We start from the raw sequence: 57,671 nt of genomic DNA, 5'->3' as shown, positions 1-57,671 counted from the left end.
TGCCGCCATAATTGGGGGGTGTGGCGGAACAACCGGCCAAGGAGTAACTCAGCGCGGTAACAAGCAATATTCGGTAGTGCATATTTTCCCTTTATGCATATGTAATATTTATTTTGCATTAAGGCTGGCGATTCTAATACAATCCATTTGTCATATCAATCCTTTGTCATAAATTTGTTTGGTCTGCCATGTGACGCAGCGAAGGAGGGATGCAGATATATAAGATCAGGATGTTGTAGGGTAAGGGTCAATGGTGATGCAAAGAAAAACGCGGGTGCGTATTAAGGGGCAGGAATCCGGATGGGCTATCACGGATGCGGGATTGCGGTTGATGAAGTGGCTGGCACTGGTCTTGATGGTGGCAGACCATATCAACAAGTATCTGTTTAACTGGCAATATCCCGTCATCTTTGCGGTCGGGCGAGTATCGATGCCATTGTTTGCCTTGGTACTAGCACATCATCTTGCCCGTATGCATGCACTGCCACTTGAGCGGATGCAGGCCTTATTAAAGCGGCTGCTGGTATTTGGACTGCTGGCGTGCCCTGTGTATATCGGTTTGGGACGAACTGGTCCTTATCTGAATGGTGTTTTGCCGCTGAATATTTTGCTGAGCTTTTTTGTGGCGGTTCTCGGCATGTATTGGTGGCGATGTGGGCTAGCCATTGGTCAACTGGCTGCTGTAGGCTTGTGTCTGGCGGGGGGGTATTTTATTGAATATGGCTGGGTTGTGCTGCTCATCATCTATGCAGGCACAATCTTCTTTCGCGAACCATCTTTTGCCAACATTGGCTTGCTGATTGGCGCGGTGGCAACGCTTCAGTGGGTCAATGGCAATGCCTGGGCTCTGATGGTGTTCCCGGTACTATGGTTTGCTGCCAATCTGAAGCGTGATGTGTCTTTGCCAAGCGCCAAACTGTTCTTTTATGGTTTTTACCCCCTGCATCTGCTCATGCTTTGGGGGGTAAAACTCTGGCTACTGGGGTAGTGTGGGCGTTAATTGCTTGCTTTGGGCTGTGTCAGTTCAAGAAAGCGCTTTTTATCGTCCTCTGCGTCTTGACGGATACGTGCCTGATCCTTGAGTTTTTGTGCCAGAAGCTGGTTCAGGTTTTGCTGTTCTTTCTGAGAGTCCAGAATATCTTGCTGCAGGTCTTGCGGGACGGGCTTTTTGGCCTTTTTGAACTGATCGCTTTGACGAAGGTAAGTGTCTGAACGCACTTTGGCGGATTTGATACTGGCGCGCAAGGCGTTGATATCGCCCTGAACCGGTTGCAGGTCGCGGTCGCGTTTGCGGTCGATATCGGCAGTGGAGTTAAAGCTGGAAACCAGTGCTTTGTCGTGTAGCGTGGCTTCCTGCTTTTTCTGTTGTGCAGCCCGTTGCTGGCTGGCTTCCAGTTCTTTTTGCTTGCGTTGTTCCGGCGTCAGGTAGCCGTCTGTCTTGCTGATGACGGCCCCTTGCTTGTTAAGTACCGCGGTACCAGAGCGAGTGCTCCCCGGGTATTTGTCGCTATACTGAACCCGGCCGTTTTCATCGACCCAGCGGTATAGTTCTGCCCTTGCCATGCCGGATAGCAATAGCAAGGCCGAAAGTAACAAGCATTTAGATACCGGATGCATTCGTGACAACCCCATATTGTTTTCTGTATGCGGTGATTTTAGGCAAGTGCTGTGCCAGGTCTTTGCGATCGGTCAAGAATTCGAACAGGTTATCCAGTTTTGCAATCGAAATCACGGACAGGCCATGTTGCTGCTCGACTTCCTGTACGGCAGAGAGCTCTCCCTGACCTTTTTCCATGCGGTCGAGCGCAATGGCAACCCCTGCTGGCGTCGCACCGGCTTGGCGGATCAGGGTAACGGATTCACGTACCGACGTGCCGGCAGAGATCACATCGTCCACGATGATGACGTTGCCTTTGAGCGGTGCGCCCACCAGTGTGCCGCCTTCGCCGTGATCTTTGGCTTCTTTGCGGTTAAACGCGAACGGCACATTGTGACCTTTTTCGGCCAGGGCGATGGCAATGCTGGCGGCCAGCGGGATGCCTTTGTAGGCTGGCCCGAACAGCATGTCGAACTGAATGCCGGAATCCAGGATGGCTGTGGCATAAAACTGGCCCAGACGTCTCAGGCTATCGCCATCGTTAAACAAGCCGGCATTGAAGAAATACGGGGACAGGCGCCCGGCTTTGGTGACGAACTCGCCAAAGCCCAGTACACCGCGTTCAACTGCAAATTCAATAAAGTCCGTGCGAAAGTTACTCATCCGTTTTACCATCTGATGTTTTGATGAAGTGCTGGTGTCTGGTGTTTTTGATCGGGGTGCTTTTGAAGCGAACCCTGCAAACCCGGACAACCCATGACTGCGAACGGCGTAGCGCGCATGCAGAATGGGTATAAAGACAGCGTGACAGGGTCAAGTATAGAAGTTTTGTAACGGGAAAGCGAATCCATGCGTATTGTTTCTGCCAATTTGAACGGTATCCGCTCTGCAACCAGCAAAGGGTTTCTGGACTGGATGCAAGGATCAGGTGCGGATGTGGTCTGTCTGCAAGAGCTGAAGGCGCAGGCAGCAGACATGACACCGGCGTTTCTGGCACCAGATGGCTACCATGGATTTTTCCATTACGCCGAGAAAAAGGGGTATAGCGGCGTGGGTATTTATAGCCGCCAGCAGCCCGACCAGGTGATTACCGGTTTGGGCATCCCTGACTTTGATGCGGAAGGCCGGTATTTGCAGGTGGATATTGGCAAGTTGTCGGTCATCTCTCTGTATTTGCCATCCGGCTCCAGCTCGGAAGAGCGGCAGGCGGTAAAGTTTGACTTCATGGATCGCTTCTGGCCGACGCTGGAACGTTTGATGAATGAAGGGCGCGAAGTGATTATCTGTGGTGATTGGAATATTGCCCACCATGAAATCGACTTGAAGAACTGGAAAGGCAATCTGAAAAACTCGGGTTTCCTGCCGGAAGAACGCGCCTGGATGACCAAGGTTCAAAATGAACTGGGGTGGGTGGATACCTGGCGTACCTTGTATCCGGATGTACCGGGGTATACCTGGTGGTCCAACCGCGGGCAGGCTTATGCCAAGGATGTGGGCTGGCGTATTGACTACCAGCTGGCCACGCCTGCCATTGGCAAACTGGCGACTAGCAGCAGTATCTACAAAGAGATCAAGTTTTCTGACCATGCACCGCTGATCGTGGATTATGACTGGGTGTTGGGCAGCTGATGCCACTGGTGCCAATGGTAGTGCGAATGTGCTTTGTTAAAGATAAAGGTTTCTGTTCATGATGCGTCGTCATTCTTTGCAATCTGTCCATCGGTATCTGGCTATCCTGTTGCTGGGGTTCGCGTCCGGCTTGCCCCTGGCATTGAGCGGACAGGCCATGCAGGCCTGGCTCACGGTAGATTGCGTCGATATTGCGACGATCGGCTTTTTTAGTCTGGTGGGTTTGCCTTACACGTTCAAGTTCTTGTGGGCGCCTTTGATGGACCGGTTTGAACTGCCGTTCCTGGGAAGGCGTCGCGGCTGGCTGGTGCTGACGCAACTGGGGCTGGCGGCGGTATTGTTCTGGATGTCAGGTAGCTCGCCCAAGGCGGATACCCATGCGTTTGCCCTGCTGGCCTTGCTGGTGGCTTTCTTGTCAGCGTCGCAAGACGTGGTGATTGATGCGTACCGTACCGACGTACTGGAAGATAGCGAGCGCGGGCTGGGATCGTCTTTTGGGGTGTTTGGCTACCGCCTGGCCATGATTTTGTCCGGCGGGATTGCCCTGATCTGGGCAGATCCGGTGCAGGGGTTCGGCTGGGGGTGGGGTCATGTCTATTCGGTGATGGCGGCGATCATGGTGGGGGCGGCAGTATGTTCTTTGCTGCTGATCCCGAGCGTACCAGCGCACCTGACGGCCCCGACATCTGATGCCCGTCGTGACTTGATCGGTTTTGTGGCTGTGGCGCTGGCGGTATTCGCCGGGTACCAACTCACCAACCGTGTTGTGGCTCCCCTGTCTGACGCGGTGCTGTCTCCCTTGTTTTCTGCGCCCGTGGTCACTGTCGCGCCGGTGACGCCGGCTGCAACCCCGGCCGTGCTACCGGCAAAAGTGGCTGACAAGCCCGTCTTGGCGACCGGTACGGCAAAAGCCGGTCCGATTTGTATCGACAAAAAAGACCTGCCAAAGAAAGACGCGCCGAAAAAGCCGGATGATCCGAAAAAGAAATGGGCGGATTTGCTGACCTTGCTGCTAGGGGTTGCAATTACCGTACCGCTGGCGTGGTGGGTGGCCAAACTGGCCCGGTTTGAAACCCTGAATACCTCGCTGGGCAGCTATTTTAGCCAGCAGGGGGCACTGGCGTTCCTGGGCTTCATCATTCTCTACAAACTGGGGGATGCATTTGCCGGTTCCCTGACCACGCCGTTCCTGATCAAGGGGATGAACTTCGCCCAGGCAGAAGTGGGGGTGGTCAATAAGGTGATTGGTATCTGGATGACCATTGGCGGGGCGTTGCTGGGTGGTGCCTTGATGCTGCGGCTGGGGCTGTACCGGTCGCTGATGCTGTTTGGCGTGTTGCAACTGGTGTCGAATTTTGGATTTTATCTGCTGGCGGTCATGGGCAAGGGTGCGTGGGGGACGTTTACCTTGCCGGCTTTTGATTGGGTGGTGGTATCGCTCAAAGAAGCATCGCCGGTAGATAATTTGCTGCTGGGGGTGGTGGCGTTTGAAAACATCACCAGCGGTATGGGAACGGCTGCCTTTGTGGCTTTCCTGATGGCGCTGTGCAACCAGCGTTTTAGTGCAACACAATATGCGCTGCTATCGGCATTTTCGGCCATTGGCCGGGTGTGGGTTGGCCCCATGTCTGGCGTGTTGTCCGAGTCGATTGGCTGGCCATCGTTCTTTGTCTTCTCTGCTGTCATGGCCGTACCGGGTTTGTGGATGCTCTGGCGCATGCGCGACAGTATCTACACCCTGGTGCGCCCTGCAGACGCCCCTCTGGAGGATTAACGCATGTCTTTACCTACCATCGCCCTGATTGCCACGGGTGGAACCATTGCCGGTCAGGCCGCCAATGCCAACGAGGCGGTACGATACCAGCCTGGGGCACTGGATGTGTCAGCACTATTGTCTGCCGTGCCGGGGCTGGATGCCCTGGCAACCTTGCAGGCTGAACAGCTGTATGCCATAGACAGTGCTCATATCACTGCCGCGCACTGGCAACAGCTGTCTTGCCGCGTACAACAATTGCTGGATGATGACACCGTGGATGGTGTGGTGATCTTGCACGGTACTGATACCATGGAAGAAACCGCATGGTATCTGCACTTGACGGTGTCTTCTGACAAACCGGTGGTGTTGACGGGTGCCATGCGGCCAGCTACCGCGCTGTCTGCTGATGGCCCGATGAACCTTTACCATGCGGTCAGTGCCGCAGCCCAAAAAGCCAGCCGGTCTCGCGGGGTGCTGGTGGTGTTTGGCGATGCCATTCTGTCTGCGCGTGGTTTGCAAAAGCGGGATGCAGTACCCGCCGCTTTTGATGCAGACCGCTATGGCCGCTTGGGGATGATTGCCGGTGCGGATGTCTTTTATTACCAGCAACCAGCGCGTCAGCATGGCGGCTTGATGCCTTCTTCTGCTGAATTGCCGCAGGTGGGGCTGCTGTATGCCTATGCCGACATGCCGGCAGCACTGATTTTTGCCGCGGCTGAAGGGGTTAAAGGGCTGGTGCTGGCAGGCTTGGGTAACGGTAATCTCCGCCCGGACTGGCTTGAAGCCGTATCCGGTTTGATTGCCCGCGGGGTGGTGGTGGCGCGCGCCAGCCGCGTACCCAACGGGACGGTGGTGCATAACCGCACCTATGAGGACGATGTATTAGGATTGGTCAGCTGTGATAATCACACACCCCCACAAGCCCGGCTGCTGCTGATGCTGGGGCTGGCCAAAGGGTTGACGCGTAGCGGCCTGCAGAGCCTGTTTGATACCTATTAACGGATATTTGTCTTCACGGGCTGGCCCTGGCCCGTGTTCTTGCTTAGTTTTTCTTCATGCCAGCCACCAGAACGGCAATGTTATGGCGATACATATTGAGATAGGTGCCGGCGGGGCCGTTGGTTTTGGAGAGCGCGTCGGAAAACAGCCGGTCACTGACGCTCACGCCGCCTTCCGTACTGAGCTGCTGCAGTAGCTTCGGATTACTGATGTTCTCTACAAAGACCGCCCGGATTTTCTCCTGCTTGATCTGATTAATCAGGTTGGCGACGTCCTTAGGGGCGGCTTCTGCCTCTGTATTCATGCCCTGCGGCGACAAGAACCGGATGCCAAAGCGTTTGGCCAGATAACCAAATGCATCGTGAGAGGTAATCACCCTGCGTTTACTGGCCGGAATGGCGCCAACTTCTGCGCTGACCCACTTTTGTAGCTGGTCCAGCGCCATCAGGTAGCTGGCTGCATTTTTGTTGTAATACGCGGCATTGGCCGGGTCATTGTCGGACAGACCTTTGGCAATATTGCGGACATATTGCTGTACCCGAACCGGGTCCTGCCAGGCATGCGGGTCGGTGGCTTGTTTGCCGTCTTCTTGCATGGTTTGTGCGGTAATGCCATTGCTGACAGTAATCAGCTTGGCCTTGGAGCCGGAGGCCTGCAGCAAGCGCGGCATCCACCCGTCAAAACCCAGTCCGTTCAGAAAAACCACCTTGGCCTGCCCGACGGCTTGGGCGTCTTTGGGCGCTGGCTGGAAAATGTGTGCGTCCTGATCCGGGCCGACTAGCGTCATGACGGCGACCTTGCTCCCCCCTACCTGGCTGACCAGGTCGCCCAGTACCGAGAAACTGGCAACTACCGGTAGTTTGCCAGCTGCCCACAAGGGTTGACCAGCAAGGCTGAGCCCTAGCAACAATAGGCCAGCGAGTTTTTGCAACGACAGAAATGGTTTCATGCATGCGTCCGTGAATTGGAGTATTGAGCCTGAATCAGGCTTCCAGATGTCTGAGCTTCAAAAGCCGCCATACCAGGCCGCCACGGCTGCCAAACAGCAGTGAGCCGATATAACCGAGCCCGGCCGTCAGGATGATGGACGGGCCGGAAGGCAGGTTGCCGTGATAGGAGATGAGTAGCCCGATATACCCGGACAGCAGGGCTAACACCAGTGCGGCCACGCAAAGCTTGGGCAGGTTATCCGTCCATAGACGGGCGCTGGTCGCCGGTAGCATCATCAGCCCGACAGCCATCAGGGTTCCCAGCGCCTGAAAACCGGCCACCAGATTGAGTACGACCAGAATCAGGAAGGCAAAGTGGGCCAGCGCACCCCGTCCGCCAACTGCCCGCATGAACTCCGGATCAAAACTCTCGATGACCAGCGGGCGATAGAAAATGGCCAGCACGGTCAGGGTAAAGGTGGCGATGCCCGCTACCAGCAACAGGGCGGCATCATCCACGGCCAGTACCGTGCCGAACAGGATATGCATCAAGTCAACATTGCTACCCCATTTAGACACCAGCAACACCCCGGTTGCCAGCGATAACAGATAGAAGGCCGCAAAGCTGGCATCTTCTTTCAGTTCGGTCAGCCGGGTGACGGCACCCGCCAGTAGTACCACCACCAGTCCGGCGATCAATCCGCCAATGCTCAGTGCCACCAAAGACAGGCCATAAGCGATAAAGGCGATGGCGGCCCCCGGCAAAATGGCATGACTCATGGCATCACCCATCAGGCTCATGCGGCGCAGAACCAGTAGCAAACCGATAGGTGCGCAGCCTAATGCCAGTGCAAAACAGCCGACCAGCGCATGCCGCATGAAAGCAAAATCGGCAAAGGGTTGCCAGAGCAAGGCGTAAAGATCAGTCATCATGGCTTATGCTGCTTCTGTAGAGGGAGTTTCGTCACGGTGGCAGATGGCGGCATTTTCCAGCCAGTTCTCGGCCATGACATTGGCGCGCTGCAGGTTCTCCCGGGTCAGCACCACATCGGTTGCTCCCCAGGCGACACACTCTTTGGCCATCAGCACGGTCTCGGAGAAATGGTTACGTACCTGCTCGTAATCATGCAGCACGCTAATGATGGTGCGGCCTTCATAACGCCAATGGTCAATCAGGTGCAGCAAATCGGTTGTTGTGCGGGTATCGATGGCGGTAAAGGGTTCGTCCAGCAGGATGAGCGGCGCATCCTGCAACAGGATGCGGGCAAACAGCACGCGCTGAAACTGGCCGGATGACAGGCTGCCAATATGCCGTGGGCCAAAGCCTTCTAGCCCCACTTTGATCAAGGCAGCTTCTGCCGCTGCACGGGCTTTTTGACTGACGCCACCAAACCAGCCACTGTGCTGCCAGTTGCCCAGCAGCACGGTATCCAGTACGGAAATCGGAAAAGAGCGGTCAATGCTGGCTTGTTGCGGCAGGTAGGCAATGTCTTTGGCCTTGTGCTTGCCAAAGCGCACCATGCCGTCAGGGGTCGGCATTAGCCCGACGATGGCTTTCAGCAGCGTGCTTTTGCCTGCCCCGTTCGGGCCGATAATCGCCGTCGCAATGCCTTCCTGAAACTGGCCGGAGACATGATGTACCGCCGGATGACGATGGTAGCTTAGCGTGACATTGTGTAAAGAAATCGCGGCTGTCATGCAACCCCCAATGCCCACCAGACACCGGCCCATAACAACAGGAGGACAGGGCTGATCAGCAGGAGTCGTTGCCAGACCGGTGCAGACAAGAGCGTCCACGCCGCAAACCGGGACGGCTTTGCTGCCGGAGTAATGTGTACATGGTCATGCAGGTGCGAGTGGCTCATGCGGGGGCTCCCGGGTTGGTCTTTTGGCAGGCGCTGCATAGGCCCTTGATTTCCAGTTCCTGATGGCCCGGCGTAAACCCCAGTGCTGCAACCGCATCCGTCAGATGGGACATCCAGGGTGCATCGGCAATTTCCGTGACCCCATGGCAGTTTTCGCATACCAGCAGTACGCCATGATGATGCGGCAACGCAAATTCAGGGCAAGCCACGAACGCATTCAGGGAATCCAGTCGATGAATCAGTCCGACCTGCAGCAGAAAATCCAGCGCCCGGTAGACCGTAGGCGGTGCTGCAGTGGGGCGGCTCTGCTGCAGTTCAGAGAGAATGTCATAGGCCTTCATCGAGTGCCCGTGCGAAAGCAACAGGCTCAGCACATCACGGCGGATATCCGTGAGCTTTTCTCCGCGGGTGACGCACCAGCGCTGGGCTGCGTTGAGTTGGTCGGGTAAGGTCAATGTGGCCATGTTGGATAGCTATAGTTTGCAAACGAGGTTTATGTGGAATGTTATATTATTCCATTTGTTATAATGTAACAAATTTAAGCTTCAATTCGCAAGTCGAATATATAAAATGTGAGAAATCTTTCCTGTGAAAGTCGGAGATATCGCAAAAGCATATCCAGGACTAATTGCGAGTTGATCGGCTGCATGAAACAATAGGGTACAAGTACTTGTTGCGTTCTAGGTAGCTACATCATCAGCTTGCTGAGCGGCGTTTTAATTTTAAAGATAAAAACATGCTAATTCCTGTCATTTTGTCTGGTGGTGCCGGTACCCGGCTTTGGCCGGTTTCCCGAGAAGCGCATCCTAAACCATTCATGCGTCTGCCGGATGGCTTTAGCCTTCTGCAAAAAACGATGCAAAGAGCCAGCTCGCTGACTGGGGTTTCCCGGGTGTTAACAGTGACCAACAAGGAATATTATTTCCAGACTCGGGAAGAATATTCGCATCTGAAAAATCTGACGGTACCCATGGATTACCTGCTGGAACCCATGGGCCGAAATACGGCGCCTGCCATTGCGTTAGCTGCGTACTGGGCGAAAACCTATGCCCCAGATGCCACATTACTGGTGCTGCCGGCGGATCATTTGATCGAAGATCTGGCGGGTTTCGAGCAGACGGTAGAAAAGGCGCTAACCTTGGCTGAGCAGGGACGATTGGTCACCTTTGGTATCCAGCCTGACCATCCGGAAACGGGCTACGGTTATATTGAGCTGGGCGATGCCAATGGCGTCGGTCATGATATTCGCCGGTTTGTCGAGAAACCGGATGTTGAGACGGCAAGTCAATATCTGGCCAGCGGCAAATTTGTCTGGAATGCCGGGATGTTTGCTTTCAAAGCCAGTGTTTTCCTGGATGCCCTGCAAACCCATTGCCCTGATCTTTGCCAAATGGCAGCAGTGTGCTGGGAAAAAACACAGGAAACCGGCGTCACGCCCTGGTTGCTGGATACAGGGAGTTTTCAGCAATTACAGGATATTTCCATCGACTATGCGGTGATGGAAAAAGCGACAAATGCAGCAGTCATCCCAGCCGCATTTGACTGGAATGACATTGGTGTCTGGACAGCCATGGAGAGCACGTTGACGCCAGATGCGGCGGGTAACCGTGTGGATGGCGAAGCCTTGCTAATTGACAGTCAAAACTGTTATGTCAGGTCTGAGAGCCGCCTGGTTGCAGGCATTGGGCTGGAGGATATGCTGATCATCGATACCGCAGACGCCTTGCTGATCGCCCCTAAAGAAAAAGCGCAGGATGTCAAAAAGATTGTTGCCCGTCTGAAGGCGAGTAACCATGAGGCATTCAGACTACACCGCACCGTACACCGGCCATGGGGAACCTATACGATTCTGGAAGATAGTCCGGGCTATAAAATCAAGCGCATCGTGGTAAAAACCGGTGCCAGTTTGTCTTTACAGCTGCATCACCATCGTTCCGAACATTGGGTGGTAGTAAGCGGGACTGCCAAGATTGTGAATGGAGAAACCGAAGTATTGGTGCGCACCAATGAGTCGGCCTATATCCCGGCAGGCACACCACATCGTTTGATGAATCCGGGGGTCATAGATTGTGTCATGATCGAGGTTCAGAGCGGACAATATCTGGGAGAAGATGATATTGTCAGGCTGGAAGATAATTACGGACGTTTATAGTCGTCAAAACAGCCAATCACCGACGATTACCAAGGAATACATGCCATGTCGCAAAAAGTTGCGTTGATTACAGGGGTTACCGGCCAAGATGGTGCTTATCTTGCAGATTTTCTGCTTGAAAAGGGCTATATCGTTCATGGTGTGAAGCGCCGAACTTCTCTGTTTAATACTGATCGAATCGATCATATCTTTCAGGACCCGCATGTGTCTGATGGCCGGTTTACGCTCCATCATGGGGACATGACGGATTCATCCAGCCTCATTCGAATTATTCAGCTTGTACAGCCAGATGAAATCTATAACCTGGCAGCACAAAGCCACGTGGCTGTTTCATTTGAGGAGCCAGAATATACGGCGAACTCTGATGGCCTGGGTGCCTTGCGGATTCTTGAAGCTATCCGGATTCTGGGGCTGGAAAAGAAAACCCGTTTCTATCAGGCATCTACATCCGAATTGTACGGGCTGGTGCAGGAAATTCCGCAAAAGGAAACCACCCCGTTTTACCCTCGTAGCCCGTATGCAGTTGCGAAACTGTACGCCTACTGGATCACTGTGAACTATCGGGAAGCCTATGGCATTTATGCCTGTAACGGCATCCTGTTCAATCATGAATCGCCAATCCGTGGCGAGACATTTGTTACCCGAAAAATTACCCGCGCAATTGCCAGGATTGCGCTTGGTGTCCAAGAGTGCCTATACCTTGGCAACATGAATGCATTGCGGGATTGGGGACATTCCAAAGACTATGTCGAAATGCAATGGCTCATGCTGCAACAAGACAAACCGGAAGACTTTGTCATTGCAACCGGTGAACAGCATAGCGTCAGAGAGTTTGTTTCCCTTACCGCTGCAGAATACGGTATCGAACTGGAGTGGCAAGGGACGGGCGTGGATGAAACGGCCATTGTCCGGAATGTACGCGGCAATGTCGTGCCCGAATCAGTCAACCTGATCGGTAAAACTATCGTACGAGTTGATCCACGCTATTTCCGCCCGACGGAAGTAGAAACCCTGCTGGGTGATGCAAGTAAAGCCAAGCAAACACTGGGTTGGTCTCCGCGAATTACCTTTATGGAACTGGTGGCAGAAATGGCGCAAGCCGATTTGCTACAGGCCCGGCAAGAACTGCATGTAAAAGCGGGCGGTTTCGATGTGCCTCAGCCGCATGGCCTCTAAGCGAGTGCTTATCATATGAAGATTTTGCTTACGGGCGGCTCCGGCATGGTTGGTCGTAATCTGCAACAACATGCTTTAGCCGGACAGCATCAGCTACTTGCGCCAAGCAGCAAGGAGCTAAACCTGTTTGATGCAAAGCAGGTGCAGCAATGGTTGTCTGAAAATCAGCCCGATCTGATTATTCATGCCGCCGGACGCGTGGGCGGTATTCAAGCCAATATGCGTGAACCCGTCCGGTTTCTGACCGAAAATCTGGATATGGGACAGAATCTGGTGTTGGCGGCCAGAGCATCTGGTATAAAACGATTGCTGAATATTGGCAGTTCTTGCATGTACCCTCGGAATCGAGAGGGGGCGCTACAAGAGTCAGACATTCTGACCGGTGAACTGGAGCCTACCAACGAAGGTTATGCCCTAGCCAAAATCACGGTTGCGCGTCTGTGCGACTATATCAGCCGTGAAACCCCCGAGTTTATCTACCGCACTATTATTCCGTGCAATCTCTATGGTGCGTTTGATAAATTTGATCCGCGCTGGTCACATCTCATCCCTGCTATATTGCACAAATTGCACCAGGCCAAACTGAACGGAGAAGCCAGTGTCGAGATCTGGGGAGATGGTACGGCAAGACGCGAGTTCATGTTTGCCGAAGATTTATGTGAGGCCATGTCCGCCTGTATCGAACGTTTTGATGAACTGCCTGACTACATGAACGTTGGTCTGGGTTATGATTATATGGTAAATGAGTATTACCAGGCGGCGGCCGAGGTTGTTGGATATACAGGCACGTTTCACTTTGATTTGACTAAACCAGTTGGCATGGCCAGAAAGCTGACAGATGTTAGCCGGGCCACGTCATTTGGCTGGACGGCCAGCCATAGCCTGAAAGAAGGTTTGAGCAAAACCTACCAATATTATCTGGACTATCTGAAACAGGGCTGAACCCTCCAACAGTTACTCTGGATATCAACGAAAGAAGCACAATGACTTACCCGCTAGCCAGTACCACTTGGGACCAAGCCGAATACGCCGCCATGCAACGTGTGATCGATTCGGGCATGTTTACCATGGGTAAAGAGGTCGCCGCGTTTGAAAAAGCTTTTGCTGACTATGCAGGTAGCAAATACTGCGTGATGGTGAACTCAGGTTCATCCGCTAATCTGGCCATGATTGCTGCTTTGATGTTCCGTAAACAGGGGGCACTCAAGGCAGGAGATGAAGTGATTGTTCCTGCCGTATCCTGGAGCACGACCTACTACCCGCTGCAGCAATATGGTCTGAAATTGAAGTTTGTCGATATCGATAAAGACACGCTCAACATGGATTTGGTGCAGCTGGAAGCGGCCATTACGGCAGAGACCAAGGCCATTCTGGCGGTTAATCTGTTGGGTAACCCGAATGATTTCATGGCGATCAATCAACTGATCGCGGGTAAAGACATCCTTCTGTTGGAAGACAATTGCGAATCCATGGGGGCGACCCTGGATGGCAGGCAAGCAGGTACATTTGGCCTAATGGGCACTTTTAGCAGTTTCTTCAGCCATCACATCGCCACCATGGAAGGCGGGCTGATCGTGACGGATGACGAAGAGTTGTATCACATCCTGTTATGTATCCGCGCACATGGCTGGACACGCAATCTACCCAAGTTCAATCATGTTTGTGGTGAGAAAAGTGACGATCCGTTTGAGGAGTCATTCCGGTTTGTTTTGCCAGGTTATAACCTGAGACCGCTTGAACTATCTGGCGCCATTGGCCAGGAACAGGTAAAGAAACTACCGGAAATGATTCGGATGCGTCGCGAAAATGCGCTGTTCTTCCAAGAAAAAATGGCAGATGTGCCATATATCCGAATTCAAAAAGAAACAGGTAATAGCAGCTGGTTCGGCTTTGCCATGATTCTGCAACCTGATGCACCTTATTCGCGCAAGGAACTTGCAGCTAAATTGATGTCAGCAGGCGTAGAAGTACGCCCGATTGTTGCGGGCAATTTTGCCAAGAATGAAGTGTTGAAGTGGTTTGACTATGAAGTGCATGACAAATTACCAAATGCAGAAGATATCGATGCAAATGGGTTGTTTGTCGGGAATCATCATTACAATTTGCATGCATCAATTCAATTGCTACAGTCGTTACTATAGCTTTTAATGCATAAGTTATTCTTTGTCTTAAAATGCTTATCGTGATAGAAAATACACTTTTTAGTTATAGATTGGCGTATTAAAAATAAAATAAGAAACTATAAGTAAGCAATTGGTGAACTTGTTCTTTTAGTCGATTTTCTAACCAAGAAATAAGATTTTCTTTTCGAATACTAAGAAAAATTATGCTCAAAAATGAGAGAAAATAAAAATTAACCTTTCAATATGGTTTACTTGCTATAGATATTAATATCGTACTAATAAAAATTTATGCATCAAAGAAAAGTATTGACTGCCTCGGCTGATGAGAGATTGCGCAATGAAAAGTGATAGAACTGTGCTTGTAACTGGTGGAGCAGGTTATATTGGTTCTCATACATGCATTGAACTTCTCCAAGCGGGCTGCAAGATCGTAGTACTTGATAATTTGTGTAATTCAAGGCTTGAGAGCTTAAAGCGGGTGGAGGAGATTACAGGTAAGACTATTGACTTTGTCCTTGGTGATGTTAGAGATCAGGTATGCCTTGAGCAGATATTTCTAAAGCATGAAATTGACGCCGTTATGCATTTTGCAGGTCTAAAAGCAGTTGGTGAGTCTACTGAAAAGCCATTAATCTACTATGAAAATAACGTGCAAGGCACTCTTACACTGCTGCAAGTGATGCAACGTAATTCTGTCCATGTAATGGTCTTTAGCTCGTCTGCGACTGTTTATGGAGATCCGGAGTCATTACCAATAAAAGAAGATGCACCAGTACAACCTGCTAGCCCTTATGGGCGCAGCAAGCTTATGGCTGAAGAAATTTTGCAAGACATTTGCCGAGTGGATAAATCATTTAAAGTAGCAATTTTAAGATATTTTAATCCGGTCGGGGCACATGATAGCGGATTTATCGGTGAAAGTTCGAATGGAATTCCCAACAATTTGATGCCTTATATAGCACAGGTGGCTATAGGTAAGCGTGATAGATTAAATATATTTGGAAATGATTATCCAACACCTGATGGGACTGGAGTCAGAGATTATATTCATGTGGTTGATCTAGCCAAGGGCCATTTGAAGGCCCTGGAGGCTCTGCAGGTACGTGAAGAGAATCTTTTCACCGTTAATCTTGGAACTGGTAAAGGTTATTCTGTTTTGGAAGTTGTGAAGGCTTTCGAGAAAGTAAGTGGTAGAGAAATACGTATTGCCTTCTCATCACGCAGGAGAGGTGATGTAGCTGCATACTATGCAGACCCAGCACTAGCGCATGATATTCTTGCATGGAAAGCTATCGCGGGACTAACAGAGATGTGTGAGAGTACTTGGAAATGGCAATTGAGCAATCCATCTGGTTTTAATTGAAATCACCTTCTGGATGAGATTAATTCCCTTGTTTTACACCTCACTTCGCACCCAATAGTCCCAATATCATAAATGGATGCACTCTAAAAACGTAGGTAGGGACTTATGCTCGTTGGGGTTTTCTTTTTAGCTTTTTTAGGTAGTTTATTTGCCTCGATTGTTTTGATACGAACACAGCATCTGCACGCTCATCTGAGTATGGATACTGATCTAGTCGGTGTTCAGAAATTTCATGCAAACCCAACGCCCAGAATTGGTGGCCTCTCTATTTTGCTAGGGATGCTTCTGGCATTTATCCTGGTTTTGTGGACCGAGGTTACTACACAAATAATATTTAAAACAATTTTACTTTCCAGTATTCCGGTATTTACAGCAGGTTTCCTTGAAGATATTACAAAAAAAGTGGCGCCAAGATGGCGTTTGATTGCTGCATTTATTTCGGCAGCTTTGGGTATAGGATTATGTGGCAGTCTTTTACCTAAATTAGGCGTTCCAGGTGTAGATGCAATATTGTTTCTCTATCCTGTAACATCCATTTTGCTGACAATTTTCGCCGTTGGCGGAGTGTGTCATTCCATCAATATCATTGATGGATACAATGGGCTTATGGGTGGCGTCTCACTATTTGCATTGTTAGCATTTGCTTTTGTTTCTTTGGCAAGTGGTGATATACCATTACTAACTTTATGCTTAGCAAGTATTGGGGCGGTATTAGGTTTTTTAGTGTGGAATTTTCCAAAAGGAATGATTTTTGCTGGAGACTCTGGGGCTTATTTTATTGGTTTTTTACTTGCGGAAATAGCAGTGCTTCTTGTATCTCGCCACCCTGCTTTAGTATCGCCATGGTTCCCATTTTTGGTTCTGATTTACCCTGTTTTCGAAACTGTATTTTCAATTTATCGACGGAAAATCAGGCATATGCCGGCAGGTCTGCCTGATAGCATGCATTTTCATCAAATGGTATATAAGCGGTTAGTCTTATGGATGGTTGGTAGCAAAGAGGCGACGCATCTTACTCGTCGTAATAGTATGACGGCCCCCTACCTTTGGGGGATGGCGCTATTTTCCATAATGCCAGCAATGATATTTTGGCGTCATGAACTACTACTAAAGATATGTGCACTGATTTTTGTCATTGGCTATCTTTGGGCATATCGCAGTTTAGCCACATTTAACGCGAAAAGTCGATTTTTAATACGTAAATGATATTTGTGGCATACCATAAGGATGATTGCACTTTATTCCTCAAAACTTACTGTATTATTTTTTGCCTACGAAGTAAATCAATGTATTGGTTGATTATGATTTCTTCGTCGAAATTTTTTCTTACCATATCACGAGCTGCTGCCCCCATTCTCATTCTTTCACTAGGAGTCATATCAATTAATTTTAGACAACAAGCAGCAAGCTGATTAGGGTTTTTTATTTGGCAGAGAAACCCGGTCACATTATCAATCACTACGTCCCGGCATCCTACATTATCGGTTGTTATAATAGGCTTTTCCATGGAGGCGGCCTCCATTAGTACACGTGGAACTCCTTCGCGATAAAATGAGGGTAAAACTACACAATCAGCGTTAGCGATATATGACCTCACATCATCTGTTACCCCTAAGTATTCGATAGAACCATCAGACTCCCATTGAGCAATTTCATCGCGGCTGATAGCGGATGGGTTTGCCTCTTGGCATGGGCCAAGCAATTGAAAAATGGCATTGGGATAAGATTTTCTGAGTAATCTTGCTGCTTGAACAAATTCCGCTATGCCTTTGTCCCAAAGCATTCTCGATATTAAGAGAAATCTTATATTTTCATCTATTAAATTACTTTTGATAGGAGAAAAAAATTTTGTGTCAACTCCTTCGCTATGCAATAATTTCGTGCGCTGTTCGTTAATTATCCCTTCTGAAATAAAAGTTTCTCTATCGTCACGATTAAGAAACCATACCTCATTGGCATGTCTCAGGGCAAGTTTGTAAAGAGATTTGGCAGTATAGGTAATCCAGTTTCTTTTTGTAAATGTATAACCAAGGCCTGTCGTTACAGCAATTGACTTTAGTGATGAAATTTTTGCTGCAATAGTTCCATATATATTGAGCTTTATAGTATAGTGAATAACAAGGCTGGGTTTTATTCTCTTGTAGATAAGTCTTATTTTCCAGAATAAATAAATATCTTTGAATGGATTTATGCTGCCACTATATATTGGAATATGCTCTAGTTTACAACCTAAGTCACGCAGTTTTTCTGAGTATGCATCGGTTGGCGCTACAACAATTACTTCAAATCCTGATTTGATTAGATAATTAATCAAGCCTTTACGAAAGTTGTATATTGACCAAGATGTGTTAGAAGCAATAACTATTTTTATAATGTGTTGCCATTTTTTTGTTTCATTAATGTAATGATTTCTTCTGAAATACATGTTGTGTCATCCATGGGTATTGCTGATATATTCTCTTTGTATTTGTTAAGGCTTTTTGTTTTTATGTCTTCTATAAATTCTTCTAATGTTAGATATGCATTGTATCTGGAAAGTAGCAGCCCAAGTTCACTATCTTTTTGGATGCCAATGGAAAGTATTTTTTTTCCGGTAGCAAGATATTCGAAAACTTTTCCTGTTAGAACGCCTTTTCTCTCTTCAGTTTCAGACTCCATTAATAATAGGACTTCTGCATCGCGCTGAATCCTCATGCAATCACTTCGTGATATATGTCCGACGAAATTAACATACTCATCAATGTTGTGCATTCTTGCCCGTGCCATTAAGTCGCCAGGTGATTTTGATGCAAAAACAAGTTGAAATGAGGTAGATGATATTTCTCCCGAAAGTTTTAATGCATGCATTTCTTTAAATAAGGGTGTTGGATCTTGAAATTCAGGGTAAATGCTGCCCGTATATGCGATTCTAAATTTATGATCATTTGGGAAAAAACGCTTACGCGGGAGTGTGCTATAGGACTGATGATCAATGTCATTCAAAATAACTTTTGTTTTTTCTTCAAAACCAAGATTATGAAAGTATGACGCCAGCCCATTGCTAACAGTAGTTATCAGATCTGCATTTTCTAAAACAAATTTCTCTAGAATTTTTTCTATGGAACGAAAGATTCCAGCTCCTAAAAAATGCGGGTTACCGACCCATAAATCACGAAAATCAGCTATAAATATGACTTCTGGATTGAGCTTCTTCCAGATAGCTGCTACTACTAAAGATATGTAGGGGCCATGAGTTGCAATTATTATTTTTGGTTTTATTTTTTTTAATGACCAAAAAATACTAAAAGCCCATATATCATATAAACAGGGAAGCCTGTATGTAAAAATGCCTCGGCTTCGATTTGCGCTATTTTTCGATTCTTCTAGAGTGGCTTTTTTTATACGGCTGTTTACGCGAATCTGATTAAGATATTTGATGATTTTAAGTGATAGTGATTTTGTATAAAATACGTTGAATTGTGATGGAGTTCTGTTCTGAAGCTCATTGTATGGGCCAGAAATAACAGATAAATCATAGGTTATTGCCAACTCATTAGCCCAGTTTTTTGGTCGTACCGCCCCAATTGACTCATCCGGAGGGAAAAAAAATGCTAATAAAGCAATTTTTTCTCGTGAGAGATTGTTTTCGGGTTTTTCAAATGAATTTTTCATGTTTATTTTATAAATTATTTATGTATCCGTGAAATTGTTTCTTTTGAAAGACTAATTATTTTATTGTAATTGCTTTCGAAGCATAGCTCTCTTGATGCTATTGATGAATTCAGCTTCATTCTTTGTATGTCATGTTGATTTAGACTATTAAGTCGTTCTGCAAGGTCAGCGGCATTAAATGTTGATGAAATAATGCCGACATCAAAATTTCTGACAACCTTTTCCATTTCAGGAGATGGTCCTATTGCTATACCCAATCGTGCTTGAATGAATTCAAATATCTTGTTAGGTAGTGCATACCTGTAATTGAAATTACTGGGGGGAAGCAAAAATATGCCTATATCATAATTGTTTATGCTTTTGACTATGGAATTCATATCGACAGGGGGTATAAAGCGAATTGAACTGTATTTTGATGCTTTTCTCTTAATTGATGCCAGATAGTTTTTGTTGTTAGGGACAAGCATAAAGTCCAATTGAAATCGAGTATCTAAATACTGAAACATATCTATCATCACTTCGAGGTTCCGTGAGGGAATAGCCGCTCCATGGTGAATGAGCCGTATCAGATTCTCTTGTGTGGGTGATGGTTCAATTTCTGTGTAATCTGGAACATTACGAATAACTTCTGGCGTTACACCATAATTTTTTTTATATTCATCAGCAATACCATCACAGACAGTCGTCATTGTTGCGCACCTTTGAAGGTATTCTGTGCAAAGATACTTTTTGTAACTTTGCTGAATAATTCTCCAGCTGAGTTTATCTTCAAATTCCCTCGGGTGGTATTCATGTGCGTCAAAATATACTGGTGAGGTTTTGGCTATCTTTAATGCTAATGGGAGACTGTCAATGTCATTTGCTAGTACCATGTCAAATACGAGATTCTGCATCTGCTGCTGTGCTGTGACGACTGGCCTTTGCTGCCAGTAAAAGGTTTCGTGCATTCTGCTTAGCAGGAGACAGACTTTCTTTCCTTTTTCCCAGACTGAAGTAGGGAAATTTTCCAGCTTAATGAAAGTAACATTCTCTATATTGCATGTGCCGAACCCAGCAAATGATACGCTGTACTCGCTTGCCAAGGCTGTTACTTGGCGACTGACTCTCGGATCTCTTGTAATGTCTGAGAATGAAATGACGAGTATTGATTTTCTACAACGTGAATTCATTGCACTTGTACCGAGAAGGTTTTTATCCATTCTCCAAAGTTAATCAGTCGCCATGGCAGGAAGGAGAATGGACGGGTACCATTGATCATCGACTCGAGAAGTTCCATGCTCTCTTGTGGTTTTAATATTCCGTCTGCAGTTACAATGGCATCCGCTAACTTTGTTCTAAACTTATCTGGTGCCAACTCACGCAACCAAACCTCCTCCGGCGTTACAAACCCCAGTTTGTCCATTCTGCTACGTATGGAGGAGGGCAATGTATTATGTAGTGCATCCCGTAAGATTCGCTTAGTAATACCAGCGGATAGTTTGAATTCATCGGGCAGTCCAATGACAAATTCTACCAGCCGATAATCCAGGAAAGGTACTCTTGATTCTATCGAATGCGCCATAGAATCTCTATCTTCCCAATGTAGAAGCATCTGCACATTGCTAGCCGTTAACTGTGCTATTGATAGTGCTGCTATAGTGGTCGAGCTAGAGGCGCCTGCTGTGGCCAGCGGGTTAAATGGTGAGGATCTCAGCCGTTCTTGATTCAACCATTCTGGTTTAGTGTGGTCACGGCCTACCTTTTGCTTGAGCCAGTTTTTTACAGGCTCGGGTAAAGTTGAACCTGCCAGATACTTGGCTGATTTGGCATAGCTATAGCCATGCCTTTGTTTAATGGCTTTCATTTCTGTAAACAAGTCCATAAAGCGGCCTTGTTTGTATAGTGATGCTAAGTGAGGGCCAAAAAAACTGTGATAACCAGCCAGTTGCTCATCACTTCCTTGCCCATCCAGCATGACAGTGACGTCATTTTCTTTGGCGCACTGGAACACACTCCACTGAGCAAAAATGCTTGTTGAGCCAAATGGTTCATCTTGATGCCAAGTGATTCTAGGCGATATTTCAAAAAGTTGTTCTAGTGAGGGGTATACATAGTGGCCCTGCACGCCTGTCTCTGAGACGACGATGTCGATCCATTTTCGCTCATCAAAACGGGCGACATCCGAACAAGCTGAAAAGGTTTTTTGCAAGGAGGCAGCGTTTTGATGATGAAGCAATTTATTCATCATGCATACAATCGCCGAAGAGTCCAAGCCGCCGGATAGGCACGAACCCACAGGTACGTCAGCCCTAAGTCTTAACGCGACTGCGTCTTCGAATAGGCTATTAAACTGTTCACACGCTGACTGGTAGTCGCCACTAAATGGCTTGGGGGTGAGGGTATACCATTGATGGGTTGTGATCTTTGATGAGGCAGGTAATGGGAGCGATTTTTTCGGGTCACAGTCTAGCAATGCGTAATGCCCTGGCGGTACTTGGTAGACCCCGGCAAACATGGTTTCGTCAGTATGGTCACTCATGCCAAATGCAAGAAAATCGTATGCACGCTGGTGATTGAGCCTCGCTTGCCATTCCGGGAGCACGGTAAACTGCTTTATCTCTGAGCCAAATGCAAACATTCCATGATTTGATATCCAATAATAGAGTGGCTTGACGCCAAAGCGATCTCTTGCCAAAAACATGGTTTGCAGATGTCGGTCATAAATGGCAAATGCAAACATGCCATTGAGTCTGCAAAGGCAGTCTTGCCCCCATTGTGTGTAGGCAGCCAGTATGACTTCGGTGTCTGAGTGCGAAACAAAAGCGTACCCTAGACCTGTCAGCTCATTGCGCAGTTCTAGGTGGTTGTAAACCTCTCCGTTGTATACGATCCAATAGCGAGTATTTGCATAGCTCATTGGTTGATGGCCTAGAGGTGATAAATCAACAATCGCAAGTCGTCGATGTCCCAGTGCTATGTTGGGCAGTATATTGCTGCTACTAATGTCGCTAGCAGGAAGGTAATCTATTGACGAATGGGAGGTCATATGGGGGGAGTCTTTCCCCCCAAAGATTAGCGCAGGTGCATCTCCTCCCTTTTCAAACAGCACGTATCCTTCATCATCAGGACCACGATGGCAGATACAGTCATTCATCTGCTGTACTAGTAAGGGGAGAAATGGTTCCGTAGTGGAAATAACGCCAGAAATACCGCACATATAATGTTATTACCTTATTTTGTCACCTGTGATCTCATATATTTTATCTTGTTTCCTTAAGATATCGTCATACAAGATTCGTAGTTGGCTTACGACCGCCTGCCGAGAAAAGCGCTGTTCGAAATCCTGACGTATGGCTTGCGGGCTATATTTTGACCAGTTGGCTGCTAGCGTCTGCATTGCCTGTGCAAGAGCTGGGACATCCCCAATATCGACAAGCAAGCCATTGCCTGCATTGACAATAGATTCTGGTCCACCGCAACGGGTGGCAATAACCGGCTTACCACATGCGATAGCCTCTGCGAATACCACACCAAAGGTCTCGTGGCGCGACGGCATGACGAATATGTGGCTGTTTCTGAACATTGCTGGCACTTGCTCCCGGCTAATAGTACCTAGCCAGTGCACTCGGTCAGCAAGTCCCAAAGCATGAGCTTTTGCTTCGTAAAGTGCCCGTAGAGGACCTTGACCCCCAATACGGAATTCAAACCTGTCAGCCGGTGGATTCCAAAGCGCAATGGCCTCTAGTAGGTGATCTATCCCTTTTTGTTCATTGATGCCACATAGTGTGAAGAATATCATTTTGCCGGGATCGGGGGGGGCCAAGGAAAATATTCGTTCGTCCACCATGTTGGGGATAATGTGCGGTTGTGGATAACCAAATGAAGCTACACGTTTGGCTAGAGATGGACTCACGGCAACAGTGGCGGCTGCTTGAGTAAATGCTTGTGTGACCTCTGGTAGCGGCTTCCCATCTTTCACCAAGTTCAAGAAGGGGAATGGACTCATGTGTTCGGTGAGAACATAAGGTACGTTGAATTCGGATGCCAATGCGGCAGCGATGCAACCTGCAGGGTAACTGACATGGGCGTGCATTAAATCAATGTGGCCAAATTTCTTTTTTGCAAGCAGGAAGTTTTGGCGGTTAACACTAATGAGCTGCGGTATACCACCAAATGGCAGTTGGCGGCTCCAGGTCAATTTTGCGTTATATATTTCATGAAGACCGTTGCGTTTGGTAATTTTGTTGCGGGGTTGACGAAGACGCCAGAGCACATTTTTTGGCCATAACCATGGACGCCGTGCAAGGAGATAGCCTTGATTGTGCCCCCACAAACTAACTATTACGCGAATGTCAGGTGACAGTTCAGCAATGGCTTCTGCCTGTTCCCTCGTGAAGATGCCCGGGAGCGGTTCTGTGGGGTAGGGGTACCAGGAGGGGATGATAAAGAGGTTCACTTTTCAAGTATCAAATATAAGTCAGTGAGAAAGAAGTGGCGAAGAAAGGTTTTGTTGATGATAACCTTAATGACATTTCTTATTGGCTGATTAGATGCTGCCCTCAAAAAAGAATCATAACCAATTTTATATCTTCGTACTTTGGCTTTTTTTGCCAGTGATTGCAAAGAAAAAAAATTTTGCTCATTTAAATGATATAATTTGTAATGTTCATTTGTGGTATCTGGCTGGTGTTTTGGTAATTTTTTTCCAAGCATTTTTGCTGCGAAGCGTATTGCAGGATATCCGCACTTTCTCTGTAGTGTGTTGGGGTGCGTAAAAATCAGAAGCTTTCCCCCCTCATTTAATAAGCTGACTGCTATTTTAATAAATAACTCTCCTTCAGTTTTGGATATGTGCTCAATGAACTCTGATGCCATGATCCTATCGAATTTCTTATTTCCTGAGTGAAAGCTATTAAATGAACCATGGAATAAAGAAATTTTCACCTTTAGGTGTTTTGCTTTCTCTTGAGCAAGTCTTATTGCATCAATTGAATAATCTACACCAACTGACTCCCCTCCATTGATTGCATGGTATATGCATATCTCTCCGCGTCCGCAGCCGTACTCAAGATATGTATGCTGAGATTTCAGGTCTAGTAATGCAATGTTTCTCTGGTATCTATAAAATAAGTTTTCGAATTTTCCGTTGAATGTATCAAATTCACTAAAGCCATCAACTTGCTTTAGAAAATATTCCTTATGATATAGTTTTATTGAATCAATCGATGTACTCATTGTATCGCCATTTATTGTTTATATTCTGATAGTTGCGTTAGTTTTTTCCAGGTGAAAGTTTGATACAAAATTATTGTAAAAATATCTAGTAAGTTCCACAAGATTATTGCGATTTCAAGGCTGTTGAAGATTTTCCCAATCCACAAACATGCTGGCCTATAAATTGCTGTTAGAATTCCAAAGAGAAGATTAAATCTTTGTAGGCCAAAGATTATGTAGGTTCCTGATGTGGGTGAGGATATAAACATTGCTAGTACCATAGGTGCCATGAGTGAAGCAAGGTTTCCAGATTTTTGCCAATTTCCACCAAGAACAATGGAAAATATTGATTCACCATATAGGAAAATAGTTAGAAGTGGTAAAAAACCTAATGCCATTAATAGCAACCATGTCTTTCTAATTATTTTTTTCGCTGCGGCAGGGTCATGTTTAACGATAGAGAGTCGCTGCATGAATACTTGGCCGACAGCACTGCCTACCAAAACTATTGGTAGCATTAGTAAGCGCCAAGCCATATTGAACTGCCCTGCCATGTTTTCACCAAACCATGCCGAAATCAATATCACAGGCATTTGCAGGGTAACTACGTCGAGTAAGGCGGCTGGGAGCAGATATTTGGGTGCATTCTGGTGCGTGTAGGCTACAGCGAATAACCGCTGCTGTTTCCAGGTTTTTAATTCAGACCTTACCATCCAAAGAGCTGCGAGTGCTATGCAAAAGCATACAATGGTTTGTGCCAATACTAATCCATATTCGTGGTTTGGCAGGTAACCAAATAATAATCCTACCCCCGCAATGCCTACGCTTTGCACTACACGCAACTTGGAAATTTGGGTGTATTTTCTTTGGCGATTGAGTAGGCCTTGCACTGTGATGGTTACCGCTGTGGCGCCAGCCACTACAAAAGAGAATGGTAGCCAGCCCTTTAGGGGCGTTAAATGCAATGCTTCTTGCAAAGTAATGGGCAGAAAAAGGCTGAGTAAACATAAAAGAGTGGCACTTCCTGATGCAAGTGTCAGGCAGAGTAAGACAAGATTGGCCGCTTCAATGTCTTCTTTAGGGATAAGGACAGCCGTTTCATAACGTAATGTGATGAGTGTTGCACTGACACCAACTACTGCCAAGAATACGGCCAGTACGCCAAAGTCACTGGGAGTGTAAAGCCGTGAAAGCAGCGGTGTGGCAATAATGGTTATGCCTTGAGCAATTGCTGTTCCAAAGATAAGAATCATCACATCGCGAACAGTTTCACTTGTGCTGAATGCTGCTTTGATTTTGCGTAGTGATAATTTCATTAAGTAGATTTATTAAAAATTGAATACCTGGTTAATTTACTAACTTAGTTTCCAGGCTATGCTGTTGATCCCATCAAAAAGGCCTTGGGGGCATGCCAGGATGTTTCCCTAAAGTTTTTTCATGTCAGCAGGCCCTTTATCAGGGTTTTGTAAGTAACTTTGGTAAAATCTGACAACGAAGGCAAATCAGCATAACCCGGGCAATCTGACGATGGTCATCATCACTTAGATGAGATGAGTAATGTCATCGGTTGCGTTATAAAGTGTACTACCAAACTCTGATAGAGTTTCAGCTTATCACATACCTTTTCAACCAGTCCGCCGCATCCTCTTCTGACCTGAACACAAATGCCGGGTAGGGTGGGGCTTCGAAGGTGAGATAGAGGTCTAGCAGTTTCTGAATGTACCAGCTTTGGGTGACAAAGGCGATGGCGGTGGTAATAGAGCAGATGTCCGGGCTTTGGGCCGCCTGGCGGCCTTCGCTGGTGGACATGGGCCGGCCGGTGGCGAGAAAGATGACGGGCACGGGATGCTGGACGATGCGAATATGCTTCTGGCGCACGGTTTCGATCATCTTGGCGTCGATGCAGGGGGAGTCGCCATAATCAACGCGCAAGATGCCGTCCTCACCTAGCCAGACCTCTGGCTCTGTGTAGGTGCTGCGGGGTGTTTCCTGCCGGCTGAAGAGGCCTTTCATGTGGCTGCTTCAGGCCTGCAGGGCCGGGGTGTCAAGAATGCTGCGGTTTGGTTTTGCCATGCTGATCGCCTGTCTTGGTGTTGATCAGGGGGTATCCGGCGTGCTGCAAATGCATCACTTATTTATACAGCATGGATGAGGGTTGCGGAGTTTGCAAGGCGGGATTTAGCATAATTTAATGATTAGGGCTGATCACTCTGTTTTCTCGAATGCGAACTGGGCTAACTCAAAAAGGTCAGGCGCTGCGTTGCAAAGCCTTGCCGGGGGCATATCCCGATGGCGTTTCGCACCTTGCGCATGACCTTTTTGTTCTGCAACGCATCTCGAGAAAATAGGGTGAACAAGCGCTGGTGAAACGTTGCGAAATAGTGGGTACGCATCAGGTGTACGGGTAAGTTGCTGGTTATGAGCAATTGGCGCGCAGTTAAATCAATTTTGCGGTGTATGTGAGTGTTGTGTGCTGACCTCAGCCCGCCTCCCCTTGACGGGGGGAGGCATCAGCGGACGCCGAATTTTTGTTGTAGCTGGCGGTAGAGGGCCATCAGGCGCTGGTATTTGCCGTTGGTCGGGTCTTGGGTGCGGATGTGATTGAGGTAATCATGCGCCAGTGCCATGTAGTTGTCGTGCCAGCCATTCTTGGCAACATAGGCTAGCAGGGCATTGGTGGCGTTGATCATCACGGTGAGGTTGTTGGGACGCTCTGAAAGAACCGAGAGGAAGTGCTGTACCGCACCTTCCAGGTCGCCGCTCTGGGCCATGCGCACGGCGGCGTTGTTCATTTCTACCACGTCTTGCGCATTGGCTTCGATCAGGCGCTGTCCTTCGGACTGACGGTTGGCGGCGCGGAACATGTGCTCTACGTGCCGCATCAGTTGCGGTTTGTCGTCGTGGTTCTTGACGACTTGCTGGACGATCTTGTCGCCTTGTTCTGGCAAATGGGCGGCATAGCATGCCCCGGCCAGCTCCACGGCAACGGCTTCCGGGGCTTTGTCTGCCAGGTTCTGGTATTGCTCCAGGGCGTGCTGAATCTGTTTTTCTGCCCGGGCAAAATCATGTTTCTTGATGGCAATCTGGCATTCCATGGTGCTGGCCAGCAAGTCTGCCTCCGGGGTGGCAAACGCCCGCTTGACCTGCGATAGGGTTTTCTCTGCCGATGCGTCATCGCCTTGGGCAAGCTGTGCCTGGCTCAGGTGCGCGTAATCCAGCGGGTCGTGATGAAACGAATATTTGCCGTATTCGATACTGGATTCGTAGGCTTTGGCAACACGCTCCCAGTCTTCGTTCACTTTTGCGATATCGCCCAGGCGCCGCAGGCGGCCAATGATGGCGGGGGAGAGGTTGACGGCTTTTTGCAGCATGGCCTGGGCACCCAGTGTGTCTTGCCGTGCTTCCATGCAGTTGGCCAGCCAGTCGTACGCTTCCATGGCGTATTGGTTTTCCGAAATGATGCTTTCGAACACCCGCTGGGCTTTCTGGTAGTCATTCTGTTTGTACAGCGACTTGCCCAAGCCCATTTGTGCCCACGGAATGGGGCGGATTCTCAGTACCTCTTCGTAAGTCTTGCGTGCTTCCAGCGCATCCCCGGTCAGCAGGCAAAGGCGCCCCTTCAGTTTCATGAAGTCAATCATGTAGGGGTCGTTGTCATCGATACGGCGATTGCACTCCGTCAACGCGGACAGGTAGTCGTGCTTGAGTACGGCGTCGTCCACTACCCGGAAGGCCTGCTTCTTGTAAAAGGCTTTTTCCAGCCGCTGGCGCAGGGTTTCGCCGGTAAACGGCTTTAACAGGTAATCATCTGGGGCCTGCTCTACAGCAGACAGGACGTTTTGCGCACGCGCTTCGGCCGTCACAATCATGAAAACGGCGGACTGCTTAAGCAGGTTACGGGTTTTGATTTCTTCTAGCAGATAGAGGCCGTCAAACGGGTGACCCAGCGACAGGTCGGACAGGATAACGTCAAACTCGGTACGCTGAATGCGCGAAATGGCATCGGTCAGGCGCGAGGCAAACTCTACCTTGTTGGCACCAAAACTGGCCAAGGTCATGGAAAGTGCGTTGCGCATCTCCGGCACGCTATCGATGATCAGATAGGTTGCGGTGGTGAAGTCGGGCTCGCCGCCCCTGCGCGAAAAGTAATCGGATGTCTGAATGGCCATGGTAGTGACAGAATAATCTACCGGCGCGGTTTTGTGTAGGGAGGATGCGGGTTTTCCGTGACTGGAAGCGGCTTTCAGGGGGGATAACCCCGAAAAAAACCTTGAAAATTTGTTAAGTGACCCGCGCGACGTTTACGGATAGCCGGTCTCGGCGAGCGTTTGTCCGCAAACAGAAGCGGTAGGTGCGCTCGACGCGACCGGTCATGCGCTGGAACAGATTAACGGTCTTTCAGGCTGGCCGCCGGGGTCAGGTCCGGATGGGGCGCCTTGCTGAAGCGGTCCAGGAACAGGTAGATCACCGGGGTGATATACAGGGTAATCAGCTGCGAGAAGATCAGGCCACCGACCACGGCAATGCCGAGTGGCTGGCGCAGTTCTGCCCCGGCACCCCAGCCAAAAGCAAGCGGCAGGGCCCCCATCATGGCGGCCAGTGTCGTCATGATGATGGGACGGAACCGCAGCTGGCAGGCTTCCCGAATGGCGTCGATGGCGGTCAGGGACCGTTCCCTGCGGGCTTCAATGGCGAAGTCGATCATCATGATGGCGTTTTTCTTCACGATGCCGATCAGCATCAGCAAACCGATATCTGCAATGATGGTGAGTTCCAGGTTGAATAATTGCAGAGACAGCAAGGCCCCAATGGCGGCAGACGGCAGCCCGGACAGAATGGTGAGCGGATGCAGGTAGCTTTCGTACAGAATACCCAGCAGCACATAAATGACGGCCAGTGCCGAGACAATCAGGATCAGCTGACTGGTCTGGTTCTGCTGGAAGGCGGCGGCATCGCCACCATAGGCGGTGAGGATGTCGGCAGGCATGCCGATGCTGCGCTGGGCGGCTTGCAGTTTTTGCGTGGCGTCACCCAGTGTGACACCAGGAGCCAGATCAAAACTGAGCGTGATGGCTTGCAGCTGGCCCTGATGGTTGACGCTGCTCGGGCCGGCCTGACGGGTAAGCGTGGCCAGGCGGTCCAGCGTGATCAGACTGCCATCCTTGCTGCGGACCGGGATGTGACCGATGGCAGTTTCATCCTGGCGGGCGGCGGCGGGCAGATCCATCACCACGGCGTAATCGCCACTGCTGGTGTAAATGCTGGCGGCCTGACGCTGGCCGTAGGCACTGTAAAGGGCGGTGCGGATGTCGCTGAGCGATACGCCCAGCAGGTTGGCGCGTTCACGGTCGATATTGACCTTGACCACGGCGCTGCTAAGCGAGGTATCGCTGTTGACGTCGCGGAAGTCCGGATCGGTACGCAGTTGCTGTTGTAGTTTCTCCGACCACAGGTTCAGTGTAGAACCTGACACGCTTTGCAGGACGTACTGGTAGCGGCTTTTGCTGGACTTGCCGCCCAGACGCAGGTTCTGGCTGGCAGACAGGAACACGCTGGCACCCGGCACCCGGCCGGTGGCTTTGCGCAGGCGTTCCATCACGGCGTCCATCGGGTCCCGTGCAGATTTGGGTTTGAGGGTGATGAACATGCGACCGCTGGTACCCGATACCGAGGAGGTGACGCTATCAACGGCCGGGTCTTTGCGGATGGTGTTGGCAATGCGTTGCTGCAAAGTACTGGCGGTATCAAAGCCGGTGCTGTCGCCGTAGTCGATATTGCCCATGATCTGGCTCAGGTCTTCGTTGGGGAAGAAACCTTTGGGGGTGATGATAAACAGCCAGGCGCTGATGCCAAAGCTGGCCAATGCCATCAGGCCTACCCAGCGGCGATGATGCAGGGCCACGTCCAGTGATCTGGCGTAGGCATGGGCAACCACTTTGAAGCCGCGGTCAAACTGGCGGATCAGCCAGGTGTCTTGCCCGCTGTGCGCATGTTCGCCCAGCAGGCGGCTGGCCATCAGCGGGATGAGGGTGAGCGAGACAAGGGCGGAGACCAGAATGGCCAGTGCCACGACCACGGCAAATTCGTGCAGCATCAGGCCAACTACACCGGGCATGAAGAAGATCGGGATGAACACCGCCACCAGCGACAGCGAGATGCTGATGATGGTAAAGCCCATTTCACGGCTGCCCTTGAGCGCAGCGGGTAAGGCTTTCTCGCCGTTTTCCATATGCCGGACAATGTTTTCCAGGACCACGATGGCGTCATCGACCACCAGACCCACGGCCAGCGTCAGCCCCAGTAGCGAGACGTTATCCAGGCTGTAGCCCAGCACGTACATCAGCCCCAGCGTGCCGATCAGCGAGATGGGCAGGGTGACGGTAGGAATGAGAGTGGCGATGGCGCGGCGCAGGAACAGGAACATCACCATCACCACCAGGGCGACGGTCAGTAGCAGGGTGAACTGCACGTCGTGCATGGCATCGCGGATGGACTGCGCACGGTCGTTCAGTAGCTGGATTTTGACCGAAGCCGGCAGCTGGTTGGTAAGCCGGGGCAATGCGGCGCGGATGGCGTCTACGGTCGCGACCGTGTTGGCATTGGGCTGGCGTTGTACCGCCAGCACGATGGCCCGCTCCTTGCCGACCCAGCTGGCGGCCTTGAGGTTCTCGATGCTGTCTTCGACCGTGGCGACATCTGCCAGCCGGACCGGGTTGCCATCACGGATGGCGACAATCAGCGGGGCAAAGTCCACGGCTTTTTGCAGCTGGGCGTTGGCCTCCAGCGTCAGGGTCTGCTTTTTGCCATCGATGCTGCCCAGCGCCGAGTTGGCGTTGGCGGTCTTGAGCGCCTGGGCCAGTTCGTCCATGGTCAGGTTGCGGGCGGCCAGTTTTTCCGGGTTGACGGTGACGCGTACGGCGTATTTTTTCTGGCCGAAGATTTGCACCTGCGCCACCCCGTTCAGGGTGGACAGCGTTGGGGAGATGACGTTTTCGGCAAAGTCGTTCAGCTGCGACAGGCCCAGCGAGGGCGAGCTGATGCCCAGAATCAGGATGGGCGCATCGGCCGGATTCACCTTGCGGTAGGACGGCAGGCTGGTCATCTCGTCCGGCAGCGACCGCTGCGCCCGCAGCAATGCGGCTTGCACATCGACGGCCGCGGCATCGATGTCACGGTCGGGCGAGAACTCCAGGGTAATGGAAGTGCTGCCCAGCGTGTTGGTGGAGCTGATGGTATCGACCCCGGGCAGCGTCGAGAATTGCTTTTCCAGTTGTCTGGCCACGGCGGTGGCCATGGTGTCCGGACTGGCACCGGGTAGCGAGGCAGAGACGTTGATGACCGGCGTGTTATACGATGGCAGCGCCGAAATCGGCAGTTTGTCGTAAGCCAGAATCCCGGCAAAGATGAGCGACAGACTAAGCAGAACCGTTGTTACCGGGCGGTGAATACAAAACGCGGACAGGTTCATGCGGCCGCTCCGCGTGATGCAGCCGCTTCACCGGCCTTGCCGGTTTTGGCTTTGCCCGCTTCGCGAATGGTTGAACCGGGGCGGAGGTTACTGCCGCCGTCTTTGACGATGGTGATGCCGGGCTGGATGCCTGATAACGCCGCCATGCCGTCCTTGATCTGCACAATGCGCACCGGCTGCGGCTTGGCTTTTTTGTCTTTGGTGACCAGATAGACAAACGTGCCATCCGGCCCGGTTTGTACGGCTTCGACGGGGACCGTCGGGGTTTTGCGTAGCGTTTGCAGGACCAGCGATACATTGACCTGTGCGCCTGGCCAGAGTGTATTGCTGGCATTAGCAAACGTGGCTTTGGCTTTGAGGCTGCCAGCCGTGCTGTCGACGTTGCTGTCGATAAAGCTCAGTTGGCCCTTGAGCGGTTGTGAGGCCACGCTGGCCGTTACTTGCAGGGCTTTGCCGGCTTGTCTGGCCTGCTGGTCGGCCGCAATCAGCTCGTTCAGCCGGGTTTCCGGTACGTTAAAGGCGATGGTGATCGGATCCAGCTGGGTCAGGGTGGTGAGCGGGCTGGTGCTGCCGGGCTGGATCAGGCTGCCTGGGTGCAGGTTGATCTGGCCGATGCGACCACTGGCCGGTGCGGTGATGCGGTAATAACTCTGGTTTACAGCGGACTGGGCCAGTGCGGCCTTGTCGGCATTGACTGAAGCCAGGGCGGAATCCACATTGCTCTGGCTGGTATCCACTGCACTTTGGGAAACAAATTTCTGACTGGCCAGCTCTTTTTGCCGGTTCAGGTTACGCTTGGCGTCTGCCAGCAGGGCCTGGTCTTTGGCGACCTGCGCTGCCAGTTTCTGGTAGTTGGCGTTTTCTGCGCGGTCATCCAGGGTAAACAACAGGTCACCCGCTTTGACCATACTGCCTTCTTTCACGTGGACTTTGGCGATGATGCTGGAGATCTGGGGGCGGATGTCGATCTGGTTGACTGGCGTCACGGTGCCGGACAGGGAGAGGACAACGGGAAAGTCCGCCGCCTTGACCACCGTGGTGCTGACTACCACCGGACGATCCTTGGCCGATTTGCCGGCTTTGTCTGCGCTACCTGCCGTTTTGCCGTGCTGGCTAAACCAAATAGCCCCTGCACCCAGTACGATGAACAATCCGGTTAGGCCGGCTTTTGTTTTGCCCTGCATGTCGACACCCTGCAATTCTGTGAGACGAAGCCTTTACTTTACCGAGAATTTAATTCAAAGGTATGTCTAGAATGTAAAATATCGCATTCTGCAGGCCGTGGCGCTGTGATGACCCGCCTGTTAACCCTGATGCTTGTGCAGAGGTGCATTATCGATACCCGCTGGCTGGAAGATTTTTTGAGTGTGGCTGATTGCGGCAACTTTACCCGTGCGGCCCAGTTGCGGCACCTGACGCAGCCGGCGCTGTCTAGGCGTATACGGGCGCTGGAAAGCTGGCTGGGGGTGGATCTGGTGGATCGCTCTACCTACCCGACCCGGCTGACGCGGGCGGGGGAGCAGTTCCGCGACCAGGCCATCACCATGCTGGAGCAGCTCAACGACGCGCGCAGCCATGTGCGCAACCAGCTGCAAACGCATGAGGGGATTACCGTTGCCTTGCCGCATACCCTGTCGCTGAGCTTCTTTCCCAAGTGGTTCTCGCGCATTCGCGAACTGCAACCGGGGGTGTCTGCCCGGTTGGTGGCGGGGAACGTGCACGATGCGGTGCTGCATTTTGTCGAGAACAACAGCGACTTGCTGATGTGTTATCACCATTCTTTACAGCCGGTAGCGCTCGACAAGGAGCGCTATAGCGGCTTGCGGCTGGGGGTGGAGTGGATTCGGCCTTACAGCCGTTGCGACAAGCAGCGGACGCCGCTATTTGCCTTGCCGGGAACCATGGACTCCCCTTTGCCGTTTCTGGGCTATGCGCCGGGCGCTTATCTGCGGCGGATGGTGGACATGCTGATCGAGCACGCGCCGGAACGCTGTTTTCTGGAACAGACCTTTGAAACCGATATGTCCGAAGCCTTGAAGAACATGGCGCTGGAAGGGCATGGCATTGCTTTTTTGCCGGAAAGCTCGGTGCAGCGCGAGGTCCGGCATGGGCAGCTGACGGTGGCGGGCAACGAAGCCTGGCAAGCCAGCATGGAGATTCACCTGTACCGGGAAACCCGCCGGCAGCAGCCGACGGTGGATGCGCTGTGGCAGCAGCTGGAAAAACACTATCCGGCGGTGTGATCGCGGAATATGTGAAGCTTAGTGCGGCGGGGTAGAGAACTGTTCCCGCCAGGCCTGGAAGGTCTTGCCGGTATACTTCTGATAAATGGCGTCTATCCGGCCGGATTTGAGCATTTTCGCCAGCGTATGATCCAGTTTTGCCGCCAGCGCTTTGTGGCGCTTGGCCAGAATGGTGAACTGCGGCTCAATGGCAATGGCTGGCATCAGTACTTTGAGCGGCAAATGCTGTTGGCGGATGGTATCAAACAGCCAGACAGAATCGTCGAAAGCCACGTCTATTCGTTTCTTGATCAGCCGGTCGATAGAGGTATCAATCACATCGGCGTAATCCGGGTTTTGTCCCTTGAGGACATTCATGGTGTCAGGATAGGCATAATCCGTGACCAGACCGATGTTGTCCCGCTTGAACATGTCGATTCCCGTATAACTGACGTGCGGGCTGTCTTGCCGGACGACGGCGGCCAGCACCCAGGATTCGGTACTCACATGCAAGGGGGCCAAATCCGCATCTTCACCACCGGAGGAAAACAGCTTCATGTCCATGCCGCCTTCCCGCACCAGTTTGCGGCAGGCCCCATAAGCCCGGTACGTGAAGCGAATGTCGTAACCATTGGCCCGGGCGGCCTCTGTCATGATGTCTGCCGTGATGCCATGGGTTTGCTGTTGCTCATCCGTATAGATATACGGTGGCCACATGTCGTAACAGGCTTGCAGGGTAGCCCCTGAGGCCAGACGCATGAACAGCAGGCTGGCCAGCGGCAACAGGGCAAGTCTGATCAGGGTGAGCCACGGTTTCATGCACATGCCTTTGCAAAATGATGAGCAGTCCGCAGTCATTCTAGACGAACTGCCTAAAACATGCGCACTAAATTTCACTGGTTTTGATGAAGACCTGCGACGCAGAAATCGATGGGGGCTGCGGCGGTTGTTTGATATACTTGACTAAAATTGTCGGGATTAAACAGCCGTGTCCATGTCTACCTTGCAGCAACTGAATCCACTGAACCGCTTTGCCCGGCAGTTGCCGGACTGGCATCGTCCGCAACGGGCAGAGCCGTTACCGGCACCGTATCTGGTGCACGTGAGTGCACTGGCCGCCGGGTTGCTGGGGCTGACGGAGGACGCGTGCCGTAGCGAGGCCATGCTGGCGATGGCCAGCGGCAATGTGTTTCCGGACTGGTGCGAGCCGGTGGCCACGGTGTATTCCGGACACCAGTTTGGCGTGTGTGTACCGCAGCTGGGGGATGGCCGCGCCTTGTTATTGGGCGAAGTCGAAGGGACCAACGGCTTGTCCTGGGAAGTCCAGTTGAAAGGCGCGGGGCGGACACCGTTTTCGCGTCATGCGGATGGCCGTGCCGTATTGCGGTCTAGCATCCGCGAATATCTGTGCAGTGAAGCCATGTTCGGGCTGGGGGTACCCACCACCCGGGCGTTGGCGATTATTGGCAGCCCATTGCCGGTGTACCGCGAAACGGTAGAAACGGCGTCGGTGGTGATTCGTCTGGCGCCGCGGTTTGTGCGCTTCGGGCATTTCGAGTTCGCGTTTTTGCAAGGCAATACCGAGCAGGCGCGGCAACTGGCTGACTTTGTGATTGCGCATGATCTGCCGGAGTGCCAGCAGGCGCCGAACCCGTACCTGGCAATGCTGGACACGGTGATGCACCGTACTGCCAACCTGATGGCTGACTGGCAGGCCGTGGGGTTTTGTCACGGGGTGATGAATACCGACAACATGTCGATTCTCGGCCTGACCATCGACTACGGCCCGTTCGGGTTTCTGGATGCCTACGACCCTGAGCATATCTGTAACCATACCGATACCTATGGTCGCTATGCCTACCGGCAGCAGCCCGCGGTGGGGTACTGGAACCTGCGGGTGCTGGCCAGCGTGCTGCTGCCGCTGATCAACGACAAAGACGCCGCGATCGAACTGCTGGAACAGTATCCGGCCATTTATCAGCAAGCGTTTGAAACCCGGATGCAGGCCAAGCTGGGTTGGTCTGAATGGCAAGCAGAGGACGAAGCACTGCTGCGGGACACCCTGCAATTGCTGGCTGACCAGAAGGTGGATTACACCCGCTTCTGGCGGGCCTTGTCACATTTCTCGATCACGGATGCGGCGACCGCATCAGCGGTACTGGACGAATGCCGTGACCGGGACGCTGCCAGTGCCTGGCTGGATAAATACCGGGCACGGCTGGTGCAGGAGGGGTCGGTGGATGCCGTGCGTCAGCAACGCATGCTGGGCACGAATCCCAAGTTCGTGCTACGCAACCATCTGGCAGAAGAAGCCATTCGCGCTGCCCGCGACCAGCAAGACTTCAGTCTGATCGACCAGTTGATGACCGTGCTGGCCAACCCGTTTGACGAGCACCCGGCATTTGCCCGTTTTGCCGACCTGCCGCCGGACTGGGCCGGCGAGCTGGAAGTCAGCTGTTCCAGTTGACGAGGGGATCAGGCCAGCAGCATCGGCCCGTAGTATTTGTGGAAGAAATACACGGTGATAGAGGCGCCCAGTACCAGCATGGTATGGCGCAGCAACACCGGGTTGAGTCGCTGGGCCATCTGGGCACCGGCAAAACCACCAGCCAGTGACCCGGCAATCATGATCCAGGCCTGCGGCCAGTACACCTGGCCAGACAGGACAAAGGTCAGGACGGCCGCGCCACTGACGGTGACCCCCAACATACACTTCAAGGCATTGATGAACTGCGCATCCTTGATGCCAAAACTGTTATACAGTGCCATCAGCACCATGCCGCCCCCGCTGGGGAAGTAGCCCGCATAGCAAGAGGCAAACAACTGCAGGATGGTCCGTTTTTCCGTGCATAGTGCTTCGGTCGCCGAAGCGTGCGGGTTGCTTGCAGGCTGTGCCTGCTTGCGCTTGGCCAGGCGAGGGCCAAAGGCAAAAAACAGGAAGGCGATCAGGATGAAGACCGGCGTCGCCAGGGTAAAAAAGGCTTTCGGGGTGTGCATCACCAGCAGGGCGCCGGTAGCGCCGCCGATCATGCTGATGACGGCAATCAGCAGCATGCCTTTGCGGTGTTTCAGCAATACCTTGCGGTATCCCCAGGCACTGCTCATCATCCCCGGCCAGGTGGCCACGGCATTGGTGGCGTTGGCCGCCATCGACGGTACGTTGAAAAACAGCAGTGCGGGAAAGCTGATGAAACTGCCGCCACCGGCCACGGCGTTGATCACGCCTGCGAGGAGGGCAGCGATAAACAGGGCAGAAATTTCGAGGGTGGTCATGGCGGCGCTTTGCAAAATAGGGTGGATTCGATAAGCACTATTTTGCGGTTTTTTGCCCGCCACGCGATTGCAAAATTGCGCGTTATAAAAACATATTGGCAATAATACGTAATGAATAAATGTATTTATTTGTATATAATTGCCGTATGTAAAACACGGGAGCAATTTGCATGCAACTGGACGTCATCGACAAGCGCATTTTGCGCACCCTGCAGGCTGAAGGCAACCTGCCCAATAACGTGTTGGCAGAACGGGTCGGCTTGACCCCGGCACCCTGCCTGCGCCGGGTACAGCGTTTGCGGCAAGAAGGCATTATCGACCGTTATCTGGTGGCGCTGGACAACAAGGCCATCGGCTATAGCGTGTCTGCCTACGCCGAGATCACGCTTAACCATCATATTCCGGCACTGGCCGAGAAGTTCATCGAGGTGGTCAAGACCAAGCCGGAAGTGCTGGCCTGCCATGTGGTGGCGGGGGACTTTGATTTTCTGCTGCGGCTGGTTGCCAAGGACATGCAGGATTACCAGCGCATCATCTGGGATCTGCACGCCATCGAGGGGATCCGTCAGATGCGTTCCATCATCGTGATGAACACCCTCAAGGACGAGATCAACCCGTCACTATAAGTGTCATGATCTGTGCATCAGGTCAGGCGGTAGGTAAGGTCCGGCTGACGGTCTTCCAGTGCGGCCTGCCCTGCCTGTTCGCGCAGCGTGGATTCGATCAGCTGGCTCAGGAAGTCCAGCGGCAAATCGCTGGCGGCCATGCCGAACGGGTCTTCCAGCTCTTCGGCAATCGCTTCCAGCGCCAGGAAGGTGTAGGCCACAAACACGCTGATCACCGGGGTCATGAAGCCAATCGAGCTGACCAGTCCGTATGGCAGTAAGGCACAATAAATGTACACGGTACGGTGCATTAGCACGCTGTAGGTAAACGGGATCGGGGTATTGGCAATGCGTTCGCATCCGCCCAGTGAATCCGCCAGGCCGGAGAGGCTTTCGTCCAGCGCCAGTGCGCTCATGCCATCCAGGTGCCCGGCTTTACGCTGGGCTGCCATCCACTCGCCCATGATCTGCAAGATGGTTGACGGCTTGAACCTGGCCGCAGTCACGCGTGCCTGATGGACGGCAGGCACCAATCGCTGGATATCCGTAGTGGCATCGGTTTTGCGCAACTGGTGCTTGAGCATGTAGAAGAAAGCCATCAAGAGCTCGATCATCTCTTGCTGGGCGGCTTCCGGTGCGTCGGTCATGGTTTGTACTTGCCGTACCAGGCTGCGGCCACGGTTGAGGATGCCGCCCCACAGTTTGCGGCTTTCCCAGAAGCGGTCGTAACAGGCGTTGTTGCGGAAAGACACAAAGATGGCCAGCGCCACCCCCAGCAAACTGAACGGCACGATATTGAGCGGGATCGGCTTGATCAGAAAGTAATTGTCTTGCACGATGGCCAGCACGGCGATGCCAAAAAACAGCAGCAGGCGAGGCCAGATGGTGGAAATGACAGACCCGTGCCAGACAAACAGAAGTTGAATCCAGCTGAGCTTGGGGCGGACGATCATGACAGACAGCCTGAGAGAGAAACACAAAGGCCGGATTGTGCTACTGAAAAAGCCCTCAGGTCTATAGTATGGGCCGATAAATCTGGCAGATTATCCGTCAAAGCCAAAAAAAGCAGGGCATGGTCTCCTCATGCCCTGCCAACTACCCACAACTCAGCACAGTGCGGGGAGAGACGCGGTTAGCGGGCTTTCCAGCCCACTTCGGTCAGGGCTTCCAGCAATTGCGTTGCAGACAATCCTTCTGCCTTGTGCCCCCGATGGCCGGTGACGCTATGGGCGGCCAGCAACACATTCACGATGGCTTCTTCCACCGCTTCGGCTGCGGCCTGCAATAGCGGTGACAGATGATCGTTATTGACCATCTGTAGCGGGGTGGTGAAGTCGCCCTTACGGCCGTAGTCCGCCACCGGCAAACCGGTATTACCAGTGGAAAACGCCAGAAAGATGTCGCCGCTGGAGTCTTCTGTCCCACCCCCTGTGCGGGCGATACCGATGGAAGCCCGTTGCGCCAGCCGGGTGCACTGGTGCGGCAGCAATGGTGCATTGGTGGCAATGGTGACCACAATCGAGCCCATACCCGGGTGCGGCAGGGCATCGGTGGCAAACGGAGAGGGTATTTTCTCTGTATTCAGGTAACGACCCACCGGGTAGCCTTCTACCATCAGCGAGTTGCGCATGCCATGGTTCGCTTGCACGATGGCGCCTACAGTCCAGCCGCCACTCTCTGCCGGCAATACGCGCGATGCCGTACCGATGCCCCCCTTGAACTCGTGGCAGATCATGCCGGTACCGCCGCCCACGCAGCCCTCGGTCACCGCGCCCCCTTTGGTGTCTGCGACGGCAGCCTGAACATGCTCTGGCTTCACGTGGAAGCCGTTGATGTCATTGAGCAGCCCGTCAAAGGTTTCCATCACCACCGGCATGGTCCAGTACACCGCATCGGTCTCGGGTAGTGCCGCCCGTTCGATGGCAATCAGGGTATCACGCACCACGCCCACGCTATGGGTGTTGGTAAAGGCGATGGGCGTGGTAAGCAAGCCGGATTCGCGAATCCATTCCAGACCGGTGGCATCGCCATTGCCGTTCAGGACATGCACCCCCGCAAAACAGGGGGACAGTCTGGCAGGCCCCTCGCGCGGCTCGATGATGGTCACGCCGCTACGGATGGCGTTGCCGTTCGGCAAATCCGCGTTCAGGGTGTGATGGCCGACGCGTATGCCCGGTACATCGGTAATGGCATTGAGCGCCCCCGGGGTGCCCAGTCCAATACGGATGCCCAGATCTCTGGCTCGACGTTGCATAGTGTTCTCCACGTAATAATATCTTCAGGTATTTCAGGTTGATGCGGTGGCCGGCTTGCGGGCACGGTGGGTGGTAAAGGACATCAGCAGCCCGGCGACGATGATGCCGGTCACAATCACCAGATCTCTGGTGGAGCTGCCTTGCAGAATGGTCCACAGCGTATAGCCGCTGCCGGCGAGTACCAGCAAGGAAGGGACCGGCCACAGAGGCATCAGGTACGGGTGGTGGGTTTCCGAGTGGCGGCTAAAGAGGCTGGCAATGGCCATGCTGATATAGGCCAGTAGCAAGATGATGACGGTAAAGGAGGTCAGCTCGCCCAGGTTGGAATTAAAGGTCAGCAAGGCGGATGGCGCTGCAAACAGCAGCGTGGCAACCCATGGGGTACCAAAGCGAGGGTGTAACTGGACCAGGGCCTTGTTCAGCCGGGCGGTCCACATGCCATCACGGCCGCTGGCAAACAGGAAGCGGGCGTTTTGTACCACGATGGCAATGATGGCGTTAAACACCGACAGGAAAATCCCGGCGCTGATCACGCGGGCCAACCCCGGGCTACCCAGCTGGGTGATGACGTAGCTGATCGGATCAGCCGATTTGGCAAGTGTCTCCAGAGACGGTGCGCCCAGCAGCAAGGCTGTCATTGGCAGCAGTTCCATCAGGATCACGATGACCAGCGTCAGCAGAATGGCAATTGCCAGCGGCTTGCCGGTTTTGTGCATGTCTTCGGCCAGATAGATGGCGGCCCCATAGCCGTTATAAGAAAACAGCGCCGTACCCACCATGGCAATGATGACCCCGAATGGCACACCGGTCAGCACGCCTTTGGCATCCGGCATCTGCGGGTGCAGCAGGATGCTGGTCGCTTGGTGTTGCTGGCTGAAACCGAGCCAGCCGATGATCGCCAGTACCAGTAATTCCAGCCCCAGAAAGGCACCGGTCAGCAAGGCGTTGGTCTTGATGTCCAGCACACCGATGGCGTAACTCAGCACCACAATCACCAGTGCCACGCTGGCACTGTCAAAATGCGTGCCAAGCGCCGAGTTCAGGTAGGTTGCCGCCCCGGTGGCCAGTACGGCCGGGATGAACAGCAGCATGCAGAGCACAAACAGGTACATTTGCAGGCCGGCAGTGCGACCAAACAAGCGCTGGATAATGGTGTACTCGCCGCCGGCACTCGGGTGTGCGGCGCCCAGTTCTGCATAGCACAGGGCCAGCGCGGCGGCCAGAATCCCGGCAAAGACAAACGACAAAAATGACCCGCTGCCAGCGCTTTGAATGGCAAACGGGGCAATCACGAAAATGCTGCTGGCCGGGGTCACGCCGGACACGGTGATCATCACCACGTCCATGATCCCGAGCGAGCCTTTGAGTTGGCCCACCGTTTGGTTTTGCGACATTGTTCTCTCTCCTGAAAAATGTATCGGTGCAAAAGGACTCTGGCCAGAGTTGCGGAACTTAGTGTAAGTTAAAAAAACCGTTTGCCTAATCACCGTGATGGGGTGACCCATATGGGGGAGTCGTGGAAGCCTTACTGAAGGAAATGCAGCTGCACCAGGCGCTGGGAAGTGTGTTTGACCAGCTGGGTACCCATCGTTTCTGGCGGGCGCTGGTGCTGGCGCTACGCCAGCTGGCGCCGCTGGATAACGCGCTGGCAGTGCGCATGTGGAAAGCCGCGCCCCCGGTGGCGCTGGAAGAATGTACCTTTGCCGGCCCGTTGCAGCACGATTCACCTGTCCCGCATTACTGCCGGGGCATGTACCTGTTAGACCCGTTTTACCAAACCGTGCGTGAAGGTGCCGAGCGCGGTTTTTACGTGCTGGAGCAGATTGCGCCAGACCTGTTCCGCAGCAGCGAATACTATCAAAGCTACTTCAGTCTGGAAGTCGGACAGGACGAAGTGCAGTTCATCCTGCCGATTGGCGAAGACAGCGCCCTATCCCTGTCGCTGGGCGCCCTGCAGCCGTTTGATGCCCTGGCACTGGGGCGGCTACAGACGGTCAGTTGCTGGGTACTGTCGGCCATGAAACGTCACTGGCAAATCAGCCAGGATCAGCCATCCCCGACGGACACCGGCGGGCTGGAAGACCAGATCGGTCGCACGCTGGAGCAGTTCGGCGGCGGCAAATTGTCCGAACGCGAAGCCGAAATCGCCCGTCTCACCTTGCGCGGTTACTCCAGCAAAGCAGTGGCGCAACAGCTCAGCATATCCCCCGAAACGGTGAAGACCCACAAGCGCAAGCTGTATACCAAACTGGGGATTGCCAGCCATACCGACCTGTTCAGCTGCTTTATTGCAGAGCTGATGGATGAGCAGAAGTCGCATTGACCTGGCGACGGATGTGATTGCCATGGCACCGCGGTAGATGCATTTACCTGCCTGCCATTTTTGACATTGTCATTTCTACTGCTATGATGTTTTCATGACGTGACAATTTGCAATCCCTTCCAGGGTCATACCATGAGTCCTATTCATCGCTGGTCTGTTGTGCCGCTGAGCCTGCTGATGCTGTTCAGTGCCTCCCGCCTGTTTGCCGACGTTCCCGTTCCACCCTCCCGAGCCCCAGATGCATTGACGACCGATGGCGGTAAATATTACGGGCCGTTGTCGCATGGGCGTTTGCAGGGCGACGGCTTGCTGGTATTCGATAGTGGCGAGATGTTTCAGGGGCAGTTCGCGAATGGGGTGGCGAATGGCAAAGGTCATTATTACCGGGACGGGCGGCTGGTTTATAGCGGTGATTTTGTTAACGGGCGCTGGGAGGGTCATGGCATCTACGACCTAGAAGAGGGCGGGCACTATGAGGGGGGCTTCAAGGCGGGTTTCATGGACGGGCATGGCATTTTGACGGTGCCAGGCAGCTATCGCTACGAGGGTGAGTTTGCTCGTCAAAAGTTTCAGGGCAAGGGACGTTACGTGTCTGAAAAAGGCGGCGTCTATGAAGGTGACTTTGCTAACAATCAGTTTACCGGACAGGGGACGTTTCACGAGAATGCCGATATCGAGTACAGCGGCTCGTTCGTGAACTGGCAACTGGATGGGCCCGGCAAGATCACCTTTCCCGGGGGCGAGCTGACGGGTACTTTCAAAGCCTCCCGTCTGAACGGACCGGGCAAGCTGGTGAACAAGGACGGCAGTCATTTCGAAGGCAATTTTGAGAATAACCAAATCCAGGGGCAAGGCAGCAAAACCTTTGCCAATGGCGATGTGTACACCGGCGAATTCCGCTTTGGCGAGATCAATGGCAAGGGCAAAATGGTGTACGCCAAACCGCTGGCCGACGGAACCCGTGTGCAGGAAGGCGAGTGGTCTTATGGGGAGTTTGTAGACCGGAAAAAAGAGGCCCGCGACTTGCTGCGGATGGAAACGGCCATCTACAAACAGCAGCAAATGCTGGACAGCACGCTGGCCAATATCCGCCCGTCGGACCCTGCTCGCATCAATATGTACTGGCTGGGGGTGGCCGGCAATGGCACACAAGAAGTCTTTCACCGAGAAGTGAATTTTGTCCGCCGACAGTTCGAGTCCCAGTTTGCCACCAAAGGACGAGCCATCTCGCTAATCAATAGCCGCAACACGCTGCAGGATCAGCCCATGGCGACCCTGACCAGTTTGCAGCAGAGCCTGAATACCATTGCCCGCCGCATGGACAAGCGCAAAGACGTTCTGTTTCTGTTCATGACCAGCCATGGGTCGCGCGAGCATGTGTTTAGCCTGGATCAGCCGCATATGGACCTGCAAGGCGTCTCTGCGCGAGACTTGTCCGGCATGCTTCGCAAAACGGGCATTCGCTGGAAGGTATTGGTGATTTCAGCGTGTTATTCGGGCGGGTTTATCGACCAGCTGAAAGATGATCATACCCTGATCATGACGGCGGCCCGCAAAGACCGGACTTCCTTCGGGTGTGCCGATGAAAACGATTTTACCTACTTTGGCAAAGCGTACTTTAAGGAGTCGCTCAATCGTCAAACCGGGTTTGTTGAGGCTTTCCACCATGCCACGCAACTGATCAGCCAGTGGGAAACCAAAGACCAGAAAACCGCTGACCCCGCACAAGACGGGCAAGAGGCCGCAGCGGATGCCCCCATGTTAGCGTCTGAACCGCAGCTCTACGAGGGTAAAGCCATCGGGGCCTATCTGAAAAAATGGCGGGCGCAACTGCCCTGAAACGCGGGGGTAAAAAAAGAGGCATGCCAGTTGCCTGAGCATGCCTTGAGAAGAGAGACGGTACAGGATGACAGCGGGTTAATGCACCACGGCGACGGTTTTCCAGTCGGTTTTGTCAAACTGGTTCACGGTGACCGAACCGTTCTGGATGTCCCCAGCCGGGGTGAACTGGATGATGCCGGTCACACCCGGGATCTTGATGCTGGCCAGCGTGGGCAGGAACACTTTCGGGTCGGTCGAATCGGCCTTTTGCATGGCGGTGATCAGCGCGGTCATGGCATCGTATTCGTACGGTGAATAGGTCTGCACATCCATGCCAAAGCGTTTCTTGAAGCGGGCGTAGAACTCCTTGCCCTTTGGCATTTTGTCACGCGGCACACCGGCGATGGTGCAATAGGCTTTGTCATCCATGCCGTTACCGGCCAGCTTGATCATCTCTGGATCGCACGCGCCATCCCCCACGATAAAGCCGGACTTCAGCCCCAGACGGCGCATTTGCTGCAGCAGCGGCCCAGCGGTCGCGTCCATGCCACCGTACACCACCACGTCCGGATTGTGGGATTTGACCGAGGTCAGTACCGACATCCAGTCGGTGGTTTTGTCGGTGCCGTATTCACGGGCCACGACCTTGCCACCCAGCGATTTCACACGGGCTTCGACCTGGTCCGCCAGCCCCTGGCCGTAGGCGGTGCGGTCATCGATGATGGCAACGGTCTTGGCCTTGAGGTTTTTCATGGCAAACTGGCCCATGGCGCCGCCTTGCTGAATGTCATTGGCGACCACACGGAAGGTGGTTTTGAAGCCTTGCGCGGTGTATTTCGGGTTGGTGGCAGACGGGGTAATCTGCGGAATGCCGGCATCGCTATACAGGCGGGAGGCCGGAATGGAGGTGCCGGAGTTCAGGTGACCAATCACACCCACGACCTTGGCATCGATCAGCTTCTGGGCCACCACGGTGGCGGTTTTCGGGTCACCGGCATCGTCTTCGGACACCAGCACAAACTTGACTACCTGACCGCCAATCTTCAGTTTTTTGGCATTGGCATCTTCTACCGCCAGAATGGCGCCGGCTTCGTTGTCTTTACCCAGATGGGCAATCGGGCCGGACATCGGGCTGACCTGGCCTACCTTGACTTCGACATCGGCATGAGCAAAGCTGGCCGCCACCAAGGATGCCAGCAGGGCTGACGCGCTAACAACAGTTTTCATACTCACTCCTCATTGAGACGATGACACACACTGGCCAGCCAAGTGGCGGGCCCTTTTCGCGGCAGATAAAGGGGGATTAGCCTTAGCTGCCTTCGAATCCTTGCAGGACATTCACGGCATTGATGCCGATGTCGTCCACCATGTAGCCGCCTTCCATGACAAACAGGGTCGGTTTGCCAACCGAGGCCAGCAACGCGCCCATGTGCAGGTAGTCCTCGTTATCTAGCCGGAACTGGCTGATCGGGTCATCCTTGAAGGTATCGACGCCCAGCGATACCACCAGTGCGTCGGGGGCGTAGTCGATCAGCTGCCGGCAAGCGGCTTGCAGGGCGGGCTGATAGCTGGCCCAGTCGGTGCCATGGGGCAACGGGTAGTTATGGTTGAAGCCAAGTCCTTCGCCGCGACCCTGTTCGTCCTTGTGACCCAGAAAGTAGGGGTAGGAATGCAACGGGTCGCCGTGCAGCGAGATGAACATCACGTCGCTGCGATCGTAGAAAATGGTCTGGGTGCCGTTGCCATGGTGGTAGTCCACGTCCAGTACCGCTACCCGCTTGGCGCCGCGGTCGATAAACCCTTGTGCCGCAATGGCGGCATTGTTCAGGTAGCAGTAGCCGCCCATGTATTCAGTCGCGGCGTGATGGCCCGGCGGGCGGCACAGGGCAAATGCAGCATTCGCCCCCGCATTGATGCGCGACATGCCGGTCAGCGCCAGGTCTGCGCTGGTGCTGACGGCTTCCCAGGTGCCGGCGGTAATAGGTACGCCGGCATCCATGGCATAAAAGCCCAGCTTGCCGTCGATGTGTATCGGTTCGATGTCGGTACGCATGTCGCGGACCGGCCAGGTCAAGGGCAGGGCATCGTGCTGGCGACCCATGGCTTGCCAGTTGGCCCAGGCTTGCTGCAGAAAACGTACATAGCGTTCGCTGTGCACCCGGGCGTAAGCGGATACATCGAAATGATCCGGCGCTATCACCTCCCCCAGTCCGACGGTCCGGATGCGTTGCAGTACGGTATCGGCCCGTCCGGGCATCTCGAAGCAGGGTTTGAGCACACCATCTTTTAATTCGGTGCCATGGTGCAAGCGGTGTTTGTCACTGTAGATGGTGAGCATGCGGTCGTCCTGACGGGGGGTGAATATGGAAATATTGTAGGCGTCACCGGCAGGATTTATTTTGCTTTATGGTTTAATGAATGCGCTTATTTTGGAAAGATCGTATCGTTTTTGTGATTTAATTAGATTGTTCATGCTGTTTTGATGATGAGAATAGGTTTTTACGTATTAATACGGATAAGTAAACCGGAGGATGGTGTGAGCGAGAAATTACCCAGAGCAGGGCTGGACGACACCGACCGCACCATGCTGCGCCTGTTGCAGCAGGACGGCAGCCTGTCGAACCCGAAACTGGCCGAGCACGTGTCGTTGAGCGTGACGCCGTGCTGGCGTCGCTTGAAGCGGCTGGAAGATGAAGGCTATATCACCGGGTATCAGGCCAATCTGGACCGGCGCAAGCTGGGGCTGAGCATTCTGGCTTTTGTGCAGGTGACCTTCGGCATGGTGACGGATGCGTCCATCCAGCGCTTTGAAGAAGTGATTCAGGCGTACCCGGAAGTCTTGTCCTGCCACAAGATTACCGGCAATGCCGATTATCTGTTGCAGGTGGTGGCGACCGACCTGGATGCCTACAGCGATTTTGTCGAGAATGTCTTGCGCGCCATGCACGGCATCAGCCTGATCCACTCCAGCCTGGCCATGCGCGAAATCAAGTCCTCCAGCCGCTTGCCCCTGCGCTAACGAGGGGATTTGCCGGCGTAGCTGATGTGTGTGCGCGCCAGTTGCGACAGGTTTTGCAAACCCAGCTGAGCCAGGCCGTTATCCAGTTCGTGCAGCAGAATGTCCAGCGCCCGGTTGGCACCAGCCTCGCCCCCTGCGGCCACCCCAAACAGAGTGGCACGTCCCAGTAACACTGCATCTGCGCCCAGCCGGCGAGCCTTCAGGATGTCCATCCCGCGGCGAATGCCCGAGTCCAGCAAGATGGTGGTCTTGTGCTTGACCGCATCTGCAATGGCGGGAAGCACCTCAATGCTGGCCGCCGTGCCATCCAGCTGCCGCCCGCCATGGTTGGTCACCACAATGGCATCCACGCCATGCTCCACGGCCTTTTGTGCGTCTGCTGCATGCATGACGCCTTTGAGCACCAGCTGGCCGTCCCACTGTTGCCGCAGCCAGCCTAGGTCGCGCCAGTTGAGCGAAGTATCCATTTGCGATTCGATCCAGCTGGCGGCCTTGAGTGCATCCGCCTGCCGACCGATGAATTCGTCCAGATTGGCAAACCGTGGCAGCCCGTGGCGATACACCTGCCATAACCAGCGCCAGCAAGTGGCGGTCTGCAGCAGGTTGCGCAGGTCCGGTTGCTTGAAGCCACGGTAATTGCGGGCCTCCCAGTTGCGGTTGCCATACACTACGGCATCCGTGGTCAGGAGCAGTGTCCGGATCCCCGCTGCACGTGCCCGAGCCAACAGGGTCTGGGTGCAGCCGCGGTCCCGGAACATGTACAGTTGCAGCCACAGCTGCGCCTGCGGGTAGGCACGGATTGCTTCGGCCACGTCTTCCATCCGGCTGTTGGACAGGGTCGCCAGACAAAACGGGATGCCATGGGCCGCCGCGGCTTTGGCCAGCGAGATATCGGCCTGATGCCAGAGCATGCCGTTAAAACCGGTCGGTCCGATGGCAACCGGCGCGGCCAACGGCTGTCCCCATAGTTCGCTGTGCAGGCTGCGGCTGGAGACATCGTTAAGGGTATCGGGCAGCAAGCGGATGCGTTCAAAAGCATGCCGGTTTTGCTGCTGGGTATATTCGTCTTCCGCCCCGCTGGCCAGGTATTCCCAGGCAAAATGCGGCAGCCGCTGGCGGGCCATGGCGGCCAGGTCTTCGATGGCGGCGGCGCGGGCCAAGTGGCGGCCGTTATACAATTGGCGTTTCATAATACTTTGCCCGGGTTCAGGATGCCTTTGGGGTCCATGGTCTGCTTTAACAGGCGCATCAGGGCCAGTTCTTCTGGCGTGCGGCTGAGGGACAGGTAGGGTTTCTTGTGCACGCCAATGCCGTGCTCGGCCGAGATGGTGCCCTGATATTGCTGTACCAGCGCGTACACCAGTGCTTCGACCGCCGCGGTCTCTGCATTGGCCGGGTCGTTTAACGAGATGCCAATGTGCAGGTTACTGTCGCCCAGATGCCCAAAAAACAGGGCAATGGCGGCCGGCCAGCGGGCCAGTAGCTGCTGCCGACAAGTGGCGGCAAAGGCACCAATGGCGCCAATCGGCAGGCTGACGTCAAAATTGATCAGGTGCGGCAGGTCATCCATCGGCAAGCCTTCGCGGATTTTCCACAGCGTATTGGCTTGCTGGGTAGATGCGGCCAGTACGCCATCGGTGACGCGCTCTGCTTCCATCCAGCGTTCCAGCTGGGTTTCCATGGCGTGCTGTACGGTGTCATTGTCCTGACTGCCGTCGGTGACCGCGCATTCGATCAGCACATAAAAACTGTCCGTGACCGCCAGCGGTGCTGTCAGCCCCGGTGTGTGCTTGGCCATGAAAGCATAGAAGTCCGGCCACATGACTTCAAAGCTGATCAGGCCCGGCAGGTGGCGACGCGCCTGTTGCCAGATCGCGAGGACATCGGCATCCGTGGCGACGGTACACAGCGCAGTGACGGGGGGCGCCAGCCTGGGGTGCAATTTGAGCACCGCCCGGGTAATGATGCCCAGCGTGCCTTCGCTGCCGATGAACAGGTGTTTCAGGTCATAGCCGGCGTTGTTTTTCAGCATTTTGTTCAGTGAGGTCACCAGCGTGCCATCGGCCAGCACCACTTCCAGCCCCAGCACCTGGTCACGCATCACCCCAAAACGGATGGCACGGTTACCGCCGGCATTGGTGGCGATGTTGCCGCCAATCTGGCAACTGCCACGCGCACCCAGATCCAGCCCAAGGGTAAACCCGGCGGCTTCGGCAGCCTGCTGTACGACTTCCAGTGGTGTCCCGGCCAGTACGGTAATGGTACTGGCGTCAGGGTCAATCTCTTCGATGCCTTGCAGTTTTTCCAGCGACAGGACCACCTCTTCCCCCAGCGGAACGGCGCCTGCCGCCAGGCCGGTCAGCCCGCCCTGGGGCACTACCGCTTGTCCGTGCTGGTGACACAGACGCAAGATATCCGCCACCATCTTTACCGATGTCGGCCGCAGCAGCGCCGCAGGGCGCGGCGCGGCAGGCTCGGCATACGGCGTGTGGTAATGCACGGGGATGTCGTCACCGGTGCAGACAACCTGCGCGCCAAGGGCGTGCATCTGGGACAAAAGGGTAGCGGAAATGGGCATGGGGCACCTGTCATACTTAAAAAACAGGCCACTGCAAAGAGTGGCCTGCGGGTGTGATATAAGCGAGGAGAAGCTTATTTCACGGTCACATCAAAGCCGGTAAAGTACTTTTTAGACAACTTGGCAACGGTGCCATCTTTCTTCAGGCTGGCAATCGCGGCGTTCAGCTGTTTTTTCAGGGCTTCGTCACCCTTGCGCAGACCAAAGGCAATCCCGCTGCCCAGAATCTTGTTGTCAGTGACCGCTGCGCCCAGGAAGCCGAAGCCTTTGCCTTCCGGCTTGCTCAGGAAACCCGCCTGACCGGCGGCGGCCATCACCAGTGTGCCATCCAGGCGGCCGCTGGCCAGATCGGTATACACCTGGTTCTGGTCTTTGTACGGGGTCACGGTCACGCCATGGGCTTCCCAGTGCGCCTTGGCAAAGGTTTCCTGGATAGAACCCTGCAACACGCCGATATTCTTGCCTTTCAGGCTGGCGGCGGTTGGTTGCAGGCCAGAGCCGGATTTACCGATCAGCTGGGTAGGAATGCGGTAGATCACATCGGTAAAGTCGATGGCTTCGCGACGCTTGTCGGTGGCGTTCATGGCAGAGTTGATGGCGTCGAATTTCTTCGCTTCCAGCGCAGGGATCAGGCTGTCGAAGGCATTTTCGACCCATGAACATTTCAGTTTGGCCTTGGCACAGATGGCGTTGCCCAGGTCAATATCAAAGCCTTCCAGCTGGCCGGCTGCATTTTTGGATTCAAACGGCGGGTATTCGGCCTCGATACCGTAACGCAGGGTGTTCTCTGCATGGGCCACGCCCAGAGAAGCCAGTACAGCCAGTGCGGCAAATTTGATCGAACGTTTCATGGTTTCACTCTCCTGTTAAAAACAATGTGCTGCAATGTTTGCGATATGTCTGGGTACAACATCACCGGTTGGCCGGATTAAAACACCCGGTTCTGCAACGCCGGCAATTTACGACGGAAATCGTCCAGCAGGTCGGCATCAAACGGTGCCATGGTAAAGCCGGTCCCTTCTTTCAGTACCGACAAGACCTCGCCCCACGGGTTGATGATCATGCTGTGGCCATAGGTGCGCCGGTCATTCGGATGCATGCCGGTCTGGGCGGCGGCAATCACGTAACACTGGTTTTCGATGGCCCGTGCCCGCAGCAGGACTTCCCAATGGGCTTCCCCGGTGACGTAGGTAAAGGCTGCCGGTACGGTAATGATCGTCGGCGCAGGGGCTGTGCGGTACAGCTCCGGAAACCGCAGGTCGTAGCAGACCGAGCAGCGCAACGGACCAAACGGCGTATCGACGGTCTGGATCGTGGTACCGGGGGCCATGGTGTCGGCCTCGGCGTAGGCATCTTTCACGTCCTGAAAGCCGAACAGATGCACCTTGTCGTAGCGGCCGACGGATTCACCGGCCGGATTGTACATCAGGCTGCTGTTATAAATCCGGCTGCTGTCCGGGCTGGCAATCGGCGCCGTGCCGCCCAGCAGCCAGACACCGGCTTCTTTGGCCAGGCCAGACAGAAAGCGCTGTACGCGACCGCTGCCCCAGGCTTCGGCCAGCGGCACCCGCTCTTCATCGGTTTTGCCCATCAGGTAAAAGTATTCCGGCAACACCACCAGGTCGGCACCGGCGCGGGCGGCGTCCAGTACCAGGGCTCTGGCGGTAGCCAGGTTTTCATCCAGGCTGTCGCCCGAGTTCATTTGTACTGCGGCCAGCTGGCCGTGTCGTTTCTGGATCATGGCTTAGCCTTTCATGCTGCACAGGGCTTCTGCGGCGGCACGCAGCGTGGCCTCGTCTTTGGAGAACGAGAAACGCACAATCCGGTTATCGGTGCCATCGGTATAAAAAGCCGACAACGGGATGGCCGACACGCGATAGTCGCGAATCATGCGCTGGACAAAGTCGCTGTCCGACAAGCTGCTGAAATGCCCGAACTTTGCCAGCAGGAAGAACGACCCGGCGCAGGGCAGCAGTTCGAAAGGCGAATCCTGTAGCAGGCTGACCAGCAAGTCGCGTTTCTGCTGGTACAGGTCAGACAGCCCTAGGTAGGTGGACGGGTCCTGCATGTAGGTGGCCAGTGCGTGCTGCATCGGCGTATCGGCAGAGAACATCATGAACTGGTGCACTTTGCGGATTTCTTCGGTCAGCGCGGCAGGTGCCAGACAATAGCCAATGCGCCAGCCGGTCACATGGAAAGACTTGCCAAAAGAAGACACCATGATGCTGCGCTGGGCCAGCTCCGGATGCGAGGCCACGCCGTGGTGCTTGTTGCCGTCAAAAACGATGTGTTCATACACTTCGTCCGACAACACGATGATGTCGGTGTCACGGGTCAGTTCGGCCAACCGGTCCAGATCCGCCGCATCCAGTATCTGCGAACTCGGGTTGTGCGGCGTGTTGATGATGATCATCCGGGTTTTCGGATTGATGGTGTCGCGCAGTTCGTCCCAGTCGATGCGGAAATCCGGCTGGGTCAGTTTCAGCGGCACCGGCTTGGCACCTTGCAGGCGGACAATCGGCGCGTAGCTGTCAAAAGACGGCTCAAAGTAGATGACTTCATCGCCCGCATGCACCAGTGCGCTGATCGACGCATACAGGCCTTCGCTGGCGCTGGCGGTAATGGTGACTTCGTCACCGGAATGGTAAGTGTGGCCGTACAGGGTCTCTACCTTGTGTGCCAGGGCTTCACGCAGGCTCAGCACACCGGCCATCGGTGCATACTGGTTATGACCCGCGCGCATGGCCTCGGCGGTCAGTTCCACCAGTTTCGGGTCGCACGGGAAGTTAGGCGCCCCCTGAGACAGGTTAATGGCCTGATGCTGATAGGTCAGCTGGCCTATCACGGTAAAAATGTTGGTGCCCACATCGGGGAGCTTGGATACGGGTCGTAGGGTGGGGGTATGCATGGTAGTCGCCTCATTCTCGACGCTTGCCGTCAGGCAAACGTGCGTTGTCGTGCTGCTCATTAAGCCCTGTACCCATTGCTTTCACAATCGAATTGTTGTCATACTAGGCATGAGAAAAACGCATGGCTTCACGTGCCATGCACCGTATGCAGAACGGCCATGCCTTAAGGTGATCCATGTCCAAAAGACTCCCCCCGCTCAATGCGCTTCATGTGTTTGTGGTCACCGCCCGTCATTTGAACCTGACCCGGGCGGCCGAAGAACTGTGCGTGACGCAAGGCGCGGCCAGCCGCCAGATTGCCGCACTGGAAGACTACTTCGGCTTTCCGCTATTTTTGCGCCATGCCCGGGGGCTGCACCTGACCTTGCAGGGGCAAAGCCTGCTCCCCGCCATTCAGGGGGCGTTCGACCAGATTCAGGAGGCCGCCGAGCAGGTCACCAATGCCCATCCGGCCATCCGCCTGAAAGCCCCGACCTGCGCCATGCGCTGGCTCTTGCCGCAGCTGATGCAGTTAGAGCAGGGCCGGCCAGACATCCAGATCGAGCTGACCACCACCACCCAGCATCACGTGAATTTCATGGTAGAAGCCTTCGATGCCGCCATTCTGTTTGGCGTCTATGCATCCGACCGCAGCAATATGTACAAACTGTTTGATGAAGAACTGATCCCGATCTGCGCCCCCGGTCTGCTAAAAGAACCGCTCGATTCGCCAGCCGCCGCCGCGGGGTACACGCTACTGCACCCCACGCGAGACCAGCGAGACTGGCAACTGTGGTTCCAGTCCGTCGGCGCGCCACAGCAGACGGCGCGTCGCAACCAGCATTTCGATACCATGGACCTGGCCATTAGCGCCGCCATCCAGGGGTTCGGCATTGCCATTGGTGACAGAACGCTGATCGAAGAAGACCTGAAAGCCGGGCGGCTGATCATCCCGTTCCCACAGTCAGTGCTGACCGGTGCCGCCTATTATCTGACCCACCATACCCAGCCGACTTCGCCAGCCCTGCTGGGCGACTTTGTGCAGTGGTTCACGGCGGCAGGCACTGCCCGCCATGCGTCTGCCATCGCTTGACCTAATTAGCCAGACTGACCTGGCATTCCCCGGATTTTCTACCATACTACAGAGCGCGGTCCGGCACGGTGTCTGGCCGCCGTCATACAAGAGATCTCATCATGTTACACAACCTACTGTTGCTGACCTTGGTTGGCAGTTGCCTGGCCCCGTCCTTGGCGTTGGCCGAATGCGGCAAAGGCACCCAAACCGTTTTTTCCTGTACCACAGCCAAAGGCAAAGTCATTGAGGTCTGTGACGCCGGCAAAACCATCGACTATTCCTTCGGCAAACCGGACAGTAAACCGGAAATCGTCGTCAAGGCACCAAGGCAAGCCGCATCGACCACGCAATGGCAAGGCATCGGGCGGACCATGTCCTATTCTGTCGAAGTCCCCAATGGCAACACCCGCTACAGTGTCTTCTGGAGCGTCGACAAGATGATGGAAGGTGACACACAGGAACCCGCCATAGAGGCCGGTGTGGCCGTGGAGATCAATCAAAAGCCGGTCGCCACTGTCAGATGCGACAATAAAAAGCCGATCGTCCAAGAGATCGAAGGCATTGATCTAAAAGCCACCGAGTAACCCGGACGCCTCGCACAAGGCACAAACCGCTTGAGAAACCCTGAACAGATGGTAGGATGACGGCTTGAAGCACGGCCTGATATGCAGGCCATGCGCAGGCAAGCAAACTCGAAAGGAACTGCAGTGGCAGACTTGATCATTGAAGACGTAAAAACAGGCGAAGGCGCAGAAGCCGTTGCAGGCAAACACGTGACCGTACATTACACCGGCTGGTTGACCGACGGCCGCAAGTTTGATTCCAGCAAAGACCGTAACCAGCCATTCAGTTTCCCGCTGGGCGCTGGTCATGTCATCAAGGGCTGGGATCAGGGCGTGCAAGGCATGAAAGAAGGCGGCACCCGCAAACTGACCATCCCTGCAGAACTGGGCTATGGCGCCCGTGGCGCAGGCGGCGTGATTCCGCCAAACGCAACACTGGTGTTTGAAGTCGAGCTGATCAAGGTCGGCTAAGCGCTACCCGGATATCGTCAATACCCGCATGGCTGTCTCGTTTTATGCGCCATGCGGGCAATCGCCACCTGTTTGGCCGGATGGCAGTTCCGCGTTTAGCCTCCCAAGATTCCCGCTCTTCAGATCTACCCCATATCCGCTTGCAACCGGATAAGTTCCCCAGACCTGCCGGTGCAATTACACTGCTTCCATGGTCTTCCGATGCATCCTTCCGCGTCTCAATATCGCGCATAAGGTGGCTTGCCAAACCGCAACGCCAACGACTTGCCCTAGTGATACACGCTCACGTGTTGTACGTGCCGTTTCTTTGTGTGGCCCTTAGTGTTTGTTCATTAGGCCGCCAACCTCATCCTGCTCCGGATCATCGCGGTATAATGTACATGCCAAGAAGCCGGAATGATTATGTTGACCTGACAAAAGGACCGAGAATGGGCGTTCTTCGCTGGGTGAGTATTACCCTGTTGATGATTGGAAGCATGTGTTGCCAAGCCGGGGAGTTGGTGCGTTTCCCGACGCTGCCCGGCGCAAATGACCCTAACGAGGCTTACGTTTTGGCCATGCTGCGGCTTGGGCTCGCAAAGAGCGGCAAAGCTTATGAGGTTGTGGCAGGTGCAAATCCGATGCTGCAAGGTCGGGCTATTCTGGATGCAAGCTCACCGACCGGAAAGATCGATGTGCTATGGTCCATGACCACCAATGAGCGTGAGAGTAAATTATTGCCTATCCCCATTCCGATCGATAAAGGACTACTGGGCTGGCGTATCCCGCTATTGCGCGCTGACCATGCGAATCTGCTGGCTGATGTGACTGGACTTGCCGATCTGAGCCATTTAAAAGCGGGGCAGGGGCATGACTGGCCAGACACAGAAATTCTGCGAAGTAATGGTTTGACGGTACAAACTTCCAGCGATTATGAAACCCTGTTTTCAATGCTGTCGGTTGGTCGATTCGATTATTTTCCCCGGTCAATCATGGAAATCTGGAACGACATTGCCAATCACCCCACAGCAGGATTCGTTGTAGATGACCACATCGCGATACATTACCCTGCCGCGGCATACTTTTTTGTCTCACCACGCCGGCCACAACTCGCCAAAGACCTGCAGTCAGGCCTGGAAAGGGCCATTGCTGACGGTAGCTTTGAGACCTTGTATCAGGCGCGTCTCGGACCATTTATCAAGCGTTCACATCTTGGTCAGCGGCATGTGATCGAGCTTGCAAATCCTTTACTGAAAATGTCTAGTATCCCGCTCAACGCAAGGGGGCAATTGTTTCAGCCATAAGAAAACTTGCAACGATTTTTGGCGGCATCCGATTACCTGGAAAAATGAAAGCAGCAACGACTTGATCATCCAGAAACCACAGCAGCCCCTGCAGGGCTGGCAGAAGTGATCAGCACCATCATGGCCACCTTGTTTGAGGTGGCTTTTTGTTTTCTACAGATCAATCAATAAGTTCTGTAGAGCCGGCAGGGTCAACAATTCATCATTTATCACAATTCATTGCTTGACGGCATATCCCAATCACATAAGAATCATGACGAATAAATACATGGCGATGGGTTATCACATGACTTCTTTGTTTTTCTTGCTTGTACTGGTGTTGTACGTACTGATCGCCAAAATCGAGCAACCGGACGAAAGCCTGATCAAGAAACAGTCCCTGACCAGCCTGCTCGGCTGGATGACGAGCGGCAATTGGCCCGCCAAACTGGGGGCAGGTCTGCTGATCATGGGGTTTGGTGCACTGATCCGCTACATGCTGTTGAACATCAACCTACCCAATGAAGTGAAACTCGGTGCCGGGGTATTCATCTCACTGGCGTTTGCCAGTGCCTCATGGGGGTTACGCTACCAGCGCAAACACCGGGCGGTTCAGCTCGCCCTGGCCGGATGCAGCATGGGTGTGGCGTATCTGACAGCCTACAGTGCATTCGCGTTTTTCCACTATCTGCTTTCCATGCAGGCCCTGATGCTGCTGGCGATTGTCGCCTGCCTGACCGGCTGGGTTGCCGTGGTCGAAAAATCGCTGACACTATCCGTGCTGGCCATGCTGGGTGCGTATATCGCGCCGGGCTTTGCACTAGAGACTACAGCGCCAGCTACCGTTCTAGGTTATTACTCGGCGATTAGCCTGCTTGCCTTCCTGATGGTGCTGGCAAGAGGATGGCGCCCCCTGATCCATTTAAGCTATCTGTTTACGCTAGGCGGCGGGTTGTTCTTTGGCTGGACGCAGCAATTCTATACCCTGGTTCATTTCCATGTGGTACAGCCCTTTTTGTTGCTTCTGGTAGGGCAGCATCTGATCATGATGATTGTAGAACCGGTGCGTCAGGCACACCGCTGGGAAATCAATCTGGATCAGGGCATGTTTCTTTGTCTGCCATTGACGGCTGCGGCCCTGATGTTTGGTATCAGCTTTGACCAGTTGCACCAACTGGCACTAGGGTTGGCCATTTTCGGCGTCATGTGGTGCCTGGCGGCGATGCTGCAGCACTGGCTGTATAAAGCGGGCAGCATGCACTATGTGTTTGTCGGTCTGGTGTTTCTGTCCATGGCCGTCATTCTTCGGCTGGATTCGGTCCCCTGGTTTATTGCCGGCCTCATCGCGACGCTGCTGTTCCAGTGGCTGGCGCCGCGCCTGGAAATTCCGGAAAGGCTTGAAATACTGATTGCCT

At 53.3% G+C, this 57,671-nt stretch carries 52 protein-coding genes (2 of these 52 only partly in view); 21 read left to right on the top strand and 31 right to left on the bottom strand.

Going from position 1 to position 57,671, the window contains the following annotated elements:
• Positions 1-82, bottom strand: partial view of a hypothetical protein gene (locus F552_RS19670; RefSeq protein WP_018152865.1) — the start only. Its footprint begins 326 nt before the window's first position; only the first 82 of its 408 coding nucleotides appear in the window; its start codon is at positions 80-82; its stop codon lies beyond the left edge, outside the window.
• Between the two features lie 174 nt (positions 83-256).
• Here F552_RS19670 and F552_RS0116440 point away from each other — a divergent pair, with 174 nt between their 5' ends.
• Entirely contained in the window at positions 257-988 is a 732-nt protein-coding gene (locus F552_RS0116440; RefSeq protein WP_169333612.1) for a TraX family protein, read from the top strand.
• Between the two features lie 8 nt (positions 989-996).
• Here the strand turns inward: F552_RS0116440 and F552_RS20200 are convergent, their stop codons facing one another.
• Positions 997-1,617, bottom strand: a complete 621-nt coding sequence (locus F552_RS20200) for a DUF4124 domain-containing protein (RefSeq protein ID WP_281168694.1) — start codon at positions 1,615-1,617, stop codon at positions 997-999.
• Positions 1,601-2,260, bottom strand: a complete 660-nt coding sequence (gene pyrE, locus F552_RS0116430; RefSeq protein WP_026182827.1) for an orotate phosphoribosyltransferase — start codon at positions 2,258-2,260, stop codon at positions 1,601-1,603. The genes F552_RS20200 and pyrE overlap by 17 nt, the downstream gene beginning before the upstream one ends.
• 186 nt (positions 2,261-2,446) lie before the next feature.
• On the opposite strand from pyrE, the gene F552_RS0116425 reads away from it, so the two are divergent.
• Genes F552_RS0116425 through F552_RS0116415 form a run of 3 tightly spaced genes read left to right on the top strand, consistent with a single transcriptional unit; the run spans position 2,447 to position 5,981 of the window.
• On the top strand, positions 2,447-3,226 hold the full coding sequence (locus F552_RS0116425; RefSeq protein ID WP_018152861.1) for an exodeoxyribonuclease III: 780 nt from the start codon (positions 2,447-2,449) through the stop codon (positions 3,224-3,226).
• Between the two features lie 58 nt (positions 3,227-3,284).
• Complete coding sequence (locus tag F552_RS0116420) at positions 3,285-5,000, top strand: AmpG family muropeptide MFS transporter (protein ID WP_018152860.1); 1,716 nt, start codon at positions 3,285-3,287, stop codon at positions 4,998-5,000.
• 3 nt (positions 5,001-5,003) lie between these two features.
• A complete protein-coding gene (locus F552_RS0116415; protein ID WP_018152859.1) occupies positions 5,004-5,981 on the top strand; it encodes an asparaginase in 978 nt (325 codons plus the stop codon).
• A gap of 43 nt (positions 5,982-6,024) precedes the next feature.
• On the opposite strand, the gene F552_RS0116410 is transcribed toward F552_RS0116415, so the two are convergent.
• The 5 genes from F552_RS0116410 to F552_RS0116395 are packed head-to-tail and all read right to left on the bottom strand — an operon-like array spanning position 6,025 to position 9,239.
• On the bottom strand, positions 6,025-6,930 hold the full coding sequence (locus F552_RS0116410) for a metal ABC transporter substrate-binding protein (protein ID WP_018152858.1): 906 nt from the start codon (positions 6,928-6,930) through the stop codon (positions 6,025-6,027).
• Positions 6,931-6,964: 34 nt separating this feature from the next.
• Complete coding sequence (locus F552_RS0116405) at positions 6,965-7,840, bottom strand: metal ABC transporter permease (RefSeq protein WP_026182826.1); 876 nt, start codon at positions 7,838-7,840, stop codon at positions 6,965-6,967.
• Positions 7,841-7,846: 6 nt separating this feature from the next.
• Positions 7,847-8,608: a metal ABC transporter ATP-binding protein gene (locus F552_RS0116400; protein WP_018152856.1), complete on the bottom strand. Its 762-nt coding sequence runs from the start codon at positions 8,606-8,608 to the stop codon at positions 7,847-7,849.
• Positions 8,605-8,775, bottom strand: coding sequence for a hypothetical protein (locus tag F552_RS20590; protein ID WP_018152855.1), 171 nt, complete (start codon positions 8,773-8,775; stop codon positions 8,605-8,607). Before F552_RS20590 ends, F552_RS0116400 begins: the two co-directional genes overlap by 4 nt.
• Complete coding sequence (locus tag F552_RS0116395) at positions 8,772-9,239, bottom strand: Fur family transcriptional regulator (protein WP_018152854.1); 468 nt, start codon at positions 9,237-9,239, stop codon at positions 8,772-8,774. The genes F552_RS20590 and F552_RS0116395 overlap by 4 nt, the downstream gene beginning before the upstream one ends.
• A 272-nt stretch (positions 9,240-9,511) precedes the next feature.
• Between F552_RS0116395 and F552_RS0116390 the strand changes: the two genes are divergently transcribed.
• The 6 genes from F552_RS0116390 (at position 9,512) to F552_RS0116365 (ending at position 16,795) form a co-directional block, all read left to right on the top strand.
• A complete protein-coding gene (locus tag F552_RS0116390; protein WP_018152853.1) occupies positions 9,512-10,927 on the top strand; it encodes a mannose-1-phosphate guanylyltransferase/mannose-6-phosphate isomerase in 1,416 nt (471 codons plus the stop codon).
• A 45-nt stretch (positions 10,928-10,972) separates the two neighbouring features.
• Complete coding sequence (gmd, locus tag F552_RS0116385) at positions 10,973-12,103, top strand: GDP-mannose 4,6-dehydratase (protein WP_018152852.1); 1,131 nt, start codon at positions 10,973-10,975, stop codon at positions 12,101-12,103.
• A gap of 15 nt (positions 12,104-12,118) precedes the next feature.
• On the top strand, positions 12,119-13,045 hold the full coding sequence (locus F552_RS0116380; protein ID WP_018152851.1) for a GDP-L-fucose synthase family protein: 927 nt from the start codon (positions 12,119-12,121) through the stop codon (positions 13,043-13,045).
• Between the two features lie 41 nt (positions 13,046-13,086).
• Positions 13,087-14,244 carry a DegT/DnrJ/EryC1/StrS family aminotransferase gene (locus F552_RS0116375; protein WP_018152850.1) on the top strand — a complete coding sequence of 386 codons (1,158 nt, stop codon included), beginning with the start codon at positions 13,087-13,089 and terminating at the stop codon, positions 14,242-14,244.
• Positions 14,245-14,563: 319 nt separating this feature from the next.
• Positions 14,564-15,589, top strand: coding sequence for a UDP-glucose 4-epimerase GalE (gene galE, locus F552_RS0116370; protein WP_018152849.1), 1,026 nt, complete (start codon positions 14,564-14,566; stop codon positions 15,587-15,589).
• Between the two features lie 105 nt (positions 15,590-15,694).
• The gene (locus F552_RS0116365; RefSeq protein ID WP_018152848.1) at positions 15,695-16,795 is read left to right on the top strand and encodes an MraY family glycosyltransferase; all 1,101 of its coding nucleotides are present in this window, start codon (positions 15,695-15,697) and stop codon (positions 16,793-16,795) included.
• A 46-nt stretch (positions 16,796-16,841) separates the two neighbouring features.
• On the opposite strand, the gene F552_RS0116360 is transcribed toward F552_RS0116365, so the two are convergent.
• The 11 genes from F552_RS0116360 to F552_RS0116305 all read right to left on the bottom strand — a co-directional run bounded on the left by F552_RS0116360 (position 16,842) and on the right by F552_RS0116305 (position 33,085).
• The gene (locus F552_RS0116360; RefSeq protein WP_083917534.1) at positions 16,842-18,014 is read right to left on the bottom strand and encodes a glycosyltransferase family 4 protein; all 1,173 of its coding nucleotides are present in this window, start codon (positions 18,012-18,014) and stop codon (positions 16,842-16,844) included.
• A complete protein-coding gene (locus F552_RS0116355) occupies positions 17,957-19,240 on the bottom strand; it encodes a glycosyltransferase (protein ID WP_018152846.1) in 1,284 nt (427 codons plus the stop codon). The genes F552_RS0116360 and F552_RS0116355 overlap by 58 nt, the downstream gene beginning before the upstream one ends.
• 14 nt (positions 19,241-19,254) lie before the next feature.
• Positions 19,255-20,322 (bottom strand): glycosyltransferase family protein, encoded by a 1,068-nt coding sequence (locus F552_RS19660; RefSeq protein WP_169333611.1) that lies wholly within the window; start codon positions 20,320-20,322, stop codon positions 19,255-19,257.
• Between the two features lie 83 nt (positions 20,323-20,405).
• The gene (gene asnB, locus F552_RS0116345) at positions 20,406-22,436 is read right to left on the bottom strand and encodes an asparagine synthase (glutamine-hydrolyzing) (protein ID WP_026182824.1); all 2,031 of its coding nucleotides are present in this window, start codon (positions 22,434-22,436) and stop codon (positions 20,406-20,408) included.
• Between the two features lie 9 nt (positions 22,437-22,445).
• Positions 22,446-23,675 carry a glycosyltransferase gene (locus tag F552_RS0116340; protein WP_018152843.1) on the bottom strand — a complete coding sequence of 410 codons (1,230 nt, stop codon included), beginning with the start codon at positions 23,673-23,675 and terminating at the stop codon, positions 22,446-22,448.
• Positions 23,672-24,454: a class I SAM-dependent methyltransferase gene (locus F552_RS0116335; RefSeq protein ID WP_018152842.1), complete on the bottom strand. Its 783-nt coding sequence runs from the start codon at positions 24,452-24,454 to the stop codon at positions 23,672-23,674. Before F552_RS0116335 ends, F552_RS0116340 begins: the two co-directional genes overlap by 4 nt.
• Before the next feature lie 11 nt (positions 24,455-24,465).
• On the bottom strand, positions 24,466-25,749 hold the full coding sequence (locus F552_RS20195) for a lipopolysaccharide biosynthesis protein (protein WP_018152841.1): 1,284 nt from the start codon (positions 25,747-25,749) through the stop codon (positions 24,466-24,468).
• A 289-nt stretch (positions 25,750-26,038) separates the two neighbouring features.
• Positions 26,039-26,446 (bottom strand): DUF7793 family protein, encoded by a 408-nt coding sequence (locus F552_RS0116325; protein ID WP_018152840.1) that lies wholly within the window; start codon positions 26,444-26,446, stop codon positions 26,039-26,041.
• A 497-nt stretch (positions 26,447-26,943) separates the two neighbouring features.
• A complete protein-coding gene (locus F552_RS19650; protein WP_018152838.1) occupies positions 26,944-28,602 on the bottom strand; it encodes a response regulator in 1,659 nt (552 codons plus the stop codon).
• A 218-nt stretch (positions 28,603-28,820) separates the two neighbouring features.
• Positions 28,821-31,901, bottom strand: coding sequence for an efflux RND transporter permease subunit (locus F552_RS0116310; protein ID WP_018152837.1), 3,081 nt, complete (start codon positions 31,899-31,901; stop codon positions 28,821-28,823).
• Positions 31,898-33,085, bottom strand: coding sequence for an efflux RND transporter periplasmic adaptor subunit (locus tag F552_RS0116305; RefSeq protein ID WP_018152836.1), 1,188 nt, complete (start codon positions 33,083-33,085; stop codon positions 31,898-31,900). Before F552_RS0116305 ends, F552_RS0116310 begins: the two co-directional genes overlap by 4 nt.
• 108 nt (positions 33,086-33,193) lie before the next feature.
• On the opposite strand from F552_RS0116305, the gene F552_RS0116300 reads away from it, so the two are divergent.
• Positions 33,194-34,144, top strand: a complete 951-nt coding sequence (locus tag F552_RS0116300) for a LysR substrate-binding domain-containing protein (RefSeq protein WP_018152835.1) — start codon at positions 33,194-33,196, stop codon at positions 34,142-34,144.
• A gap of 18 nt (positions 34,145-34,162) precedes the next feature.
• Here F552_RS0116300 and F552_RS0116295 read toward each other — a convergent pair whose 3' ends face one another.
• Positions 34,163-34,942: a substrate-binding periplasmic protein gene (locus F552_RS0116295; RefSeq protein ID WP_018152834.1), complete on the bottom strand. Its 780-nt coding sequence runs from the start codon at positions 34,940-34,942 to the stop codon at positions 34,163-34,165.
• A 175-nt stretch (positions 34,943-35,117) separates the two neighbouring features.
• Between F552_RS0116295 and F552_RS0116290 the strand changes: the two genes are divergently transcribed.
• The gene (locus tag F552_RS0116290; RefSeq protein WP_018152833.1) at positions 35,118-36,590 is read left to right on the top strand and encodes a protein adenylyltransferase SelO; all 1,473 of its coding nucleotides are present in this window, start codon (positions 35,118-35,120) and stop codon (positions 36,588-36,590) included.
• Between the two features lie 8 nt (positions 36,591-36,598).
• Here F552_RS0116290 and F552_RS0116285 read toward each other — a convergent pair whose 3' ends face one another.
• The gene (locus F552_RS0116285) at positions 36,599-37,396 is read right to left on the bottom strand and encodes a sulfite exporter TauE/SafE family protein (protein WP_018152832.1); all 798 of its coding nucleotides are present in this window, start codon (positions 37,394-37,396) and stop codon (positions 36,599-36,601) included.
• 170 nt (positions 37,397-37,566) lie between these two features.
• Here F552_RS0116285 and F552_RS0116280 point away from each other — a divergent pair, with 170 nt between their 5' ends.
• Positions 37,567-38,022 (top strand): Lrp/AsnC family transcriptional regulator, encoded by a 456-nt coding sequence (locus F552_RS0116280; RefSeq protein WP_018152831.1) that lies wholly within the window; start codon positions 37,567-37,569, stop codon positions 38,020-38,022.
• A gap of 17 nt (positions 38,023-38,039) precedes the next feature.
• Here the strand turns inward: F552_RS0116280 and F552_RS0116275 are convergent, their stop codons facing one another.
• From F552_RS0116275 to F552_RS0116265, 3 genes are all read right to left on the bottom strand, one after another.
• The gene (locus tag F552_RS0116275; protein ID WP_018152830.1) at positions 38,040-38,954 is read right to left on the bottom strand and encodes a bestrophin family protein; all 915 of its coding nucleotides are present in this window, start codon (positions 38,952-38,954) and stop codon (positions 38,040-38,042) included.
• Positions 38,955-39,133: 179 nt separating this feature from the next.
• Positions 39,134-40,255, bottom strand: a complete 1,122-nt coding sequence (locus F552_RS0116270; RefSeq protein WP_018152829.1) for a DmpA family aminopeptidase — start codon at positions 40,253-40,255, stop codon at positions 39,134-39,136.
• A 33-nt stretch (positions 40,256-40,288) separates the two neighbouring features.
• Entirely contained in the window at positions 40,289-41,650 is a 1,362-nt protein-coding gene (locus F552_RS0116265; RefSeq protein WP_018152828.1) for an APC family permease, read from the bottom strand.
• 122 nt (positions 41,651-41,772) lie between these two features.
• On the opposite strand from F552_RS0116265, the gene F552_RS0116260 reads away from it, so the two are divergent.
• Together F552_RS0116260 and F552_RS0116255 are read left to right on the top strand one after the other, a co-directional pair.
• Positions 41,773-42,579: a helix-turn-helix transcriptional regulator gene (locus tag F552_RS0116260; protein WP_026182820.1), complete on the top strand. Its 807-nt coding sequence runs from the start codon at positions 41,773-41,775 to the stop codon at positions 42,577-42,579.
• A gap of 132 nt (positions 42,580-42,711) precedes the next feature.
• On the top strand, positions 42,712-44,418 hold the full coding sequence (locus tag F552_RS0116255) for a C13 family peptidase (RefSeq protein WP_018152826.1): 1,707 nt from the start codon (positions 42,712-42,714) through the stop codon (positions 44,416-44,418).
• Positions 44,419-44,496: 78 nt separating this feature from the next.
• Here the strand turns inward: F552_RS0116255 and F552_RS0116250 are convergent, their stop codons facing one another.
• Positions 44,497-45,627, bottom strand: coding sequence for a branched-chain amino acid ABC transporter substrate-binding protein (locus F552_RS0116250; protein ID WP_018152825.1), 1,131 nt, complete (start codon positions 45,625-45,627; stop codon positions 44,497-44,499).
• Positions 45,628-45,709: 82 nt separating this feature from the next.
• Complete coding sequence (locus tag F552_RS0116245) at positions 45,710-46,738, bottom strand: histone deacetylase family protein (RefSeq protein ID WP_018152824.1); 1,029 nt, start codon at positions 46,736-46,738, stop codon at positions 45,710-45,712.
• Positions 46,739-46,936: 198 nt separating this feature from the next.
• Here F552_RS0116245 and F552_RS0116240 point away from each other — a divergent pair, with 198 nt between their 5' ends.
• On the top strand, positions 46,937-47,419 hold the full coding sequence (locus F552_RS0116240; protein ID WP_018152823.1) for an Lrp/AsnC family transcriptional regulator: 483 nt from the start codon (positions 46,937-46,939) through the stop codon (positions 47,417-47,419).
• Here F552_RS0116240 and F552_RS19645 read toward each other — a convergent pair.
• From F552_RS19645 to F552_RS0116215, 5 genes are all read right to left on the bottom strand, one after another.
• Positions 47,416-48,609 carry an alpha-hydroxy acid oxidase gene (locus F552_RS19645; protein ID WP_018152822.1) on the bottom strand — a complete coding sequence of 398 codons (1,194 nt, stop codon included), beginning with the start codon at positions 48,607-48,609 and terminating at the stop codon, positions 47,416-47,418. The two genes, F552_RS0116240 and F552_RS19645, sit on opposite strands and share 4 nt — an antisense overlap.
• Positions 48,606-49,997, bottom strand: a complete 1,392-nt coding sequence (locus tag F552_RS0116230) for an FAD-binding oxidoreductase (RefSeq protein WP_018152821.1) — start codon at positions 49,995-49,997, stop codon at positions 48,606-48,608. Before F552_RS0116230 ends, F552_RS19645 begins: the two co-directional genes overlap by 4 nt.
• A 74-nt stretch (positions 49,998-50,071) precedes the next feature.
• Positions 50,072-50,848 carry an ABC transporter substrate-binding protein gene (locus F552_RS0116225; protein WP_018152820.1) on the bottom strand — a complete coding sequence of 259 codons (777 nt, stop codon included), beginning with the start codon at positions 50,846-50,848 and terminating at the stop codon, positions 50,072-50,074.
• Positions 50,849-50,925: 77 nt separating this feature from the next.
• Complete coding sequence (locus tag F552_RS0116220; protein ID WP_018152819.1) at positions 50,926-51,738, bottom strand: carbon-nitrogen hydrolase family protein; 813 nt, start codon at positions 51,736-51,738, stop codon at positions 50,926-50,928.
• A 3-nt stretch (positions 51,739-51,741) separates the two neighbouring features.
• Positions 51,742-52,905 (bottom strand): methionine aminotransferase, encoded by a 1,164-nt coding sequence (locus F552_RS0116215; protein ID WP_018152818.1) that lies wholly within the window; start codon positions 52,903-52,905, stop codon positions 51,742-51,744.
• A 176-nt stretch (positions 52,906-53,081) separates the two neighbouring features.
• Here F552_RS0116215 and F552_RS0116210 point away from each other — a divergent pair, with 176 nt between their 5' ends.
• The 5 genes from F552_RS0116210 to F552_RS0116190 form a co-directional block, all read left to right on the top strand.
• Positions 53,082-53,978, top strand: coding sequence for a LysR substrate-binding domain-containing protein (locus F552_RS0116210; RefSeq protein ID WP_018152817.1), 897 nt, complete (start codon positions 53,082-53,084; stop codon positions 53,976-53,978).
• A 101-nt stretch (positions 53,979-54,079) separates the two neighbouring features.
• Positions 54,080-54,544, top strand: a complete 465-nt coding sequence (locus F552_RS0116205) for a hypothetical protein (RefSeq protein ID WP_018152816.1) — start codon at positions 54,080-54,082, stop codon at positions 54,542-54,544.
• Positions 54,545-54,667: 123 nt separating this feature from the next.
• Complete coding sequence (locus tag F552_RS0116200; protein WP_026182817.1) at positions 54,668-54,994, top strand: FKBP-type peptidyl-prolyl cis-trans isomerase; 327 nt, start codon at positions 54,668-54,670, stop codon at positions 54,992-54,994.
• 428 nt (positions 54,995-55,422) lie between these two features.
• Positions 55,423-56,277, top strand: a complete 855-nt coding sequence (locus tag F552_RS0116195; RefSeq protein WP_018152814.1) for a transporter substrate-binding domain-containing protein — start codon at positions 55,423-55,425, stop codon at positions 56,275-56,277.
• Between the two features lie 286 nt (positions 56,278-56,563).
• Positions 56,564-57,671: the beginning of a DUF2339 domain-containing protein gene (locus F552_RS0116190; RefSeq protein WP_026182815.1), read on the top strand. Its footprint extends 2,531 nt past the window's final position; only the first 1,108 of its 3,639 coding nucleotides appear in the window; it begins with the start codon at positions 56,564-56,566; its stop codon lies beyond the right edge, outside the window.

This window comes from Leeia oryzae DSM 17879 (genome assembly GCF_000376945.1).
Classification (GTDB): domain Bacteria; phylum Pseudomonadota; class Gammaproteobacteria; order Burkholderiales; family Leeiaceae; genus Leeia; species Leeia oryzae.
The sequence above is the reverse complement of the archived record's forward strand: the minus strand, read 5'-3'. Positions and strand labels throughout refer to the sequence as shown.

Excerpts from the sequence above, each read along its gene's own strand:
- F552_RS0116440 (WP_169333612.1), top strand. The coding sequence starts at position 257 with ATGCAAAGAAAAACGCGGGTGCGTATTAAGGGGCAGGAATCCGGATGG.
- F552_RS20200 (WP_281168694.1), bottom strand. The coding sequence starts at position 1,617 with ATGCATCCGGTATCTAAATGCTTGTTACTTTCGGCCTTGCTATTGCTA.
- pyrE (WP_026182827.1), bottom strand. The coding sequence starts at position 2,260 with ATGAGTAACTTTCGCACGGACTTTATTGAATTTGCAGTTGAACGCGGT.
- F552_RS0116425 (WP_018152861.1), top strand. The coding sequence starts at position 2,447 with ATGCGTATTGTTTCTGCCAATTTGAACGGTATCCGCTCTGCAACCAGC.
- F552_RS0116420 (WP_018152860.1), top strand. The coding sequence starts at position 3,285 with ATGATGCGTCGTCATTCTTTGCAATCTGTCCATCGGTATCTGGCTATC.
- F552_RS0116415 (WP_018152859.1), top strand. The coding sequence starts at position 5,004 with ATGTCTTTACCTACCATCGCCCTGATTGCCACGGGTGGAACCATTGCC.
- F552_RS0116410 (WP_018152858.1), bottom strand. The coding sequence starts at position 6,930 with ATGAAACCATTTCTGTCGTTGCAAAAACTCGCTGGCCTATTGTTGCTA.
- F552_RS0116405 (WP_026182826.1), bottom strand. The coding sequence starts at position 7,840 with ATGACTGATCTTTACGCCTTGCTCTGGCAACCCTTTGCCGATTTTGCT.
- F552_RS0116400 (WP_018152856.1), bottom strand. The coding sequence starts at position 8,608 with ATGACAGCCGCGATTTCTTTACACAATGTCACGCTAAGCTACCATCGT.
- F552_RS20590 (WP_018152855.1), bottom strand. The coding sequence starts at position 8,775 with ATGAGCCACTCGCACCTGCATGACCATGTACACATTACTCCGGCAGCA.
- F552_RS0116395 (WP_018152854.1), bottom strand. The coding sequence starts at position 9,239 with ATGGCCACATTGACCTTACCCGACCAACTCAACGCAGCCCAGCGCTGG.
- F552_RS0116390 (WP_018152853.1), top strand. The coding sequence starts at position 9,512 with ATGCTAATTCCTGTCATTTTGTCTGGTGGTGCCGGTACCCGGCTTTGG.
- gmd (WP_018152852.1), top strand. The coding sequence starts at position 10,973 with ATGTCGCAAAAAGTTGCGTTGATTACAGGGGTTACCGGCCAAGATGGT.
- F552_RS0116380 (WP_018152851.1), top strand. The coding sequence starts at position 12,119 with ATGAAGATTTTGCTTACGGGCGGCTCCGGCATGGTTGGTCGTAATCTG.
- F552_RS0116375 (WP_018152850.1), top strand. The coding sequence starts at position 13,087 with ATGACTTACCCGCTAGCCAGTACCACTTGGGACCAAGCCGAATACGCC.
- galE (WP_018152849.1), top strand. The coding sequence starts at position 14,564 with ATGAAAAGTGATAGAACTGTGCTTGTAACTGGTGGAGCAGGTTATATT.
- F552_RS0116365 (WP_018152848.1), top strand. The coding sequence starts at position 15,695 with ATGCTCGTTGGGGTTTTCTTTTTAGCTTTTTTAGGTAGTTTATTTGCC.
- F552_RS0116360 (WP_083917534.1), bottom strand. The coding sequence starts at position 18,014 with ATGTATTTCAGAAGAAATCATTACATTAATGAAACAAAAAAATGGCAA.
- F552_RS0116355 (WP_018152846.1), bottom strand. The coding sequence starts at position 19,240 with ATGAAAAATTCATTTGAAAAACCCGAAAACAATCTCTCACGAGAAAAA.
- asnB (WP_026182824.1), bottom strand. The coding sequence starts at position 22,436 with ATGTGCGGTATTTCTGGCGTTATTTCCACTACGGAACCATTTCTCCCC.
- F552_RS0116335 (WP_018152842.1), bottom strand. The coding sequence starts at position 24,454 with ATGAGTACATCGATTGATTCAATAAAACTATATCATAAGGAATATTTT.
- F552_RS20195 (WP_018152841.1), bottom strand. The coding sequence starts at position 25,749 with ATGAAATTATCACTACGCAAAATCAAAGCAGCATTCAGCACAAGTGAA.
- F552_RS0116325 (WP_018152840.1), bottom strand. The coding sequence starts at position 26,446 with ATGAAAGGCCTCTTCAGCCGGCAGGAAACACCCCGCAGCACCTACACA.
- F552_RS19650 (WP_018152838.1), bottom strand. The coding sequence starts at position 28,602 with ATGGCCATTCAGACATCCGATTACTTTTCGCGCAGGGGCGGCGAGCCC.
- F552_RS0116310 (WP_018152837.1), bottom strand. The coding sequence starts at position 31,901 with ATGAACCTGTCCGCGTTTTGTATTCACCGCCCGGTAACAACGGTTCTG.
- F552_RS0116305 (WP_018152836.1), bottom strand. The coding sequence starts at position 33,085 with ATGCAGGGCAAAACAAAAGCCGGCCTAACCGGATTGTTCATCGTACTG.
- F552_RS0116300 (WP_018152835.1), top strand. The coding sequence starts at position 33,194 with ATGACCCGCCTGTTAACCCTGATGCTTGTGCAGAGGTGCATTATCGAT.
- F552_RS0116295 (WP_018152834.1), bottom strand. The coding sequence starts at position 34,942 with ATGAAACCGTGGCTCACCCTGATCAGACTTGCCCTGTTGCCGCTGGCC.
- F552_RS0116290 (WP_018152833.1), top strand. The coding sequence starts at position 35,118 with ATGTCTACCTTGCAGCAACTGAATCCACTGAACCGCTTTGCCCGGCAG.
- F552_RS0116285 (WP_018152832.1), bottom strand. The coding sequence starts at position 37,396 with ATGACCACCCTCGAAATTTCTGCCCTGTTTATCGCTGCCCTCCTCGCA.
- F552_RS0116280 (WP_018152831.1), top strand. The coding sequence starts at position 37,567 with ATGCAACTGGACGTCATCGACAAGCGCATTTTGCGCACCCTGCAGGCT.
- F552_RS0116275 (WP_018152830.1), bottom strand. The coding sequence starts at position 38,954 with ATGATCGTCCGCCCCAAGCTCAGCTGGATTCAACTTCTGTTTGTCTGG.
- F552_RS0116270 (WP_018152829.1), bottom strand. The coding sequence starts at position 40,255 with ATGCAACGTCGAGCCAGAGATCTGGGCATCCGTATTGGACTGGGCACC.
- F552_RS0116265 (WP_018152828.1), bottom strand. The coding sequence starts at position 41,650 with ATGTCGCAAAACCAAACGGTGGGCCAACTCAAAGGCTCGCTCGGGATC.
- F552_RS0116255 (WP_018152826.1), top strand. The coding sequence starts at position 42,712 with ATGAGTCCTATTCATCGCTGGTCTGTTGTGCCGCTGAGCCTGCTGATG.
- F552_RS0116250 (WP_018152825.1), bottom strand. The coding sequence starts at position 45,627 with ATGAAAACTGTTGTTAGCGCGTCAGCCCTGCTGGCATCCTTGGTGGCG.
- F552_RS0116245 (WP_018152824.1), bottom strand. The coding sequence starts at position 46,738 with ATGCTCACCATCTACAGTGACAAACACCGCTTGCACCATGGCACCGAA.
- F552_RS19645 (WP_018152822.1), bottom strand. The coding sequence starts at position 48,609 with ATGAAACGCCAATTGTATAACGGCCGCCACTTGGCCCGCGCCGCCGCC.
- F552_RS0116230 (WP_018152821.1), bottom strand. The coding sequence starts at position 49,997 with ATGCCCATTTCCGCTACCCTTTTGTCCCAGATGCACGCCCTTGGCGCG.
- F552_RS0116225 (WP_018152820.1), bottom strand. The coding sequence starts at position 50,848 with ATGAAACGTTCGATCAAATTTGCCGCACTGGCTGTACTGGCTTCTCTG.
- F552_RS0116220 (WP_018152819.1), bottom strand. The coding sequence starts at position 51,738 with ATGATCCAGAAACGACACGGCCAGCTGGCCGCAGTACAAATGAACTCG.
- F552_RS0116215 (WP_018152818.1), bottom strand. The coding sequence starts at position 52,905 with ATGCATACCCCCACCCTACGACCCGTATCCAAGCTCCCCGATGTGGGC.
- F552_RS0116210 (WP_018152817.1), top strand. The coding sequence starts at position 53,082 with ATGTCCAAAAGACTCCCCCCGCTCAATGCGCTTCATGTGTTTGTGGTC.
- F552_RS0116205 (WP_018152816.1), top strand. The coding sequence starts at position 54,080 with ATGTTACACAACCTACTGTTGCTGACCTTGGTTGGCAGTTGCCTGGCC.
- F552_RS0116195 (WP_018152814.1), top strand. The coding sequence starts at position 55,423 with ATGGGCGTTCTTCGCTGGGTGAGTATTACCCTGTTGATGATTGGAAGC.